Source organism: Streptomyces sp. NPDC054813, from assembly GCF_053611365.1.
Genome location: NZ_JBSHAF010000035.1, coordinates 1 through 43,594 on the forward strand (window position 1 = coordinate 1; position 43,594 = coordinate 43,594).

Below are 43,594 nucleotides of genomic sequence, written 5' to 3' on the forward strand. Positions count from 1 at the left end.
CGAGATACGCGCCGACCTTCATCTCGGCCTGCTCCAACTCGCCTGCAGCATCATCTGCTTGAGGCGACTCCGAACCTCATTCTGAAATGATCAGTAAGAGCCGTGGCAGGCGTCGTACGGCTGCGTCTCGCCGCACCAGCACTCCGACGTCCGCTGCGGAGGCCAGGCCACTGCCCGTCCGCGCGCCGCCAGCGTCGTCGCGTACTGCGGCAGCAGGGTCGTGTCGCCCGGGGATGAGCCCTCCGAGGCCGCGAAGGCCTCGTACGACGGGACCGTGGCCGTCACGATGCCCAGGTTGGCTGTGCCGGAGGCTGAGAGTTCGCGGAGGGACGACTCTATGGTCGCGAGGTGTTCGGGGTGGGACGGGTACTCCGTGGACAGGTCCGGGTAGGCGGAGAGGAGTTCTGTCAGTTCCTGGGCCGGCCAGTGCAGGACCGCCACCGGGAACGGGCGGGAGAGGGCCTCCCTGTAGGTGCCAAGCTCCGCACGCAACCGCGAAATCTCCGCCTCCAACTCCGCCGGGTTGTCCGAGCCCAGGGACCAGACGCGTTTCGGGTCGTGGAGTTCGTCCAGGGAGATCGAGGACGAGTGGAGGGTGTCCGCGCGGGCGTCCCAGTCGTCGTGGGGGAGGCCCAGCATGCGGCGGACCCGGTGGCGGCCGATCAGCACCGGGTGCGTGGCGTAGGGGGGTTCGGGGACGTCCGTCAGGAGGAGGGTCGCCGCCTCCGTGAACGTGTCGTGCGCCGCCTCGAGTTCGTCGTGGGATTCCAGGGACTCCGCGATGATCACCCAGGGGGCCGGGTCGCGGGGGGCGGTGGTGCGGATGCCGTCGATGATCGCTCGCGCCTCGGCCTCGTGGTCGTACTCCCACAGGTTCGACGCTTTGAGGGCGCGGACCAGCGGCGCGTTCTCCAGCATGTCCGGCGTGGACAGCAGGCGGTCGTAGAACGCGGTCGCGGCGGGGCGGGCGTCGGACAGTTCCAGGTGGGCCGCGGCCTGGAGGAGGAGGGCTTCGGCGTCCTCGGGGTACAGGTCGGCGGTCCGCTCCAGGCGTGCCGCTTCTGCGGTGTGGTCGACGTTCTCGGCAGGCGTGTCGGGGCGCATGGACGACACCGTACTGCCCATCGGTGACAAAGGAGAGAAGGGGACGGGGGGTAGTGGGGGGTAGAGAGGCGGGGTGGGGGTGGCGGGCGCGGTGGCTCAGTCGGCCTCCGTGACCGCGTCCCTGATGAGGCGGTCGGCGGCCGCGTCCGTGCGGGCGGCGTCGTGGGTGACCAAGCGGTCCTGGCACAGCCCGCGCAGGCCCGAGACGAGCAGGGTGGCCGCTGCCCGCGCCTGCTGCGGCGGATGACCCAGCCGCACATAGGCGGCGGCGATGGGGCTGATCATGATCTCGACGGTGTCGGCGGCGAGGTCGCCGTACTCCTCGGGGTCGGTGGTGGCCAGGCTGAGCAGTTGCAGCAGCATGCGGATCGGTCCGGACTGCTCGCCGGTGGTCATCGCCTGCCACAGGGCCTGGGCGGCCTCGCGCAGTCCAGCGCTGTCGTGGACCTCGTCGAACATCGCGTGGGCGTCGGGACGGCTGGCGGCCAGGGCCTGGGCCAGCAGGTTCTCTCGGCTGCCGAAGTAGTACAGAAGCATGCGCTTGGTGGTGCCGATCGACTCGGCGAGGGGGCTCAGTGACATCTGCGCGAGGCCATGGTGCTGGAGCTGGTGCACCACCTGCTTCAGCAACTCGGCGCGCTTTTCGGCATTGGCGGGACGAGGCACACCTTTGACTGTACCGATCGGTACGTGTACTGTCCAGTGGCGGTAGATGTGCCGATCGGTACGTTAATCGAGCGGTTGGCCGAGTGCCGGTCGTGGAAGGAGTGCCGTGAAGCTTGTCGCATCACGCGCGGAGTCGGACGAGGGGGTCGACGCCGTGATCTCGCCGCCCGTCCGGGAAGCGCAGTCGGCTCGCCGAGGCGCCCGCGGGGTGGCGCGAGAGGTGACTCAAGGGGTGGCTCGGTGAAGAAACACCGCATCGAGCGGCCGCAGCGCACCGCCGTTCCCTTGGCCAGGACCCTGCTGGAAACTTTGGCCGCCCCGCTCCTGCTCTTCCTCGGCCTGCTGGCCTGCTTCCCCACTGCCTTCCATGAGCCCCTGCCGAACGACGCGAAGATCGTGGTCGCCGGCCCGGCACTGGAAACCAAGATCGACGCCGCTCTGCAGGCGCAGCATCCCGGCTGGTTCGACGTGTCCGCCAGGGCGGACGCCCAGGGGGCCCGGCAGGCGGTGCTGGACCGGGACGCCGTGGCGGGCTACGCGGTCAAGGGAAAGCATCACGCCGTGCTGTACGTGGCCAAGGCCAACGGGGCGTCGCTGGAGCTGGCGTTGCAGAAGGGCTTCACCGCGCTCGCGGCGCACCAGCATCAGAAACTCACGGTCACGGACGTGGCACCCACCGTGCCCAAGGACGAGAACGGCACGACCCTGGTCTACCTCGGGGTCGCCTGGAACGTCCCCAGCTACATCATGGCCACGACCCTGCTGCGCGTGGTGCCCTTCAACCGTCGCAAGAAACTGCTGACGGCCGTGGGAACCGCCGCCGTCTTCAGCGCCCTGGGCTACTTCGTCGGCACACAGCTGGACTACCTCCCCCACGACCTCTCGGCCCTCGGGATCGCCTTCCTGCTCACCACGGCAGTGGCCACGTTCTCCCTCGGCATGGCGCCCTTCGTGAAGCAGGCCCTCCCCCTGGTGGGGCTGGGTCTGTACATCGTGCTGAGCGTTCCCACCAGCGGTGTCGTCCCGGTCTCGATGCTGCCGACGTTCTTCCAGGACCTGCACACCGTCATGCCGCTGGGCAACGCGGTCGACGCGCTGAGGGGGGCTCTGTACTTCGACGACACGGGGGTGCTCAAGCCGGTTCTCGTGCTGTGCGCGTGGATCGCGGCGGGTGCAGCCCTGCTGGGCCTCGACGCGTGGCGGCAACACCGTAGGATCGTGCGGCTGGAGGCGGAGGGCGAGGAGGAGTACGTTCCCGAGCCGCCGGTGGAGGACCCGGCCGTGGAGGCGCCCGTTCCCACCGCCCTTCCGGTCCATGAGCACCACTTCGGCGAGCAGTTGCCGATGCTGGAAGGCATCGTCTGCGACGACGAGCAGCAGCCCATCCGCCATGTCGCGGTGACCGTCATGGACACCGGCGGCCGGCAGTTGGTGCGGACCGCGACGAACGCGCGGGGCGAGTACGCCGTGACCGGCCTGCCCGAGGGATATGTCAGCGTGGTGGTCTCCCACCCCGGACGCAGCCCGCTGGTTCACCAGAAGCTGCTGCAGACCGGTGTGGCCGTCCGCAGCGACTTCATCCTGCACGACCGGCACAACGGAGCCCCGGCTCAACCGGTACTTCAGCGGAACTGACCCAGGGTTCGCGGGCGGCCGTCGCCGTCGCACACGCGCCACGAAGGGGAGGGGGCACGGCAGGCGCCGTACCCCCTCCCCTTCGCCGTGTTCTCCTAGATCGTCACCCCGTCGATCTGCAGTGTCTGTACCGCCTTCGCGGGGACCGACACCGCCACCGTCTTTCCTGAGACGTACGTGTCCGAGTACGCCTTGTACGCGTCGCCGCCCGTCGTCACCGTGTTCCAGCGCGGGACCAGGCCGCCCGTGCCGCCGGTCACCGTGGTGAAGCCGGAGAGGTTGAAGGTGAAGGTCTGGGCGGAGGCGGCGGTGTTGAGGGCGACTATCACCAGGCGCTTCGCCGAGCTGTCGTAGGCCGCCACCGCGTTGCTCACGCCCGTGTCCAGGATCCTCATCCCGGGGCGGATGTGACGGCTGAACTGCGCCATGACGTAGTACTTGGTGGTGACGGCGCCCGCCGCCAACGTGTTCGCGTCGTACGCGATCATCGCCCAGTTCGAGGACGGGTCCATGACCTGCCAGTAGACCCACGCGGTCGGGTGCAGCCAGCGGAAGTCGTAGAGGAGGTTGAAGGCGAGGGTGTAGCCGGTGCCGTCGTTGTCGCCGGTCTCTGAGTTCCAGAGGGCCTTGCCGGCCGTGGTGACGACGTCCGTGTAGAGAAGGTCGCGGCGGCCGCCCGAGCCCTGGTAGCCGTGGACGTTCACGCGGTCCACGTAGCCCTTGGTGGTTGAGGAGAAGGAGCTCCAGGTGGTGCGGGCCAGGTCGTAGCTCGTCTCGTCCGACGCCGAGATCTTCGTGCTCGTTAGGCCTCGGGTGTTCAACTCGCTTCGGAGGTAGGGGAGTACGGCTGCCTGGACCGTCGAGTCGATATGGCAGCCCTCCTGGGTGCCGGTCGCCGTCCACCAGGAGGACGAGGGCTCGTTGAAGGCCTCGACCGTCGCGAAGTTCACGCCCCAGTTGTTCTTGGCGTACAGGGCGACGGCGGCCAGGTGGGAGGCGTGCTGGCGGTAGTTCCAGGACTGGAGGTTGTTGCCGCCGCCGGCGGCGCCGGACGGGTTGTGGTTCGAACACATCCACCACATGGGGGAGTTGGCGAAGAGTTCGGCCGTCGCGCCGCGGTTCACCGCCTTCACGAGCATCGCGCGCTGGGTGGCGTCCGCGGTCCAGTCCCAGGCCGAGGAGGTGGGGTCCTCGTTGTTCCAGTCCTGCCAGTAGCCCTCGATCTGCTTGAACGCGGGGATGTTGGCGGAGGCCACCATGCTCTCGCCGTTCACGCTGTTCCAGCTGCACGCGCCCAGGTTGTAGCGGGCGATGTTCAGGCCCAGGCCGGGGAGCGAAGTGCTGTTGTAAGTCGTCGACTTGGTGGTGAAGAAGATGTCGGCGAAGTCGTCGCGGGCGCCGAAGACGTTCGCCCACCAGGCCAGTGAGGTGCCCCAGCCCTCCCAGGTGCCGTACGAGGTGGAAGGGCTGACGGCGATCGTGGCGTCGGCGCGGGCCGTGCCGGTGGCCAGGGCGCTGCCCAGGAGGCCGCCTCCCGCGGCGGCCAGGAGTGTTCTGCGTCGGATCATGGCTGCTTCTCAACCTCTCCGTTGCGGCTCAAGCACCGGTTCCCGGACCGGTGTTGACTCGTCCCCCCGCATGCCATGAGGAAGCATCGGGTGTGGCGTGTGAGGTTGTCGAGGGTTGCGACAGTGCTTTCTAAAACCCGTGGAGGAAGTGATCGCGGGGAGGAGCTGCGGCAGGAGGCCCTACGGCTCTGGTGACTTGGCCGCGGTCGTCCTATCGTGCGGGCCCAACCGGGGGTCGGCGGGAGGTGTGCGGTGCGGCGGGTCGTGGGGCACGATGACCGGCGGTGGCGGGCTCGGCGACGGCGGGTGCTGTGGACCGGGGGTGAACTCCTCGTCACCGTGGGCGTGGTGCTCATGCTCCTTGTCGTGCACCAGTTGTGGTGGACCAACCGGGAGGCCAGGCAGGGCGCCGCGCGGAAGGTGGAGGCGCTGGAGCGGGAGTGGGGCGGCTCCGGCGGGTCCGGGGACCTGGGCAGCGAAGCGAAGGGCGACTCCGTTACGACCGGCTCCTCGTCGTCGTCCGCCCGTTCCGGTGCCGGCCGGCGGCAGTCGTCGTACACCACCCGGGTCGTCGCCTCCCAGGCCTACGCGATCCTCGTCATCCCCCGGCTCGGCCTCCGTGTCCCGGTCGCGGAGGGCGTCAGCAAGCCGAACGTGCTCAACCACGGGTACGTCGGGCACTACCCCGGCACCCAACAGCCGGGCCAGGCGGGCAACTTCGCGCTCGCCGGGCACAGGAACACGCACGGGGAGCCGTTCCGGTACCTTCCACGGCTCCGGCGCGAGGACACCATCGAGGTCGAGACCATGGCGGCGACCTACACGTACACCGTGGACCAGATCCTGCCGCAGACCTCGTCCCGTGACTCGGGGGTGATCCGGGCCGTACCGCGGTCGATCGTGAAGCCGTCGTACGGGTACCGGGAGCCCGGCTACTACATCACCCTCACCACCTGCACGCCCGAGTTCACCTCGCGGTACCGGATGGCGGTGTGGGGGAAGTTGGTGTCGATGCGGCCGCGGGGGTAGCCCGCTCGCGGTCTTTGCCGTCCCTTGGTTCTGTCCATACCTTCCGCATAACCGCCCTCCATAGTCTCTTGGGTTGGCATGTGCACAACGTGAATACGGGGGTGGGCGGCATGTCGGACCTGAAGAAAGAAGCCGCGTCCATGCACAAGGCGGCCTCGGGGCTGCGGGGCGTGGGGCATCACACGGCGAAGCCGTTGCAGCAGTTCGAGGCGCAGTCCCATGACCTGGGTGCGCTGGGGGCGCTGGGCTCGCTGCTGGGGGCGAAGGGTGAGATAGAGCAGGGCATGACCACCCTGGCCAAGCTGACCCGGCAGCTGGGTGAGGAGTGGGATGCGGAGGCGAGGCTGATCGGTGAGGTGTCCGACGCCTTCGATCTGCTGGACGTGCTGATCGCGGCCGCGGCCCAGGAAAAGAAGGGCTGATCAGGGCGTGGTCGACCTCAACCCTTTGCACTACATCAGCAAGTTCAACCACATGTTCGGCGACTCGGTCGCCAGTGGGCTTGAGTTCCTGGGCATCTCGGATCCGGCGGTGGACCCGGACGGGGTGCGGGAGATCGCGAAGAAGTGGCGGAGTCTGGCCTCGGGACTGGACGACGCGGCCACGGCCGCCGAGCGGTCGCTGCGGGGCGTGGAGTGGGAGGGCAAGACCGCCAAGGCGTTCGACAAGCGTTCCAAGGCGGCCCGTAAGCAGGCCACGGAGATGGCGCACGCGCTGCGTGAGGGTGCCAAGGCGCTGGACGACTTCGCGGACAAGGCGCACGAGTTGCTGTCCGAGATCGGCGTGATGCTCGCGGAGATCGCCGAGTTCGAGATCGCGGGACTGGCGCTGTCGGTGCTGACCGCGGGCGCCTCGGACGTGGCCGCCACCCTGATGGCGGGCGAGCGGGCGCTGAAGGTGGTGGCGCTGGTCGGTCGGATCGAGGAGGAGGGCACCGCCCTCGGTACCGCCGTGCGCGGGATCATGGAGGTCATCCGGGGGGTGGAGCGGGCGCTGAAGGCGCTCAAGGAGATCCGCGGGGTCGCCGCGGTGGCCAAGCTGGCCAAGGAAGGTGCGACGTTCACTGCGTTCAGCACGCTGCTGGAGGATCCGGGCGCGTTCAAGGACCCGGAGAAGCTGGCGGGCATCCTCGCCGAGGGCGCGGTGATGGGCGTCGGGTTCGGGGTGCTGGGCAAGGCGCTGGGCAAGGGGTTGAAGGCGCTCAAGCCCTCCGAACTCGCCAAGCTGAGCAAGGCATTGAAGCTGGACGGCTCCGGCTTGTCCCGGTTGAAGCTTCGGCCCGATGAGTGGGAGAAACTGCCGGCCGGCATCCGCAATGCCTTGAAGGAATGCGAGCGCGACCCGATCGACGTGGCCACGGGCGACATGCTGCTGCCCCAGGTGGACGTCGACCTGCCGGGTGCCCTGCCGCTGGTCCTGGAGCGCACGCACCTTTCCTCCTATCGGTGGGGTGGCTGGTTCGGTCCCTCCTGGGCATCCACGCTCGACCAGCGTCTCCAGGCCGATGACGAGGGAGTCGTCTACACGACCTCCGACGGGGCCCGGCTGGTCTACCCGCTGCCCGACCTTGAGAGCGAAGGTCCCGTCTTCCCTGAGTTCGGCCCGAGACTGCCCTTGACCTGGGACCGCGCCATCGACGGTGGCCTGCGCGTGGCCGATCCGGACAGTGGGCTGAGTTACGTGTTCCACAGCCCACGCCCCACGGATGACGGCGAAGCGGTCGATCTGCCCCTCCAGATGATCGTCGACCGCAACGGACAGCACATCACCGTGCACTATGCGGCCGACGGCACACCGACCGCGGTCGTCCATTCCGGCGGCCACCACATTGCCCTCGACCGCCATCCAAGCCTGCCCCGCATCAGCCGACTCCGTCTGGTGGACAACGAGCGCATCGACGGCCAGGGCACTGTCCTGGTCTCCTACGGCTACAACGAGGACGGTCATCTGTCGGAGGTCACGAACTCCTCCGGAACGCCACTTCACTTCACTTACGACGATGCCGGACGGATCACCTCCTGGACCGACCGCAACAGGACCGCCTACACGTATGCCTACGACGAGCGGGGCCGGGTGGTCCGCACCGAGGGCAGTGACGGCTTCCTGGCCGGGACGCTCGACTACGACGAACACACCCGCACCACGACCGTCACCGACTCGCTCGGACACGTCACGCGCTACGAGCACAACGAGGCATACCGCCTCCTCCGCAAAACCGATTCCCTCGGCCACGTCACCCATCAGGAATGGGATGCCGGGTACCGGCTCGCCGCGATCACCGATTCTCTCGGTCGCACCACCCGCTATGCGTACGACGAGCACGGGCAGCCGGTCTCCGTCGTCCGTCCGGACGGCCACGCGACCTACGTCGCCTACAACGACCTGGGCCTGCCCCTGCGGGTGACCACCCCGGCCGGCGCCGTCTGGCAGTACGAGTACGACGAGCACGGCAACCGCACAGCCGCCGCCGACCCGTCTGGCGCCGCAACCCGCTATACGTACGACAGAGCAGGACACCTCACCTCCGTCACCGATCCGCTCGGTCACACCACGCGGGTCCGCAGCAACCGCGCTGGGCTGCCCGTCGAGATCACCGATCCGGTCGGAGCGGTCACCCGCTATGCACGCGACGCCTTGGGCCATCCCGTCACCATCACCGACCCGCTCGGCCAGGCAACACATCTTGAGTGGACGGCCGAGGGCCACCTCACACGCCGGACCGATCACGTCGGGGCCACCGAATCGTGGACCTACGACGGCGAAGGCAACTGCACCAGCCACACCAATGCGGCAGGTGCCGTCTCCCGTTTCGAGTACACCCACTTCGACCTCGTCGCGGCCCGGACCGGCCCCGACGGCGCTCGCTACGAGTTCACGCACGACACGGAGCTGCAGCTCGCCAAGGTCACCAACCCCCAGGGGCTGACCTGGAGTTACTCCTACGACCCGGCCGGGCGTCCGACCTCGGAGACGGACTTCGACGGCCGCACCGTCACCTACACCCACGACGTGGCGGACCGGCTGACGTCCCGCACCAACCCACTCGGCCAGACCGTCGACTACGAGTACGACGTCCTGGATCAGGTCAGCCGCAAGGACGCTGACGGGACGGTCACCACCTTCACCTACGACCTCTCGGGTCAGCTCGTCGAGGCGGCAACCCCGGAAGCGGCCCTCTCGCTGCGCCGCGACGTCCTGGGGCGGCCGACAGCCGAGACCTTGAACGGCCTTACCACCACGTACAGCTACGACAGATTGGGGCGCCGTGCGACCCGCACCACGCCCAGTGGCGCGACGAGCTCCTGGACCTACGACGCCGCAGGCCGCCCCACAGAGCTCACGACCGCGGGCCGGACCCTCAGTTTTGCCCATGACGCTGCGGGCCGCGAGATCACCCGACGTCTGAGCGATGCGCTGACCATTGCGAGCGTCTTCGACGGCCTCGGCCGTCTCAGCGAGCAGTCGGTTACGGGTGCTGAGGGCCGGCTGCTACAGCGGCGCGCCTACGCTTACAGCCTCGGCGGTGACATCGTCCGTCTCGATGACCAGATCAGAGGCATCCGTCACTTCGGCCTCGACCCCGTCGGCCGTGTCACCACCGTCACCGCGGACGGCTGGAGCGAAAACTACGCCTATGACACGGCGGGCAATCAGGTCGCCGCCTCGTGGCCGGACACCCACCCCGGTGGAGACGCGATCGGGCCGCGCACCTACAGCGGCACCGCCATCACCCGTGCCGGAAACGTCCGTTACGAACACGATGCGGCCGGCCGTATCACCCTGCGTCACAAGACACGTCTGTCCCGTAAGCCGGACAACTGGCGCTACACCTGGGACGCCGAAGACCGGCTCACGTCGGTCACCACACCGGACGGCACGGTCTGGCGGTACATCTACGATCCCCTCGGCCGCCGCACCGCGAAGCTGCGCATGGCTCCGGACGGCGCGACGATCACCGAACAGATCACGTACGCGTGGGACGACACGACTCTCTGTGAACAGACCACGGTGTCAGAGGCGCGCCCTCATCCCGTCACTCTCACCTGGCACCACGACGGTCGGACTCCCCTCGCCCAGGTCGAGCGCATCACCGCAGCCGACGCGCCACAACACGAAATCGACTCCCGCTTCTTCACCATCGTCACCGACCTCGTCGGCACTCCCACCGAACTCGTCGACGAGCACGGCACGATCGCCTGGCACGCCATCACCAGCCTGTGGGGATCGACGGCATGGAACCGCGACGCCACCGGGTACACACCACTGCGCTTCCCGGGGCAGTACCACGACCCTGAGACCGGCCTCCACTACAACTACTTCCGCCACTACGACCCCGAGACCGGCCGCTACCTCACACCTGACCCTCTCGGACTGACGCCGTCCCCCAACCCCGTCAGCTACGTCCACAACCCCCTCACCTGGACCGACCCTCTCGGACTCGCGCCATGCCCCAAGGCTCTCTGGGAGCAGAAGGCCGACTTCAGCAGCCAGAAGGTGCTGAGCAAGAAGTTCGACAAACACGCCGGAGACTTCGGCGTCACCGGCAATCGCAGCGGACAGACAATGAAGCAGTTCACACAGAACATGAGAAGCCACATACTCGCCGGCGACACGAAGATCTACCGTTTCAACTACCGGAACCAGGGTCAGGCCGTCGGGTTCATAGATCCGGGAACGAAGAAGATGGTCATGCTGCACACCGACGGAAAATTCTGGTCAGCATGGAAACTGGGCGACAAACAGTTCCAGAGCATCATTGACAAGGGATTCCTGACATAGAACGCCACGTGACGAACATGAAGAACCGTGACCTGATCCAGACGGTCCTGTCCGCTGACGGGGACTTCAGCAGCGACTGGCTGGCTTCCGCAGGCGGCAAAGTCGTCGTGCCCCTCCCCGTGCACGCCGGTCTGAGCCGCCCTACAGCTCTGCGCGTCGTGGCTGGCGCGCGGGAAGCAGGAGCCATGGCCGTCCTCGCCGCCTCGCTCGCCCCCGAGCGCCGCGACATCCAGGTGACGGAAGCCCCTCTCAGCACGGACGAACTTCTGGCTCTCGCTTCCCGCATGCAGGAGGGCTCCGAACTACTCCTGGCGGCCGACAATCTCCACGGCGCATTGCTGCCCAAGGCCGGGTACGCACTCCTCGCGGGGACGGCGCAGTTCATGCGCGGCGCGCTGTCCGAGGGCCCCGACAAGGCCAAGGCCGATTTCGGGCGGTACGCCCGGACGACACGGTCCGAACAACCGCACATCGTGGGAGTGGCTGCTGACTTCCCCCCACTGACCAGGGCATGGAAGTCCCCCGCCGACATCCCTGTGGACAGCCACACGGGACGGCAACTGACGCTGATGCGGGCACTCCTGGAGGATGCCGTCGACGGACCGGCCTATGCCCGCCAGTGGCTTGCCGAACGCCGCAACGCCATGGAAGCAGGAGAGCGTGTGAGCGACGCGATCGCCGGCGCGCTGGACGAGGTCTTCTACGCGCTGGAGGACTACACCATCGACCCGAGCCTCCGGGACGATGACGACCTGACCGACGGAGAACTGCGACAACACGTGGCAGACGCTCTGAGGCGACTTCGTGCTCTCAAGTGAGACCAGGCAAGGACGGGCCACCGCTGTCCGGCTGGCTCTCCGGTAGGCGCCGGCCGGACACGGCAGTTCCGCAGACGAAAGGACCAATGGGTGTTTCAGTCCTTTGACCGCGCCAAGTCCCTTGAGCAACTGGACGGCGAGCGCTGGGGCGACCCGCCGGCGGACACGACCTCACTGGTCAGGACTGTCCACGAGTGGCGGCGACGACCCGTTGGCACTCTGGAACCCCATGAGCTGGGCCGCTTGATCGGCCAGGACGTGGGCTTGCCGTGGCTTCTTCCGCTCGCCGTGGAGATCCTTCGGGACAAGGCGGCCGCGGGTGGCTTCATCGACGGCGACCTGCTGTACGCGGTGGTGACGAGGAGCCCGGTGGTGTGGGCGGACCGTCCCGAACTCGCCCGCGAACTCAAAACGGCCGTGGCCCTGATTGCCGAGCTGTCGAATTATGTGAAACCGGATGTGGAGAATTTCCTTGCCTCGCTTCCCGAAGGGAGCTAGGAGGGTGGGTTTCGCGAGCTGTTCGATTCCCGGACGGCGCGAAAGGATGCACAAGCACTGAGGCCTCGTCGCTCCACCAAGGACACTCATGCCCCACACCACGCCTCCCCGCCCCCTGGACATCGAGGCGGAGTTTCCCGAGCTGGCCGGTCACCGGAAGACCGCCACGCGGCTGCATCCGCGTCCCGGTGCGTCCGGGCCCGACCGGAATTCCGTCGGCGGTCCGTTTCTGTGGCCCGTCGGCGAGGCATGGCCCGTATGCCGGGAGCCTCACCCCCGTGGCCGGGGCCGGCGGATCGAGGATGTCCACGAGGAGCGGCGGGTGCTCGCGGAAGCCTGGCGCGACGGGCATGCCGGTCCTACGGAGGAGGAGCGGGCCCTGCTTGCCTTGCTTGAGCGGGAGCATCGGGTGCCCGGCCTCCAGGACACCGACCCGGTGCCGCTCCTGCCCGTCGCCCAGCTCTTCGTGCGGGACGTTCCCGGGCTCGTCGTTCCCGAGGGCCGCGATCTGCTTCAGGTCCTGTGGTGTCCGTTCGGCGCCCACGGGGAACAGGCGGCTCCCGGTGTCCATCTGCGCTGGCGTACCGGCGCCGCGTGCGTGCCGTTCCCCGATCCGCCGCGGCCGGCGGTGGTGGGGGACGAGGGATACGTACCGGAACCCTGTGTGCTCGACCCGGAGCAGGTCACGGAGCACCAGTGGGCCGAGCTGCTGCCCGAGGACCTGCGGCTGCGCATCGAGGAATGGGAGGAGGCGCTGTGGGAGGAGGCGGACGAGAACGGTGACGACGCGGACGACGCCCTGTCCTACGACGGCGACTTCGCCGTGGCTCCCGGCTGGAAGGTGGGCGGCTTCGCGCGCTGGGGTGTGACGGGTCCCCAGGAGCTGGTCTGTTCCCCCCGCGCACGAACACCGCGTCAGCCTTCAGTGAGGTGAGCCGGCAGGAGCGGTCAGGTGGGCGGACCGGGTGCCGGATCCTCGTCTGCATGAGTGTGGCCGCCCGTCAGTAAGGTGGGCCAGACGAAGGTCACCGACGACGCGTCCGCACGGGGATACCGGAGAGACAGTGGACAACCCTTTCGCCCCGCCTCCTCCTTCCGACAACGGGCGTTTACCTGCCTGGTCCGAGCTTGACGAGTATCTGTGGCACTCGTGCGACATCGTCGCCGACCTGATCGAGAGGCGGATCGATCGGCGTCCGCTGGTCGCCACCGTCGCCCGGCTCGAACCCGGTGACCGCGCACTGGCCGTCGGCCCTGCGCAGCGTCTGACCTGGAGGGCTGTCGGCAACGGCCGCTACGCGCACCAGAACGTTGTCGCCTTCGGCAGTCCCGCGTTCGTGATCGGCAGCATGGTCGGCTCGGCGATCGGCAACTCCGCCCGGCGCCGCGCCGCGGCCGACGACGCCCAACCCCGCTGGACGGCTGACGGATCCGGCGAAATCACCGTCACCGCCCGCAAGGTCTACTTCGGCCACCCGCAGTGTCCGCTCGACCTCGCCTGGGGTGGCCTCGACACCATCGACCTCGTCGCACCGGACGTCTTCCAGACCAGCTTCCAGAACATCAACAACGGCCGGTACACGACGGTCCAGCTCCGCACACCGTGGGCGTCTCTGCTGTTCGTCCTGGCCGCGATCACGGCGTTCCCCGCCCACCCACGGTTGCTGGGGCGAGGCTGGCTTCCGCCGGACTTCGAGAGCCGATGCACACAGATCGGCCGACCATGCCGCCCGGCAGCCCGCCTCCTGCTGGAGAGGACCGTTTGATCCGCGCGTACGTCGACAGCGTCGAAGCCTTCCGGCACAGACCGCTGTCTGAGATCTCCGAGGAGGGTGCGGTCTCGTGGCCCTCGACGACCACCTCGTGAATCCGCAGGTACTGCGGTCCCTCTACGGGGAGGGGCTCCCCGATGCGCTGGCCGGTGTACGGATCCGTTCCGTCAACCTCAACTGGCGTGGGCCGACCGTGCGGTTGCGGGTCGATCTGCCGGGGTTCCCGCGGACGCCGCCCGCGGAGTGGGGCGATGCCGACACCGTGCAGTGCCAGTTGGAGTTCCTCGCCGTGGAGCCGATCGCGGTGGCGGAGTGGGCGCCGCCGGTGCTCGGGGACGTGCGGATGGTGCGGGCCGGGGACGACGGTGCGCGGCGGATGCGGGTCGAGGTGGTGGGGCGAGGCGTGGATCTGCGGTTCGAGTGCTATGAGAGGGCGACCGTTCGGCATGTGAGTGCGTTCCGACGCGGGGACGCTGGGGACGGCGGCGGACCTCATCGGTTCGTCAGCAAGGTCGACTCACGGCTTCACGCCTTCCTTCCCGCCACCGATGAGAAGACCTTTTATGAGCGCTGACTGGCGGGAGGTCCTCGATGCTTACGACTGGTCCCTGTCCTACGTCCATCTCGACGAGCGCGAGGACTCGGTGACCCTCGGGTTCGAGCGGAGGGCGGGCGGTGAGGGGTTCGCATTCCACGTGGTGTTCACGGGAGTCGAGGGCGCGCGGGTCACCGGGTGGGGGGCCACGGAGGCCCAGCAGGTGCGTGTGTCCGGGGTGGAGGAGGGCGGGTACGACGTGCTGCTCGGGCGGGAGGAGTCCGGGATCCGGTTCCGGGCCGCCGGGGCCCGGCTCGGTGCCCGCCGTTCCGGTCCGGTGGGGGCCGACTAGGCGGGCGCCGACGACGCCCCGAGCCCTGTCGTACCGCCGCCTCTAGCGTTCCCGCTCCCGCAGCCCCAGCACCGCCCCCGCCGCGAGCAGCGCCAGCCCCGCCGACACCGCGAGGGCGATGTTCGCGCCGTGGCCCGGGCCGCCGCTCGACGAGGTCACGATGGCGATAGTCAGGGCGACGCCCGCGCAGGAGCCGATGTAGCGGAAAGTCTGCTGGGCGCCGGAGCCCATGGCGGCACGGGCGACCGGGACCGATTCGACCGAGAGCAGGGGCAGGGCGGCGTTCAGGAGGCCGCTGCCGATGCCGCCCAGGACCAGGCCCGGCAGCAGGCGTTGCCAGGAGCCCGAGTCGATGGCGCCGAGCATGGTCAGGACGCCGGCCGCGTGCAGGGTGAAGCCGACCGCCAGCTGCCGGCGGGGCGGGACGCGGCCGGCCAGACGCTTGGCCTGGAGCGCCACCGCGAAGGACAGGCCCGACCAGAGCAGGAACAGCCACGCCGTGTCCAGCGGAGTCAGGCCGAGCACCTGCTGGAACAGGACCGGCAGGAAGCTGAAGAGGCCGATCACCGCGAAGCCCGTGAACAGGCCGCCGGCGGAGGAGGCCAGGAAGCTCGGGCGGCGCAGCAGGCTCAGGTCGATCATGGGGGTCGTGGTGCGGCGCTCCACCAGGACGAAGACGGCCATGAGGACCACCGCGGCCAGGAACAGCAGGCCCACCTCGGACCGCAGCCAGCCGTCCCGGCCCAGGGTGAGCGCGGCCACCAGGGAGACCAGCGCCAGGCCGAAGGTGAGGGCGCCCAGGATGTCGGGGCGGCCGCCCCTCGGTGAGCGGGATTCGGTGAGCGCCCGTGGTGACAGGGCCGCCACCAGCAGCGTCGCCGCGGCCAGGACGGCGTAGGCCACCCGCCAGTTGGGCAGCACGGCCGCCAGCAGCGGGCCCGTCGCGATACCGCCGCTGACGAACGCGCCCCACACGCCCGTCGCGTGCAGCCGGCCGCGTGGGCTCGGGAAGGCGTGCACCAGCAGGCCGAGGCTGCTCGCCAGGATCGCCGCACTGGCCGCGCCCTGGGCGATACGGGCCAGCGTGAACGGCCAGGTGGAGTCGGTCAACGCGCCGAGGGCGGTGGTGATGCCCAGCGTCAGCGTGCCGAGCAGGAAGATCCGGCGGCGGCCGAAGTCGTCGGCGAGGCTGCCGGCCACCAGGAGGAGGGCGGCCAGGCCGAGCGGGGTGCCGTTGATCAGCCAGGCCTGGGCGGAGAGCGGGGTGTGCAGGTCGGCCGCGGTGTCGCGGAGGGTGACCACGGGCGCGGTGTACGTCATCAGGCTCACGGCGGTGGCCGCGCTGGTCAGGGCCAGGGTGGCGCGGGCCTGGGGCGTCGTGTCGGGGTGGGGTGCCGCGGGCTTGTGCCGGGCACTCGGCGCTTCGACCCCAGTGAGGGTTCGTTCATTGAACTCAGCCATGGTGGTACCGTAGCACGGTAGGTTCGATGACTGAACCTACGATCGGGGAGCTGACTAAGGTGGTCCCATGGCACTGGGCAAGGACTATGTGACGCAGGAGTGCTCGATCGCCCGCGCGCTGGAGGTCGTCGGCGAGCGCTGGACGCTGCTCGTCGTCCGCGACGCGCTCTACGGCGTCCGGCGCTACAACGACTTCCTCGTCCACCTCGGTATCCCGCGCGCCGTCCTGTCGGCCCGCCTCAAGACGCTCACCGAGGAGGGCATCCTGGAGAAGCGCCGGTACCAGGAGTCGCCGCCCCGGGACGAGTACGTCATCACCGAGCGCGGGACCGAGCTGTGGCCCGCCCTGCGTGCCCTCGCCGTCTGGGGGCGCGAGCACCTCATGGACCGCCGGCTGCGCTACTTCCGGCACGTGGACTGCGGCACCGAACTCGGTTCGTACGGCGAATGTCCCGCGTGCGGAACCGTCGTGCCCGTCGCCGACGTTCTCATTACGCCGGGACCGGGACTCGACCCCGCCCCGGCGGATCCGGTCAGCCGGGCGCTTCTGAAGCCCAAGAGGCTCCTGGAGCCGCTGGAAACCGATCATGTATAAACGGCAGTGACCACGGGGAGGGGGGAACGGGCATGCGTGTGAACAGCCGCTGGATGCCGCCGCCCCGTCCTGCCGCCGTCCTGCTGCTTCTCCTGCTCGACCTCCTGCTGCTCGACTCCGGCAGCCTCTTCACCACCGTCGCGCTCGCCGCGACCGCCGCCGTCGGCTCGGCCCTCGCCGTCGCCGCCTTCCGCGCCGCGCGCTCCGCACCCGCCGTGCCGCCCACCCGGGTCCGTACGGCGATACGCGACCGGGCCCGGCGTACCGCCTTCCTGCCGCAACGCGACCCGGACGCCAAGGGCCGCAGCCGCCCCCGAGCCCCCGGGCACGCCCTCCAGGCGACCACCGCGTAGGACATCCGTGGCACCCGTCCGGGGTGTCCTCGCGCGGGTCGTCATGCCGTCCCACCTCTTCACCCACGGCACGACGAGACCCCCGGAGGGCTCCCACCCATGTCCGTTTTCGCTGCCCTGGTCGAGCAACTCGCCGACCTGCTCAAGCCGTTCTTCCACGCCTCCGCGGCCGCCGCCGCGATCGTCCTGTTCACCGCGCTCGTACGACTGCTCGTGCATCCCCTGTCCCGTGCCGCCGCCCGTGGCCAGCGTGCCCGGGCCGCGCTCCAGCCGAGAATCGCGGAGTTGAGGAAGAAGCACGGGAAGGACCAGCAGGCGCTGCAGAAGGCCGTGCTGGAGCTGCACGCGGAGGAGAAGGTGTCCCCGCTGTCCGGCTGTCTGCCCGGACTGCTGCAACTGCCCGCGTTCTTCGTCCTGTACCACCTCTTCTCCAACTCCACGATCGGCGGCCATGACAACGGTTTGCTGAACCACTCGTTGCTGGGTGCCCCGCTCGGCGGCCGGGGAGTCGACGTCCTCGGCGACGGGTTCGGAGCTGCCGGTCCGGTCTATCTGGGGCTGTTCGTCCTGGTCGCCGCCGTCGCCACCTTCACCTTCCTCCGCACCCGGCGGACGGCGGCGGGGGCGGGGGCGGTCCTGAGCGGTGGGGAAGGCGAGCAACTGCCGGGTCTGGGCGCGGTCACCAAGGTCACGCCGTACCTGTCGTACCTCACGCTGTGCACCGTGGCCGTGGTGCCGCTGGCCGCCGCGCTGTATGTGGTGACCAGTACGACGTGGAGTGCCGTCGAGCGCGCTGTGCTCTATCGATGAGGGCGGGGGTACGGTCCAGTACGTGAACAGGGTATTGCCCGCTGCACCCGCATCTTGGAGGATCGGCCAGTCCTCCGATGGCTGCACCCATCGGCCGGGCGCCCGCTATCAAGGGAGATGGTGACGACCATGAAGCTGCTGCGAGTCGGTACGGCGGGAGCGGAGCGGCCCGCTCTGCTCGACGCCGAGGGGGTCCTGCGGGACCTGTCGGGGATCGTCGACGACATCGACGGAGCCCTGCTCGCCGACGGGGCCGCCCTCGGGCGGGTCCGGGCCGCGGCCGACGCCGGCGAACTGCCCGCGCTCGACGCGAACGGGCTGCGGATCGGGCCGCCGCTGGGGAGGATCGGCAAGATCGTGTGCATCGGCCTGAACTACCACGACCACGCCCGCGAGACCGGGGCCGAGCCGCCGGCCGAGCCGGTGATCTTCTTCAAGGCCGCGGACACGGTCGTGGGGCCGAACGACACGGTGCTGGTCCCCCGCGGGTCCGTGAAGACCGACTGGGAGGTCGAACTCGCCGTCGTCATCGGGCGTACGGCCCGTTATCTGGCCGACGACGAGGACCCGCTGGCGTATGTCGCCGGGTACGCCGTCGCGCACGACGTGTCCGAGCGGGAGTTCCAGATCGAGCGGGGCGGCACCTGGGACAAGGGGAAGAACTGCGAGACGTTCAACCCGTTCGGGCCGTGGCTGGTCACGGCGGACGAGGTCGGGGATCCGCAGGAGCTGTCGCTGAAGCTCTGGGTCAACGGGGAGCTGAAGCAGGACGGGACCACCGGCGAGCAGATCTTCTCGGTCGCGGAAGTCGTGCGGTACGTCAGCCGGTTCATGGTGCTCTACCCCGGGGACGTCATCAACACGGGGACTCCGGCGGGGGTCGCGCTGGGGGCGCCCGAGCCGAAGCCGTACCTGCGGGGTGGCGACGTGGTGGAGCTGGAGATCGGTGGGCTCGGTCGTCAGCGGCAGGAGTTCAAAGACGCCTGAGGGGCGAGGGGTGCTCTGCGCGGGCGGGTGCGGCTCCGTCGTGGTTGCTCGCGCGGTTCCCCGCGCCCCTGACGGGGCGCCACAGCTGACGGGGCTTACAGCTCCAGGAACTTTTCCAGCGCCTCCACCACGAAGCGGTGGTCCTGGAGTTGAGGGAGGCCGGAGACCGTCACCGAGCCGATCACGCCCACGTTCTCCACGGTGATCGGGAAGGAGCCGCCGTGGGCCGCGTACGCGTCGGGGTCCAGGCGGGAGGACTCCTCGAACGTCGTGCCCTTGGCCCGGAAGCGGGCTCCCACCAGGTAGGACGCGGAGCCGTAGCGTTCCACCACCCGGCGCTTGCGGATGATCCAGGCGTCGTTGTCGGGGGTGGAGCCGGGCAGGGCCGCGTGGAAGAGCTGCTGGCCGGCGCGGTGGATGTCGATGGCCACCGGGGCCTGGCGCTCCCGTGCCATCTCCACCAGCAGGGAGCCGAGGGCCCACGCGTCGTCGTAGGTGAACTGCCGGAAGACCAGAAGGCGTTCCTGCTTCTCCAGCTCGTCCACCGACGGGGTGAGTTCGGGGGTGGACCGGGGGGTGATCTGCGGGTGGTGCATCAGAGGGTCACCGTCACCTTGTCTCGCGCCGAGCGGCGGGCTGCTTCCAGTACGTCCAGGGCGGCGGCCGCCTCCAGCGCGGTCACCGGGTTGGGGCCTTCGCCCCGCAGGGCCCCGGCCACGGCCGCGTAGTACGCGGGGTAGTCGCCGGGGAGGGTGGGCACGGCACGGCCGCCGCCGGTGAGCGGGGACTCCCCGGCGCCGACCCTGCCGTACAGGGACTCCGGCTCGACACCCCAGCCGGCGCCCGGGCGTTCGCCCTCGCGCAGCGCCGCCTCCTGCGGGTCCAGGCCGTACTTGACGTAACCCGCCTTCGAGCCCAGCACCCGGAAGCGCGGGCCGAGCTGGGCCGCCGTCGCCGAGGCGTAGAGGTGGGAGCGGACGCCGCTCGCGTGGGTGACGGCGATGAAGGTGTCGTCGTCGGTCTCGGCGCCGGCCCGGCGGATGACCGACTCGGCGTACACCTCGGTGGCCGGGCCGAAGAGGACCAGGGCCTGGTCGACGACATGGCTGCCGAGGTCGTAGAGGAGACCTCCGATCTCTGCCGGGTCGCCGGACTCGCGCCAGCCGCCCTTGGGCTGCGGGCGCCAGCGCTCGAAGCGCGACTCGAAGCGCCAGGGGTCGCCGAGTTCGCCCTCCTCGAGGAGGTTGCGCAGGGTCAGGAAGTCGTTGTCCCAGCGGCGGTTCTGGAAGACCGAGAGCAGCAGGCCGTGCTCCTCGGCGAGGGCGGCCAGCTCGCGCGCCTCGGCCGCGGTGCCGGCCACCGGCTTGTCGACCACGACCGGCAGGCCCGCCTTGAGCGCGGTCGTCGCCAGCGGGACGTGCGTCCTGTTCGGGGAGGCGATGACGACCAGGTCGAGGTCGTCGGCGCGGTCGAACAGCTCGTCGGGGGCGGCGACGGTCCGGACCTCGGGGAACTCGGCCTTCGCCTGCGCCTGCCGCTCGGGGTCCGAGGTGACCACCGTGTCCAGGGCGAGGCCCTCGGTGGCGGCGATCAGGGGGGCGTGGAAGACGGATCCGGCGAGGCCGTAGCCGATGAGGCCGACGCGGAGGGGAGTGGCAGCTGTCATGCCTCCCACTTTGGCAACGCTGTTGCCAAAGTGCAAGCGGGAGGGAGAATGAGTGGCGTGAACAGGACGAGGAGCGGACGACCGGGCGCGGCCGGAGCGAATCTGCTCGCCGTGCGCAGTCACAACGCCGCGCTGGTGCTGGACCTGCTGCGCACGGCGGGGGAGGACGGCATCAGCCGGCTCGAACTGGCCGGGCGCACCGGGCTCACCCCGCAGGCGGTCAGCAAGATCACCGCACGGCTGCGCGAGGAGGGCCTCGCGGCGGAGGCCGGGCGGCGCGCGTCCACCGGGGGCAAGCCGGCCACCGTGCTGCGCCTGGTGCCGGAGGCCGCGCACGCGGTGGGGCTGCAGCTCGACCGGGACGAGCTGCGTGCCGTACTGGTCGACCTCGACGGCACGGTCGTCGGCGAACGCCAGGGGGAGCTGGACCTGGGCGCGGGGGCGGCGGCCGTGCTGGGGGCCGCCGCCGAGCTGGTCGGCGAGCTGCGTGAGGAGGTGCCCGAAGAGGTCCTCGGGGTCGGCGTCGCGGCGCCCGGGCCGCTCGACCACATCCACGGTGTGCTGCACCGGGTCACCGGGTTCCCCGAGTGGGACGGCTTCCCGCTGCGGGACGCGCTCGCGGAGCGGCTCGGGGTGCCGGTCGTCGTCGACAAGGACAGCAACGCGGCCGCCCTCGGACTCGCCGTCGGCGGCGAGGGCGGCTCCTTCGCCTATCTGCACCTCGGTACGGGCCTCGGCGCCGGGCTGGTGATCGGCGACAGCGTGCACCGGGGGGCGCGGACCGGAGCGGGGGAGTTCGGGCACCAGGTCATCCAGCTGGACGGGCCTGCGTGCCACTGCGGCAACCGGGGCTGCATCGAGGCGCTGTGCCTGGCCGCGGTGGGCCGCGCGGACCCGGACGAGGCGGCGCGGGTGCTGGGTGCCGGGGCCGCGAACCTGGCCGCGCTGCTCGACATCGACCTCGTGCTGCTCGGCGGCCGTACGGTCGCGGCCGCCCCGGAGACCTTCGTCCACGGGGTCGCCGCCGTCCTCGACGCCCGCGCCCGCCGGGAGGGCAGCCTGGGCACGACCGTCCCCGTCCGGCTCGCCCCCGGCAGCGACCGGCGGGTCGCGGAGGGCGCAGCCCAGCTGCTGCTCGCCCCGCTGTTCGGCCGCGCGGACGTTTGACCGCGGGCGGCTTACGGCGGGCGGCGGGCGGTTTACGCCGGACGGGTTACGGCAGCGGGCAGCGGGCGGCGGACGGCAGGGGGGACAGGCGGGGCAGGGGGCTGATCGAGCGGAGTTGGTGTGCTTTCGCGGAGTGGCACTGGCCCGGTCCCGGTGGTGCCCGGCATGATCACATGATCATGCGACTGAGCACGTCCCTGTCCCTCTGCGTGGCCGCAGCCGCCGTTCTCGCCCCCGTGCCGTCGGCGACGGCCGCGCCCATGTCGTCGTCGGCGACCACCGCCCCCGCCGACGCCTCCTGCGCGGGCGCCGACGAGCAGGGCTTCCCCCTCGCCACCCGTATCCACGACGGCCCCTCGTCCTACGAGGCCGGCGGCGGTTACGGCACCTGGTACCTGGACCTCACCAACACCACCGGGCGCACCTGTACCGACGTCCACCCGGTCGTCGTCCTCGTCGACGACAAACGGGCCCTGAAGCCGTCCCAGGCCGAGCTGGAGTTCTACGACGGCCCGCGCACCCGCCCGGTCCCACTGACGGAGACCGACGAGTCCGAGCTGGTCGGCGTGTTCGACGGGGACGGCTTCCCGGGGCTCACGGTGGCGCCCGGGGCGACCGTCTCGGTCAAGGTCAGACTCGCCGTCACCTCCGACGCCGGGCCGAACGCGGTCACGGCCAACGCGGCCGTCGTGCAGCGGCGGGGGTCGGACGGCGACTGGGTGGGGGAGTCGAACGACTACCGCTTCGGCATCGGCGGCGAACCACCGCCCGCGAGCGTCGCCCCCGCCGTGCCCTCCATCGGCGCGGAGGTCGGCCCGGGGATCTCCCCGGGGGCCTCCGCGCAGACCAGTCCGCACGCCAGCCCCGGCAGCAGCCCCGGTGCCAGCCCGGGGCCGACCCCTGGGGTCACCCCTGAGGGCACCTCCACCGCCTCCCCGGGCAGCGCCCTGCCCTACGCCACAGAGGCCGAGGAGGCCGGGGAACGGGCCCGCGAACTGGCCGGTACCGGCCTCGGCGCGGCCCGCGGGCTGCTCCCGGCCGCCGTCGCCCTGCTCGCTGTAGGGGGCAGCGCGTTCCTGCTGGCCCGCAGACGGCGGTGAGCGGTGTCCCGCGACCCCCTGGGCTCCATGACCCCTGGCCCCACGCCCCTTGGTCCCACGTCCCTTGGTCCCACGCCCCTTGGTCCGACTCCCCTTGGTCCGACTCCCCCTGTCCGGCGATGAAAGCGCCGTCTGCGAACATCCCTCCGTGGACTACCCGAACGACCAGGCCCCCGGCGCCCCCGTCCGCTCCGGCATCCCCGAGCACGGCCGTATCCCGAAGTACTACGCGGTGAAGGCGCAGATCGATCGTCTCGTCGGCGATCTGGGGGAGGGCCATGTCATCCCCACCGAGCGCGATCTGTCGGAGGCGTACGGCGTCGCCCGCGAGACCGTACGGCAGGCGCTGCGCGAGCTGGTGCTGGAGGGCAAGCTGCGCCGGCAGGGGCGTGGCACGGTCGTCGCCGGACCCAAGCTGGAGCAGCCGCTCTCCCTCGCCAGCTACACCGAAGGCGTACGGAGGCAGGGGCGCACCCCCGGCCGTGGCCTGGTCACGCTCGACCGCTTCCCCTGCCCGGCCGCCCTCGCCGCCGAGACCGGCCTCGAACGCGGCGAGCCCGTCTGGCACCTGGAGCGCGTGCTGCTCGCCGACGACGAGCGGGTCGGCCTGGAGAGTACCTATGTCGCCGTGGCCCGGGTGCCGCAGCTCGACACCGACTTCGAGCCCGACTCCTCCTTCTACGGCTACCTGCACGAGAAGGGCATCGCCTTCGGGGACGCCGACGAGCGCATCGAGACCGTGCTGGCCACCCCGCGCGAGGCCCTCCTCATCGGCACCCCGCCGGCCCTGCCGATGCTGCTGATCCACCGGGTGTCGCGGGACACCGAGGGGCGGCCGCTGGAGCGGGTGCGGTCGCTGTACCGAGGAGACCGGTTCTCCTTCACGGCCCATCTGCGCGGCTGAAAAGTATCGATTTGGGGCGCTTCAGATCGCCTCCGGGTATCACGAACAGATAACAGGTCTAGCCCAAACGTGATGACCAGTTCACGCTCTCGTTGTCAGCCGGTCCATTCCGGTTCCCCAGTCGCGAGGAGCGTGGCGGTCGTGAGAGTGACAGTCGTCGGAGCAGGCGTGGTGGGCACCATGCACGCCTGGCAGGCAGTGGAACGCGGCCACGAGGTCGTGCAGATCGAGCGCGAGGCCGAGGCCCGCGGCGCCTCGCTGCGCAACTTCGGGCAGATCTGGGTGAGTGGGCGCGCGGGCGGAGCGGAGCTCGAAACCGCGCTGCGGGCCCGGGAGCTGTGGGAGGAGATCGGCGGCCGGGTACCCGCGCTCGGCTTCCGCGCCAACGGGTCGCTGACCCCGGTGCGCGGCGCGTACGAACTCGCCGTCGCCGAGGCCGCCGTGGCCCGCGCGGACGCGGCCGCCCGTGGCCACAAGCTGCTCACGGCCCCCGAGGCCCGCGCCCTGAACCCCGCCCTTCGCGGCGCTTTCGACGCCGCCCTGTACTGCGAGCGGGACGCGGCCGTCGAGCCGCGCACCGCCCAGCTCGCCCTCCGCGCCGAGCTGCTGAAGTCCCCGAACTACACCTTCCTGCCGGGCCGTGAGGTCCGCGAGGTGACCGGCCCCGGGACGGTCCGCGACGACCACGGCGACATCCACCACGCCGACACCGTCGTCCTGTGCACCGGCGCCTGGCTCGGCGGCCTCGTCCGCGAGCTGGCCGGACCCGATCTGCCGGTGCGCCGGGTCCGCCTCCAGATGATGCAGACCGACCCGCTCGGCGAACCCCTCCCCACCTCGGTCGCCGACGCCGACAGCTTCCGCTACTACCCGGCATACGCCTCCCCGGCCCTGGACGCCCTCAACGCCGGCCGGCCGCAGCCGGAGACCGCGGCCGTGCACCGTATGCAGCTGCTCATGGTGCAGCGCGCCGACGGCGGGCTGACCATCGGCGACACCCACGAGTACGAGCACCCCTTCGCCTTCGACACCGTCGAGGAGCCCTACGAGCACCTCACCGGGGTCGTCGAGTCCCTCCTCGGCCGGCCGCTGCCGCGCATCCGGCACCGCTGGGCCGGGGTGTACGCGCAGTGCACCGACACCACCCGGGTGGTGCACCGGCAGGAGCTGGCCGACGGGGTGTGGCTGGTCACCGGGCCCGGCGGGCGCGGCATGACCTGCTCGCCCGCGATAGCCGAGACCACCGCGAACGAACTGGGCTGGTGAGAGAGATGGCAGACATGGCTGAGACGAACCACATGGCTGAGACGGCCGAGGACATCCGACTCGTCGTGCTCGACATGGCCGGTACGACCGTCGCCGACGGCGGGCTCGTCGAGCAGGCGTTCACGGCAGCCGCCCGCCATCTGGGCGCGGACCCCGACCAGATGATCGACTACGTCCGCGCCACCATGGGCGAGTCCAAGATCTCCGTCTTCCGGCACCTGTTCGGAGAGGAGGCCAAGGCCCAGGAGGCCAACCGGGCCTTCGAGGCGGCCTACGCCGAACTCGTCGACGGCGGCAGGGTGCACGCCCTGCCCGGCGCCCGCGAGACCATCGAGCAGCTCCGGGCGGACGGCCGTACCGTCGTCCTCACCACCGGGTTCGCCCGCGCCACCCAGGACGCGATCCTCGCCGCCCTCGGCTGGCAGGACCTGGTGCCGCTCACCCTGTGCCCCGCCGACGCCGGGGGCCGCGGGCGGCCGTACCCCGACATGGTCCTCACCGCGCTGCTGCGCACGGCCGCCGCCGACGACGTCCGTCAGGTCGCCGTCGTCGGCGACACCTCCTACGACATGCTCACCGGCGTCCGGGCCGGCGCGGGCCTGGTCGCCGGGGTGCTGACCGGCGCGCACGGCGCGGACGCGCTGCGGGCGGCCGGGGCGACCCAGGTGCTCGACTCGGTCGCGGGCTTGCCGGGAGTGCTCGCATGACCAGCGGTATCCGCTTCGACTCCGTCACGGTCGCCTACGACGGGAACGTCGTCCTCGACTCCCTCGACCTCACCGTCGCGCCCGGCGAGGTGATGGCCCTGCTCGGGCCGTCCGGCTCCGGCAAGACCACCGCGCTGCGGGCGGTCGCCGGGTTCGTACGGCCCGTCTCCGGGCGGGTGTTCCTCGGCGACCGTGACGTCACCGACCTGCCGCCGTACCGGCGGGGGATCGGGATGGTCGTCCAGCAGTACGCGCTCTTCCCGCACCTGCGGGTCGCCGACAACGTGGCCTTCGGGCTCAAGGCCCGCAGGACGCCCAAAGGCGAGACCCGTGAACGGGTCGCCGAGGCACTGGAGATGACCGGGATGGCGGCGTACGCGCGCCGCTATCCGCGGGAGCTGTCCGGCGGGCAGCAGCAGCGGGTCGCCATCGCGCGGGCGCTGGCCATCCGGCCGGAGGTGCTGTTGCTGGACGAGCCGCTGTCCGCGCTCGACGCGCAGCTGCGGTCCGGGTTGCTCGCGGAGCTGGCCCGGCTGCACCGGGAGTTGCCCGACGTGTCGATCCTCTACGTCACCCACGACCAGGTCGAGGCGTTGACGCTGGCTGACCGGATCGCGGTGATGGACCGGGCGCGGCTGCGGGCGTGCGGGACGCCGGCCGAGCTGTACCGGGCGCCCGCCGACGAGTTCACGGCGTCCTTCGTGGGCGGGGCGAACCTGCTGCCGGTGACCGTGGGGGCGGGAGGTGTCGACTTCGCGGGGGCCGCGGTGAAGGTGGATACGGCGGGGGCCGTCTCCGGGGCTCGGGCCACGTTGTGTGTGCGGCCGCATCTGGTGGGGCTGGGGCAGGGGCCCAATCAACTCGCTGGTGTCGTGCGGGAGATCCAGTGGCGGGGGGCCACGCATCGGCTGTATGTCGAGGTGGGTGGGCAGGTGGTGATGGCGGATCTGCGGGAGTTGCGGGATCCGCCGGGGTTCGGGGATGAAGTGGCGTTGCATTTCGCTTCGGAGGATGCGGTGTTGCTGCCTGCGGGGGTTGGCCGTGACTGATGTCGTGCCTCGGCCGCGGGTGGTTCGTGGCTGGTCGCGCCGTGCCCCGCGCCCCTGTCGGGGCGCGTTGGTCCTGCCGCCAGTTGCCCTGCTCGCCCTCTTCTTTCTTTACCCGCTCGCCCTCGTCGTCCAGCAGTCCGTGCGGCCCGACACCGGGGGGACGTCCCTCCAGCCCTACGCGGACGTCTTCGCCTCCCAGTCGTTTCGCAACGCTCTCTGGACCACCGTCTGGATCGCCGTCTCCTCCACCGCCGGGTGCATGGTCCTCGGCTTCGTGCTCGCCCTCGTCATCGCCTTCATCCCCTTCCCCGGGGCCAAGGCCGTCGCCCGCTTCATCGACGTCTACCTCTCCTTCCCCTCCTTCCTCATCACCCTCGCCCTGCTCTTCATCTACGGCACGACCGGGATCATCGGGTCCTTCCAGTTCCTGACCACCCCCTGGGGGGTGCTGCTGGCCGAGGTCACCTACTTCACGCCGTTCGTGATGCGGCCGCTGCTCGCCGCGTTCTCGCAGCTCGACACCGCGCAGCTGGAGGCGGCGTCGAGCCTGGGGGCGCGGGCGCCCCGGATCGTGCGGCAGGTGATCCTCCCCGAGGCGCTGCCCGCGCTCGCCGCCGGCGGGAGCCTGGTGCTGGTGCTGTGCCTCAACGAGTTCGGGATCGTGCTGTTCACCGGCGCCAAGGGGGTCACCACCCTCCCGATGCTCGTCTACAGCAAGGCGATCCTGGAGTCCGACTACCCGGGCGCCTGTGTCGTCGCCGTCGTCAACGTCCTGATCTCCGTAGGTCTCTACGGCCTCTACCGGATGGTGAGCCGTCGTGCTGGTGCATAGCCGCAAGGCCAGGTGGGCGGTGTGGGCGGTGTTCCTCGTCCTGTTCCTGCCGCTCTTCGCCCTCCCTCTGCTCGTCGTCCTCGGCGCCTCCTTCGCCACCCACTGGTCCGGCGTCCTGCCCTCGGGGGCGACCGTCGGCAACTTCCGTTCCGCCACCCGCGGTGACGCCCTCCAGGCGCTCACCACCAGCCTCGTCACCGCCGTCACCGCGAGTCTGCTCGCGCTCGCCGTCGGCACCTGGGCCGCGCTCGCCGCCCACGCCCTCGGCAGGCGCCGCAAGGCCCTGGTCGACGCCCTGTTCGTGCTGCCGGTCGCCGTGCCGTCGGTGGTGGTCGGGCTGTCGCTCCTGGTGGCCTTCTCCAAGCCGCCGATGCTGCTCAACGGCACCCGGTGGATCGTGATCCTCGCCCACACCGTGCTGGTGACCGCCTTCGCCTACCAGTCGGTGTCGGCCGCCATCACCCGTCTCGACCCGGCGTACGAACAGGCCGCCGCCTCCCTGGGCGCCCGGCCCGCCCAGGTGCTCTGGCGGGTCAGGCTGCCGCTCCTCCTGCCCTCCCTCACCGCCGCCGCCGGCCTCTGCTTCGCCCTCTCCATGGGTGAGCTGAGCGCCACGATGATGCTCTATCCACCCGACTGGACCCCGCTTCCCGTCCTGATCTACTCGGCCACCGACCGCGGCGCCCTGTTCGCCGGCTCCGCCCTCGCGGTGGTCCTCATGGCGGCGACCCTGATCGCCCTGTTCGCCGTCTCCCGCGTCCGCAACCGCGCTTCGTACCGCTGATGACTGATCACTAATGACTGATCGCTGATCACTGTTCGCTGATCCAGAACCCCTTACGCAAGGAGTCAGCCTCGCCATGCCCAGAAACACGCTCAAGATCGCCGTAGCCGTCTCCCTCCTGGCCACCCCGCTGCTCTCCGCCTGCGGCGGCTCCTCGGCCGCCGCCGACGAGAAGGTCGTCACCGTCTACAGCGCCGACGGCCTCAAGGGTGAGAACAACGACGGCTGGTACGACAAGGTCTTCGCCGACTTCCAGAAGCAGACCGGCATCAAGGTCAAGTACGTCGAGGGCGGCTCCGGCGAGGTGGTGCAGCGCGCCCTGCGGGAGAAGAGCAACACGCAGGCCGACGTCCTGGTCACCCTCCCGCCCTTCGTCCAGCAGGCCGACAGCAAGGGCCTGCTGCAGAAGTACGAGCCGAAGGACTCCGAGCTGGTCAGCGGTGCCGACAAGGCAGTCGACGGCACCTGGACCTCCGTCGTCAACAACTACTTCGGCTTCGTCTACAACAAGAAGGAGCTGAAGCAGGCCCCGACCACCTGGGAGGAGCTGCTCGGCGGCACGTACAAGAACAAGCTCCAGTACTCCACGCCCGGTGTCGCCGGTGACGGAACCGCCGTACTGATCAAGGCCGTCCACGACTTCGGCGGCGAGCAGCAGGCGCTGGACTACCTGAAGAAGCTCCAGGCCAACAACGTCGGCCCGTCCGCCTCCACCGGCAAGCTCGCCCCCAAGGTGGACAAGGGCGAACTGCTGGTCGCCAACGGCGACGTCCAGATGAACTACGCCCAGTCCAGGACCATGCCCAATCTGGGCATCTGGTTCCCGGCCGCCCAGGGCGGCAAGCCCACCACCTTCGCGCTGCCCTACGCGGCCGGGCTGCTCACGGGCGCCCCGCACACCGAGAACGGCAAGAAGCTCCTCGACTTCATGCTCGCGCGCAAGCAGCAGCAGGAGGTCAGCTCGATCGGCGGCGGCTTCAGCGCCCGTACCGACGTCAAGGCCGTGGACGCCAACGCCATCGCGCTGACCAAGCTGATGGACGGCGTCGACATCTTCTCGCCGGACTGGAACGACATCGACAAGAACCTCACGTCATACGTCGAGGCCTGGAAGTCCGCCACCGGCAGCTGAGCCTTTCGGCCCGAGGCGACGGACGGGGTCGCGTTCACGCAGTCCTGACTAGGCTGGGGGCGTCGGTACGCCGTGGTTCCGGCGCCCCCAGTTCCCGCATGACCGCATGTACGCCATCCGCACGCCAGGAGACGCACCACATGGCAGACCGCAAGCCCATCGAGTCATGGCTCACCGACATGGACGGGGTCCTCATCCACGAGGGCGTCCCGATCCCCGGAGCGGACGCCTTCCTGAAGAAGCTGCGGGAGTCCGAGAAGCCCTTCCTGGTCCTCACCAACAACTCCATCTACACCGCCCGTGACCTGCACGCACGGCTGCGCCGGATGGGCCTGGACGTGCCGGTGGACAACATCTGGACCTCGGCCCTGGCCACCGCCCAGTTCCTGGACGACCAGCGGCCCGGCGGCAGCGCCTACGTCATCGGCGAGGCCGGCCTGACCACCGCGCTGCACGACATCGGGTACATCCTCACCGACCACGAACCCGACTTCGTGATCCTCGGCGAGACCCGCACCTATTCCTTCGAGGCGCTCACCAAGGCCGTGCGCCTGATCAACGACGGCGCCCGGTTCATCGCCACCAACCCCGACAACGTCGGTCCGTCCGTCGAGGGCGACCTGCCCGCGACCGGCTCGGTCGCCGCGCTGATCACCGCCGCGACCGGCAAGGAGCCGTACTTCGTCGGCAAGCCCAACCCGCTGATGATGCGGGCCGGGCTGAACGCGATCGGCGGCCACTCGGAGACCTCCGCGATGATCGGCGACCGGATGGACACCGACGTCCTCGCGGGCCTGGAGGCCGGGATGCGCACCTTCCTGGTGCTTTCCGGCGTCACCCAGCCGGACGACGTCGACCGCTACCCGTTCCGCCCCTCCCAGGTCGTGGACTCGATCGCGGACCTCGTCGACCGGATCTGAACCGCGGTCCGAGCCGCGTCCGACCGGTCGGGCACCAAACCCGATCTCACTCGTACGGAGCAACAAGGCGCCCCCCGAGGATGCGGGGGCGCCCGGTGCGGGGGAGCCTCCAAATATCTGGAGGTTCACGATGGGCTCACTTCGCCTCACTCTCTGTACCGGACTCCTGGCCTGCGCAGCCGGCCTCTCCCCGACGGCAGCCCATGCGGCGGACGGCCAGGGAGTCACCGTGACCCCGGCCTCACCGGCCCCGGGCTCCGTCGTGGCGCTGCGGGTGAGCGGCTGCTCCGGTACGACCGGCACCGCCTCCTCGGCGGCCTTCGTCTCGGACGCCGGGCTCGGCGGCTACGACGGCACCCTGACCGGCCAGAGCCAGGTCCGCTCCACCATCGGCGCCGGCACCTACGACGTGAAGGTCACCTGCGCCGGCACCGTCGTCAGCGGCACCGTCACCGTCGTAGGGCAGTCGTCCCTCACGCAGTCCCAGGCCGGGCAGCCGGACGGGTCCGGCGTGCTGCCCGCCACACCGGTCGCGCCCGTGCACGCGGGCGGCGGCGGCACCGCCCCGCTCGCCTCGGTCGACCCCCGCTCGACCGGTCCCGATACCGCGCAGGCGGTCACCGGTCTCGTTCTCGCCGGGTTCGCCGCGGCCGCCGTCGGGATGCTGGGCGCCCGGCGGAGCCGCGGCTCACGCTGAGGAGACAGCACGACAATGTCCGACGACGACACCGAACGACCCGCCGGCACCGGGCGGCTGCTGACCGGCGTGGCCTGGGCGATCCTGCTGCTCGGGCTGTGGCTGTGGGGCCGCGGGGTGACCGAGGTGCCCGACGGCATATCCGGCCCCACCACGGGTGACGTGGCCGCGGTCGGCCGCCCCGCAGGCGCCGAACTCCCGCCCGCCGCGAAGCCGTTGGACTCGGCCCCGCCCGAGCGCATCGACATCCCGGACCTGGGCGTGCAGGCCCCCGTGGTCGCCCGCGGCCTAGACGGCAAGGGCGGGATCGACCCACCGCCCTTCGACCAGCCCGGCGTGGTCGGCTGGTACGGCTCCGGCACCGAACCGGGCGCCGCCGGCACCGCGCTCCTGGTCGGGCACGTCGACACCGAGACCCGGCCCGCGGTCTTCTACAAGATCAGCGCCCTGCGCCCCGGCGAGACGATCCGCGTGGTCCGCGCCGACGGCACGGTCGCCGAGTTCACCATCGACGACGTACGGGTGCTGCCCCGCGACCACTTCGACGCCCAACAGGCCTACGGTGCCCGCGAGTCGGGCCGCGCCGAACTCCGGCTGATCACCTGCGGCGGCACCTTCGACCGGACCACCCACAACTACACGGCGAACGTGGTCGTCTCGGCGTACCTCACCGGAACCGCCGTATAGAAGCCGCACCGGACGCACCTGGCCCGGTCGGCGGTCCGCTCCCCTGAGACCGCCGGCCGGGCCGGTCCTCGACCGCGCGCGCCCGGGCTGCGGGAGTAACCCGGGCGCGGGCGCGGGAGGCTGGGAAGGCCGGCGGGGCCGGGCCGCCCGCAAGCGACTCTAGAGGGGAACCCGCGCCCGGGCCTAGGTTCGCGCTCGCCGAGCCTCCTCTCCACCCGTCGACCCGGGCTGTAACAGCTCACCGACAAGGCTGGGCGATCTCGTGGCGAGTGCGGTGGGTATGTCACGATTGGGGCCTGGCCATGTGCACCCAGGGGGGAATTGGATGTACGACAGCAGGGGGGCCCGGCCGCCGGCCTGGACATGGGCGCTGGGAGCGGTGCTGCTGCTCGCCGGCTGCTCCTCGGGCACCGGCGGCGACGACCGGCCGGACACCACGGATCCGGGCACGGCGATCACCCAACAGCCCAAGGGGGCCGACCCGTTCTGGGTGAACCCCGACTCCAACGCGGCCCGTCAGGTGAAGGCCTACGCGAAGGCCGGCAAGGACACCGACGCCGGGCAGATCCGCAAGATAGCGCAACAGCCGACCGGTGAGTGGATCGGCCCGGAGAACCCGGAGCAGGAGGCACGCGGTTTCACCCAGGCCGCGCAGAGGTCCGACCGCACGGCCCTGTTGGTCCTCTACAACATCCCGCACCGCGACTGCGGCCAGTACAGCCAGGGCGGCGCGGCCGACGGCGACGCGTACCGGGCGTGGATCGACGGGGTCGCCCGTGGCATCCAGGACCGCCCCGCGACCGTCGTCCTCGAACCGGACGCCGTACTGCACCTCGTCGACGGCTGCACCCAGGCCCGGTTCGCCGAGGAACGCTACGACCTGCTGCGCTCCGCGATCACCAGGCTCAAGTCCCTCAAGAACACGAAGGTCTACCTGGACGCCGGGAACGCCGGCTGGGGCCACCCCGACCAGATCTACCAGCCCCTCCGACAGGCGGGCATCACGGAGGCGGACGGCTTCGCGGTCAACGTCTCCAACTTCTACTCCACCCAGGACTCCATCACCTACGGCAAGCAACTCTCGGAGAAGGTGGGCAACAAACACTTCGTCATCGACACCAGCAGAAACGGCAACGGCCCCTACACGGACGGCGATCCGGCCGAGCGGTGGTGCAACCCGCCGGGCCGGACCCTGGGAGAAACCCCGACCACAAAGACGGCAGACCCCTTGGCAGACGCCTACCTGTGGGTAAAACGCCCAGGCGAATCAGACGGCACCTGCAAGGGCGGCCCCCAGGCTGGCAATTGGTGGCCCACCTACGCCTTGAAACTGGCGCAAGGGTCAAAGACCTAGGGGCGCGGGGCGCTGTCCATATGCGGCTCCGCCGCGTGGGCGCGACCAGCCACAGCGCTCCCGCACGCAAAGGAAATACGTGCGGGAGCGCCACGGCACAAAGAGCTACGGCACCTTCACCCACCGCGCCTCACTCGGCGTCCCCTGATCGTCGTCCACGAACACCATGTACCACCCCGACGGCACCAGGTTCCGGTTCCTCGGTACCGTCACCGTGATCCGGTCCCCCGACGTCGTGAAGTCCAGCGCGACAGAGCGCTGGTCCACATCCGTCACATGCGTGGTCGCACTCGGCCGGATCAACCGCACCTTCTTGATGGTCGAGGCGTGCTGGGACGTGAACGTCCCCGACCCGCCCCGGGCGATGGTCCCCGGCCCTCCGCTCAGCGACGGCCGTGAGTCCCGGTAGAGATACGGCGGTGTGTAGATCTCGATCCGCTGCTCGAAGACTCCCGGTTTGGTGTTGGCCTTGTCCGCGTACAGCGGGTTGGATCCGAAGAACATGACCCGGCCGTCGGGCAGCAGGATCGACCCGGAGTGGTAGTCCCGCCCCACCAGCGGGTCGGCCACCCGCTTGAAGGAGTTCGTGGCGGTGTCGTAGATCCGCGCCTGCCTGATGTCGGAGTCGCCGCGCCCCCGGTAGTCCTCGGAGCCGCCCGACACCAGCACGGAGTCGTCCGGCAGCACCGAGATCTGCGGATACCGCGTCCCCTTCTCCAGCGTGGGCCCGTCCACGAACCTCGGCTCGGCGGCCTTCAGGTCGATCAGCCGCGTCCGGTTCGTGGACAGCTCGGACTCGCCGACCCCACCGCCGCCGACGACCATGTACTTCTCGTCCTGCGCCGGCGGCAGCAGCACGGTCCCGGAGGTCTCCAGCATGTTCGGATCGCTGAGCCCGGCCAGTTTCGTGAACCGGTTGGTGTCCACGTCCCAGATCCCGGGGTCGCGCCCGACGTCGTCCGGGCCGTACCCGGCGTTGGAGCCGGAGTAGAAGAGCTTGCCGTTCTGCAGCAGGAACAGTGCGGGATAGGTCGGGAACTGGCGCTTGTACTTGGTGTACGTCCATTTCTTCGTCGCCGGGTCGAAGACCTCGTTCTTGCCCGGCACCAGCTGCCCGATGTCGTCGAGCCCGGAGACGCTGAGGACCTTGCCGTCCGAGAGTGTGGTGAGCGTCGGGTACCAGCGGGCCTCGTTCATCGGGTCGACCTTGATGTACTTCTCGGCGACCGGATCGAATTCGTAGGCGTTCTTGATGCCTTCGAAGTCCCGCTTGTCCATGCCGAGTTTGTTGGCGATGCCGTAGGTGTTGCGGGCGTCGGCGCCGGTCAGTCCCTCGATGCCGTAGTTGTCCTGGGTGCCGGTCTCGTACCGGGTGCCCTCCTTCGGCGCCTCGACGACGACCCGCGCGTAACCGGGGTTGTTCCGCAGGAACCTGCCGGTCTTCCTGTCGAAGACCTTGGTCGCGCGCGGGATCAGCACCGAGTCGTCGGAGAGGAACGTCCGGCCGTTCCCCTTGCCGGTGAACCGGGTGCCCTGGGGCAGGGTCATCGGTTTGTCGGGGTTCTCGTTGTAGAGGATCATGACGCCGCCGGCCTTCTTGACGTCGCCCTTGAGCTTCTCGTACTGCTTGGTGCCACCGGCGATCAGGATGTCGCCGTTGGCGAGCTGGGTGTGGCCGGTGCAGAACAGGTCGGCCGGGGTGGGCACCTTCTTGATCGTGCCCTTGACCGGGTCCCAGATCCGGCTGTCGTAGATCTTTGCGTCGAAGTTGTCCTGGTTGTTGCCCGAGCCCGCGACCAGCAGCACCTTTCCGGTGTGCAGGAGTACCGCGTGGATGGTGTCCTGGCGGTACTCCTTCGGGAACTCGATGACGTCCCAGTGGCCGTTCTCGGCCTTGTACTCCGGTCTGTTGATCTTGTACTGGTGGTATTCCTCGGTCCCGAAGCGGTACACCCACGGCCCGTTCATCCCGGCCAGGGCGAGCACCACCACCGTGCCGATCGCGAGACGACGAGCCCGGCGGCCGCCGGCACTGTCGGTCATTCCTTATTTCCCCCCAGCCCACCGAGCGCGATCCGCATGGTCTCCTCCGGGTTCCCGCCGCCGCCCGCGGGTGCCCAGCTGGGCCGCTGCTGCGGGGCGTGTGCCGCGCGGGTGTAGCCGGGCGGTACCGCGTCCTCCGGCTCGGCGGCGACCGCGGATGTCCTGCTCTCCTTGCGCAGCGTGTACTGCCAGGCGAAGATCGGGGCCGCCGTGATGAGCAGCGCCAGCGTCGCCCAGGTGAGCATCGCCGGGTGCGAGTGGCCGCCGACGAAACCGGCGGCGAGCGAGCCGCCGAAGACCAGGATGAAGAACCAGTGGATGCGGAACGTGCCGAACAGCGTGTCCGGGCTGGCCGACTCGCCCTTGGGCGTGACCACGAACCTGCTCTTGCGGCGCAGCACGGCGTCCATCAGCGAGCGGGCGTAGATCGGCGCGGACAGCGCCGACATCACCATGCCGGCCACCCCGCCGGAGCCCTCCGGTTCGTGCGGGGAGACGTTGTGCCGCCGGTTCCAGATGTACAGGCCGATCTGGAGCGCGGAGGCGTTGCCGTAGAGCATCAGCCACACGGTGGGGTCGATGTTCACACCCGAGGCGCCCAGGCCCAGGAACAGCGCGCAGCTCAGGGCCGCGAGGATCCAGTTGAGGGCGGACATCGGGTAGAAGATGATCATCATCGTGTAGTTGAAGAACTTGCCCGGCGACAGCGTGAACAGGCCCTTCCAGTACTGCTTGAGGATCGTTTCGTAGGTCCCCCGGGACCAGCGCAGCTGCTGGGTGAAGAAGTCGGTCCAGGCGTTCGGGCCCTCGCCGACCGCGAGCACGTCCGGGGTGTACACCGAGCGCCACTTCTTCCCCGTCGCCGGGTTCCTGGTGCGGTGGATCTCGAAGCCGGTGGCCATGTCCTCGGTGATCGAGTCGTACAGGCCGCCGATCTGCTGGAGCGCCCTGATCCGTACGGCGTTGGAGGTGCCGACGAACATGGGCGCGCCGTAGCGGTTGCCGGCGCGCTGGATCAGGGCGTGGAAGAGGAACTGCTGGGACTCGGCGGCCTTGGTGATGGGGTTGTCGTAGTTGCCGTACACCTGCGGGCCGATGACGAAGCCGACGTCCGGGTCGCGGAAGTAGCCCAGCATCCGCTCCAGGTAGTTGGGCAGCGGGACGTGGTCGGTGTCGACGGAGGCGAAGAAGTCGTACTCGTCGCCGTGCGCCTCCAGCCAGGCGTTGTAGTTGCCGTGCTTGGTCTTCGCCCGGTGCGGGCCCTTGGGCCGGTTCCACTTCTCGACGCCCTTGCGGGTGAAGTGGTGCACGCCCAGGCGCGCACAGACCTGCTTCACCTCCGGATCGTCGCCCTCGTCGAGCAGCCAGATGTGCAGCAGCCCCCGGTGGCGCAGCCGGACCGCCGCCTCCAGGGTCCGGGTGACCATGTCCAGCGGCTCCTTGCCGGGCACGAACGTGGTGATGAACGCGACCCGGGTGCCGGTCTCCGGGACCACCGGGACCGGGTCGCGGGCCACCAGGGTGGCGTGTGCGTTGGACAGCACGTTCATGCAGCGGAAGAACTCGATCAGGCCGATCGACACGAGCATCACGATGTCGAGGGCCGGCAGGAAGTCGTAGGCCGGGTAGTCGCGCTGGGTCCAGTGCTCGGGCTGCAGCAGCCAGGTCAGCAGGACCAGCGAGAGCAGCGGGGCGGCGCCCAGCATCAGGGCCGCGCGCAGGCGGTGCGGTTCCTGGGAGAGCAGTGAGCGGTACTGCACTTTGTACGGTGTGCTCGGATCTGGCTGGGTGAGGGGGCCCGCGAGCCTGCTGTAGTGCTCGTAGTCGTATCTGGGCAGTGTTTTCTTGATCCGGCGCAGGGCGCCGGTGGTGCCTCGGTGTGCGGGTACGCGGAGCTGTGTGGTCTGTGACGGGTCGTATGGCTGTGACGGGTCGTGTTCCTGTTCCTGCCGGGCGCCCGTCGGCGTCGACGTCATGAGTCATCCCCCCACACGCGCAGGTCAGCGCGTGTCTGTCGGTCCCACCGCCCGGTCGGATCCCCCTCGATCAGGCCGGGCGCGTCAATGGCGGGGCACAGTCGTTCCACAGACATGGACACGGACCGTGACCGTCCGGTTGCATGATGCCCCCCTCGGCATCGATTCGTGACCGGGGCCCCTCAACCCCGCAGATCCGGCAACCGGTTACCTACCCCCCAAGTGCCGCGAATCATCGGCACTTTGGACATCCAGGGTTCTACGGTGCCGAGCATGATCGCAAGAGCGAAACATGGTGTTTACCGGTCATAGGTGTTCATTGTGGAACCTGTGGTGATTGTGTGGATCGACCGTGTCGGTAGTTGACATAACGGTGCACATGGTTCCGAAGTGGCCTCGTGCGGCCGGTGGGGTGTACGCCGGAAGGCCCCCCGCTGCTGCGGAGGGCCTTCCGGGTGTCTGTGCGCCGCCAGGGACTCGAACCCCGGACCCGCTGATTAAGAGTCAGCTGCTCTAACCAACTGAGCTAGCGGCGCGTGCTGACAGCGAGAACTCTACCCGACGGAGGGTGGTGCTCCCGACCGGCGGCCATCAGGGGGACCCCCGTCCGCCCCCTGCCGTACATCATTCGGACCGTCAGCATGCGCACCGGGGCGACAGTTGGGAAACTGATCAATGTGCACAGTCCCGGACATATCAACATGAAGTGTGAGGGGGATCGCATGCCGGCCCCGGTATTCGAGGAATTCGACCCCGCGAACGACTGCGAATGCCCCGGATGCGTCCACTGGCGGCGGGTCGGCCCGTACCCGCTGCCCGGGCGTTTCGGCGGGCACCCGGCCGCCCGGGGCGTCCTGGTCGTGGCCGCAGCCGCGTCCGCCGCCCTCGCCGCGAGCACCCCGACGGCCGCCGCCCACAGCACCCCGCCCTCCCCCCACCGGCCCGTCGCCCCCGCGGACGGCGAGCCCGACACCCCGCAGGGCGCCAAGTCCCCCCTGCACGGCCCCGGCGGCAAGCCCGTCCACGGCCCCGTCACCACGCCCGCCATCACCCGCACGGAGATCATCAACCGGGCCAAGATCTGGGTCACCGCCAAGGTGCCGTACAGCATGTCCCTCTACTGGACGGACGGATACCGGCAGGACTGCTCCGGCTATGTCTCGATGGCCTGGAAGCTGACCGGGAACGAGTGGACGGGCAGCCTCGACCAGTTCGGCACGAAGATCACCAAGGAAGAGCTGCAGCCCGGCGACATCCTGCTCTTCCACAACCCGGACAACCCCGAGAAGGGCTCCCACGTCGTGCTCTTCGGCGGCTGGACGGACTACACGCACACCGCTTACACGGCGTACGAGCAGACACCCCCGCACGCCCGCCGCCAGTCCACGCCCTACGCCTACTGGAGCAACTCCGCCAAGTACGTCCCCTACCGCTACAAGGGCCTGATCGCGGACCCTGCTACGGCCGGCGCCCAGGCCGGGAAGACGGCGGTGCCGTTCCCCGGCGCGGCCTACTTCGGCCCGGGCGCCGACAACAAGTACGTCACCCTGCTCGGCCGGCTGCTCATCGCCCGGGGCGGCGGCGGCCACTACGCCAAGGGCCCGGGGCCGGTCTGGGGCACCGCGGACCAGCAGGCGACCCGGGCCTTCCAGCTCGCCCAGGGCTGGACCGGCGCCGCCGCCGACGGCCTGCCCGGCCCGGGCACCTGGGAACTCCTCGCCACCGGCAAGGGCAAGGACATCAAGCCCGCCGTCACGGCCACGCCCGTCCCCGCCTCGCACGGGGTCCCCGGCTACCCCGGCAAGAACTACTTCCGTCCGGGCGCCGCCAACGACTACGTCACCCGGCTCGGCAGACAGCTGATCAAGAAGGGCTTCGGCCGTTTCTACGCCGAGGGCCCGGGCCCGGCCTGGGGCGAGGCCGACCGCAGGGCCGTCGAGGCGTTCCAGCGCACCCAGGGCTGGCGCGGCGGCGCGGCCGACGGCTACCCGGGGCCGGAGACCTGGCGCCGTCTGTTCCTGTAACGACCCGACGATCACGTGACGCATCTGGCGCGGAGGCTGGAGGCAGGCATGAGTACGACGACCGCACACACCCCTGAATCGGACGACCCCCTGGACGGCGGGCCGCCCACCCGGCCCGTCCCCCGGCTGATCCAGAACGAGGCCACCACCGAGATCCCGGTCCATCTGCTGTTCCGCGACGACCCCGACCCGGTCTCGGTCCCGCTGAAGCCCGCCGTGGTCGGCCGCCGGCAGGGCACCGGCGAACAGCCCCGGCTGCGCCGCCCGGCCCCGGCCAAGCCGCGGCCGGTCGCCGCCGTCGACCCCGAACTGGTGGAGCGCCCCGCCCGGGTGCTGCCCGGTGCGGCCGGGGTGGCCGCCGGGCTGGCCGGAACGGCCGGGGGCCTCGCCACTTCGTGGTGGGCCGGAGTGCTGCCCCCGCTCGCGGTGCACGCGCTGCGCCTTCCGGCGTACGCGGGCGCGGGACTCGGCCCGGCGCAGTGGGCCGCGTGCGCCGGAGCCGGCGCGCTCGGCCTGTTCGGCTTCGCCGGTCTCGCCCGCGGGGCGACCGGACGGGCCTGGGTGCTCGGCCTGTTCGGCCGCTACCGGGGGACGGTGCGGCGCACCGGCCTGCTCTGGGTCAACCCGCTGCTGCTGCGCCGCCGCGTCGACGTCCGGCTGCGGCACTGGCGCAGCGAGGAGATGCCGGCGGCGGACGGCAACGGGGTCGCGCTGCGGGTCGTCGTCCTGGTGGTGTGGCGGGTGCGGGACACCGCGCGGGCGGTGCTCGGTCTCGACGACCACGAGACGTATTTGCGGGAGTGCGTGGAGGCGGCGCTGGCCCGGGTGCCGGTGGAGGTGCCGGGCCGGACGCGGGGCTCGGTGGAGATGGCCGCCGACGCGCTGACCCGGCTGGTGGCGAAGGACGCGGGTGGGATCGGCCTGGAGGTGTTCTCCGTGCAGCCGGTCCGGGTGGAGTACGCCCCGGAGGTCGCCGCGGCCATGCACCGGCGCCGGATCGCCGCGCTCGACGCCCAGCAGCGGTCCGGGATGCTCGCCTCCGTCGTGGACTCCGTCGAGGACACGGTGACCCGGCTGACCATGCGCGGCCTGGTCGAACTCGACGACTACGAGCGCAAGGTGCTGGTGCGGGACCTGACGGTGGCGTTCTGCTCGGGACGCTCCGACTCCGCGCCCTGACGCGCAGGGATGGGTCGTTGATATGGACACGGTCAACTGATGGCAATAATCTGAGACTTGGTCTAGACCTGCACGGCTCACAGAACCTCCCCCACGTTCTCCAGGAGCGGCAGCATGCGTAAACGGACCAAGATCTCGGCCGTCGTGCTCGGTGTGGCGACCGCCGGAGCCTTCGCGCTCTCCACCGGCGGTGCCAGCGGGCACGGCTACACCGACCTCCCCATCAGCAGGCAGAAGCTCTGCGCCAACGGCACCGTGACCAACTGCGGTGACATCCAGTACGAGCCGCAGAGCGTCGAGGGCCCGAAGGGCTTCCCGGCGGCCGGCCCGGCCGACGGCCAGCTCTGCAACGGCGGGCTGAGCAGGTTCGCCCAGCTCAGCTCGCCCAAGACCCCCGCGGGCGCGGCCTGGCCGACGACCAAGGTGACGGGCGGTCAGTCGTACACCTTCCGCTGGCAGTTCACCGCCATGCACGCCACGACCGACTTCAAGTACTACGTCACCAAGCAGGGCTGGAACCAGAACCACGCCCTCGCCCGTTCGGACCTCAACACCACCCCGTTCCTCACCGTCCCCTACAACGGCCAGCGCCCGCCGGCCACCCTCAGCCACAGCGGCACCCTGCCGACGGGGCTGAGCGGTCACCACGTGATCCTGGCGGTCTGGACGATCGCCGACACGGGCAACGCGTTCTACGCCTGTTCAGACGTCACGTTCTGACCGGCGTCGTTCGACGACTGGGTAACATCCGGCTGATCTGAGCTTCGCTTGAGGACCCGCCGCAGGTCGCAGGGGTACGTTCCCGCCACGCCGGTCGGTCGGACCGGTGTTCGGAACCGGGGGACTGTCATGGGCCTGCTGCAAGCGTTCTTCTACATCATTCCCGGCATCTTCGTCGTCGTCGGGGTGTACGGGGTGATCAGAACACTGAAGCGGTCACGCCAGATCAGCCGGGCGTGGCGTCACGGCCGTACGGCCGAGGCGCGCTGTCTGCGGTCGTACACGACGACCAGCGGCGGCAGCGGGGACACGTCCGTGACGACCACGCTGCATCACGTGTTCGAGTTCACCACGGCCGAGGGGCGGACCGTCCGCATCGACGAGACGAACGGGCCGTCGACCGTCGTCGAGGGTGACTTCGTGACGGTGTACTACCTGCCGGAGACCCCGGAGAAGGCGACGGCACAGCCGCCCGCGCAGGGGAAGCTGGCCGCGGAGACCGGGTGCCTCCTGGTGTTCTTCCTGGTCTTCATCGGGTTTGCGGTGGCCTTCATGATCGGGGCGCACTTCGCCTTCTCGGACGGGGGGACGGGACCGGAGCCGGGGACGGTGGACTGGACTCCGTGAGTGCCGGTGAGGCCGTGGACCTCCGCGGGCCGGTGCGGGCTCGTCACGCCCACGCGGCGGTAGCCGCGAATCGATGCAGCCCCGCGCCCCTGGGGTATCGATCTGACGGAGTGTCAACTAATCTGCCTCTTCATGGCCTTCGAAGGGCGCACGATCGCCGAAGCAGTCGCTGCCCGATGGGGTGACCACCGGCCGGGGCTGTGGTTCGAGGAGCAGGTGCTGACGCATCACGAGGTGGCCGGCGGCGCCGCCGCCCGCGCGGCCCTGCTGCGGGATCTGCTGCCGCCCGGTGCCGTGCCCCATGTGGGCGTGCTGCTCGACAACACCCCGGAGTTCCCGCTCTGGCTGGGCGCCGCCGCGCTCGCCGGGGCGGCTGTCGCCGGGGTCAACCCGACTCGGCGCGGAGCCGAGCTCGCGCGGGACATCCGGCACACCGAGTGCCCGGTGCTGGTCACCGAGCGGGCCCATCTGCCGCTGCTCGGCGGGCTCGAACTGCGCGGCGTGCGCCTCCTGGTCACCGACGATCCGGCGTACGGCGCACTCCTCGCGCCCTACCTCGGCGCCTTCCCGGACGCCTCGCGGGCCGCCCCCGGCGACCGGATCCTGCTCTACTTCACCTCCGGTTCCACCGGCGCCCCCAAGGCCGCCCTCTGCTCCCAGGGCAGGCTCGCGGCGGCCGGGCGGTCGCTCGCCGGACAGTTCGGGGTCGGGCCCGACGACGTGCACTACATCTGCATGCCGATGTTCCACGGCAACGCCGTGATCGCCGACTGGGCTCCCGCGCTGACGGCGGGCGCCGGGGTGGCGTTACGGCGGCGGTTCTCGGCGTCGGGATTCCTGGCCGACGTACGGCGCTACCGGGCGACCTACTTCACCTATGTCGGCCGAGCGGTGCAGTACATCCTGGCCACCGAGCCACGTGCCCACGACCGGGACAATCCGCTGCGGCTCGGCTTCGGCACGGAGGCCGGGGCGGTGGACGCGGCCGCCTTCGAGGAGCGGTTCGGGGTGCGGCTGGTCGAGGGGTACGGGTCGTCGGAGGGCGGGGCCGCGATCCAGTGGTCGCCGGGGACGCCCGGCGGGGCGGTGGGGCGGGCCGCGCCCGGTCTGGTCGTACTCGACCAGGAGACGGGGGCGGAGTGCCCGGCCGCGGTCTTCGACTCGGGGGGCCGGCTGCTCAACGGGGAGCAGGCGATAGGGGAGCTGGTGAACCGGGCGCCGAACCCCTTCGAGGGGTACTGGCGCAACCCGGAGGCGGAGGCCGAGCGGCGCCGGGGAGGCTGGTACTGGACCGGGGATCTCTTCTACCGGGACGGGGACGGCTATCTGTACTTCGCGGGGCGTACCGACGACCGGATCCGGGTGGACGGGGAGAACCTGGCCGCCGCGATGATCGAGAACATCGTGGCGCGGTACGAGGGCGCGGACGCCGTCGCCGTGTACGGGGTGCCGGACCCGGTGACCGGGGACCAGGTGATGGCGACCGTCGCCGGGCGGTTCGAGCCGTTGGACTTCGCCGAGTTCCTGCTGGCCCAGCCCGACCTGGGGACGAAGATGGCGCCCCGGTTCGTGCGGGTGGTGGAGCGGATGCCGGTGACGGCGACCAACAAGATCCAGCGGGCCGCGCTGCGGCGGGAGGGGGTGCGGTGTGCCGACCCGGTGTGGTGGCGGCCGCCGGGTGAGCAGACCTACCGCAGACTGACCGCCGAGGACGCCCGCGGTTGGCCCCCCACCCCCACCGCGGCGGCGCGCGGGGGGGGGGGGGTGGGTGGCGCCCCACCCCCCCCGGGGGGGGCCG

The 43,594-nt window shown here is 70.4% G+C and carries 40 protein-coding genes and 1 tRNA gene; 32 read left to right on the forward strand and 9 right to left on the reverse strand.

The genetic code is table 11. From position 1 onward, the window contains the following. Positions 1–90: 90 nt before the first annotated feature. Together ACWGJB_RS44090 and ACWGJB_RS44095 are read right to left on the reverse strand one after the other, a co-directional pair. The gene (locus ACWGJB_RS44090) at positions 91–1,104 is read right to left on the reverse strand and encodes a hypothetical protein (RefSeq protein ID WP_453385672.1); all 1,014 of its coding nucleotides are present in this window, start codon (positions 1,102–1,104) and stop codon (positions 91–93) included. A gap of 96 nt (positions 1,105–1,200) precedes the next feature. Then, positions 1,201–1,770, reverse strand: coding sequence for a TetR/AcrR family transcriptional regulator (locus ACWGJB_RS44095; RefSeq protein WP_453385673.1), 570 nt, complete (start codon positions 1,768–1,770; stop codon positions 1,201–1,203). A 240-nt stretch (positions 1,771–2,010) separates the two neighbouring features. Here ACWGJB_RS44095 and ACWGJB_RS44100 point away from each other — a divergent pair, with 240 nt between their 5' ends. Then, positions 2,011–3,405, forward strand: a complete 1,395-nt coding sequence (locus ACWGJB_RS44100; protein ID WP_453385674.1) for a carboxypeptidase regulatory-like domain-containing protein — start codon at positions 2,011–2,013, stop codon at positions 3,403–3,405. A 95-nt stretch (positions 3,406–3,500) separates the two neighbouring features. On the opposite strand, the gene ACWGJB_RS44105 is transcribed toward ACWGJB_RS44100, so the two are convergent. Continuing rightward, positions 3,501–4,973 (reverse strand): beta-1,6-galactanase, encoded by a 1,473-nt coding sequence (locus tag ACWGJB_RS44105; protein WP_453385675.1) that lies wholly within the window; start codon positions 4,971–4,973, stop codon positions 3,501–3,503. Positions 4,974–5,237: 264 nt separating this feature from the next. Here ACWGJB_RS44105 and ACWGJB_RS44110 point away from each other — a divergent pair, with 264 nt between their 5' ends. The 9 genes from ACWGJB_RS44110 (at position 5,238) to ACWGJB_RS44150 (ending at position 14,756) form a co-directional block, all read left to right on the forward strand. Continuing rightward, complete coding sequence (locus tag ACWGJB_RS44110; protein ID WP_453385676.1) at positions 5,238–6,002, forward strand: class E sortase; 765 nt, start codon at positions 5,238–5,240, stop codon at positions 6,000–6,002. A gap of 110 nt (positions 6,003–6,112) precedes the next feature. Beyond that, positions 6,113–6,424 (forward strand): hypothetical protein, encoded by a 312-nt coding sequence (locus ACWGJB_RS44115; RefSeq protein WP_453385677.1) that lies wholly within the window; start codon positions 6,113–6,115, stop codon positions 6,422–6,424. A 7-nt stretch (positions 6,425–6,431) separates the two neighbouring features. After that, positions 6,432–10,781, forward strand: a complete 4,350-nt coding sequence (locus tag ACWGJB_RS44120; protein WP_453385678.1) for a DUF6531 domain-containing protein — start codon at positions 6,432–6,434, stop codon at positions 10,779–10,781. Between the two features lie 17 nt (positions 10,782–10,798). Further along, positions 10,799–11,599 carry a colicin immunity domain-containing protein gene (locus ACWGJB_RS44125; protein WP_453385748.1) on the forward strand — a complete coding sequence of 267 codons (801 nt, stop codon included), beginning with the start codon at positions 10,799–10,801 and terminating at the stop codon, positions 11,597–11,599. Positions 11,600–11,689: 90 nt separating this feature from the next. Further along, positions 11,690–12,097 (forward strand): contact-dependent growth inhibition system immunity protein, encoded by a 408-nt coding sequence (locus ACWGJB_RS44130; protein WP_453385679.1) that lies wholly within the window; start codon positions 11,690–11,692, stop codon positions 12,095–12,097. Positions 12,098–12,185: 88 nt separating this feature from the next. After that, entirely contained in the window at positions 12,186–13,031 is an 846-nt protein-coding gene (locus ACWGJB_RS44135) for a hypothetical protein (RefSeq protein ID WP_453385680.1), read from the forward strand. A 130-nt stretch (positions 13,032–13,161) separates the two neighbouring features. Beyond that, entirely contained in the window at positions 13,162–13,863 is a 702-nt protein-coding gene (locus tag ACWGJB_RS44140) for a hypothetical protein (RefSeq protein WP_453385681.1), read from the forward strand. Between the two features lie 76 nt (positions 13,864–13,939). Continuing rightward, positions 13,940–14,443 (forward strand): Imm50 family immunity protein, encoded by a 504-nt coding sequence (locus ACWGJB_RS44145; protein WP_453385682.1) that lies wholly within the window; start codon positions 13,940–13,942, stop codon positions 14,441–14,443. Further along, positions 14,433–14,756: an Imm50 family immunity protein gene (locus tag ACWGJB_RS44150; protein WP_453385683.1), complete on the forward strand. Its 324-nt coding sequence runs from the start codon at positions 14,433–14,435 to the stop codon at positions 14,754–14,756. Before ACWGJB_RS44145 ends, ACWGJB_RS44150 begins: the two co-directional genes overlap by 11 nt. A gap of 42 nt (positions 14,757–14,798) precedes the next feature. On the opposite strand, the gene ACWGJB_RS44155 is transcribed toward ACWGJB_RS44150, so the two are convergent. Beyond that, entirely contained in the window at positions 14,799–16,217 is a 1,419-nt protein-coding gene (locus ACWGJB_RS44155) for an MFS transporter (RefSeq protein ID WP_453385684.1), read from the reverse strand. 67 nt (positions 16,218–16,284) lie between these two features. Here ACWGJB_RS44155 and ACWGJB_RS44160 point away from each other — a divergent pair, with 67 nt between their 5' ends. The 4 genes from ACWGJB_RS44160 (at position 16,285) to ACWGJB_RS44175 (ending at position 18,962) form a co-directional block, all read left to right on the forward strand. Beyond that, positions 16,285–16,812, forward strand: coding sequence for a winged helix-turn-helix transcriptional regulator (locus ACWGJB_RS44160; protein WP_453385685.1), 528 nt, complete (start codon positions 16,285–16,287; stop codon positions 16,810–16,812). Positions 16,813–16,844: 32 nt separating this feature from the next. After that, positions 16,845–17,165 (forward strand): DUF6412 domain-containing protein, encoded by a 321-nt coding sequence (locus ACWGJB_RS44165; RefSeq protein ID WP_453385686.1) that lies wholly within the window; start codon positions 16,845–16,847, stop codon positions 17,163–17,165. Positions 17,166–17,264: 99 nt separating this feature from the next. Continuing rightward, the gene (locus ACWGJB_RS44170; protein ID WP_453385687.1) at positions 17,265–17,975 is read left to right on the forward strand and encodes a YidC/Oxa1 family membrane protein insertase; all 711 of its coding nucleotides are present in this window, start codon (positions 17,265–17,267) and stop codon (positions 17,973–17,975) included. A 129-nt stretch (positions 17,976–18,104) separates the two neighbouring features. Then, the gene (locus ACWGJB_RS44175) at positions 18,105–18,962 is read left to right on the forward strand and encodes a fumarylacetoacetate hydrolase family protein (RefSeq protein ID WP_453385688.1); all 858 of its coding nucleotides are present in this window, start codon (positions 18,105–18,107) and stop codon (positions 18,960–18,962) included. A 95-nt stretch (positions 18,963–19,057) separates the two neighbouring features. Here the strand turns inward: ACWGJB_RS44175 and ACWGJB_RS44180 are convergent, their stop codons facing one another. Both ACWGJB_RS44180 and ACWGJB_RS44185 read right to left on the reverse strand, forming a co-directional pair. Beyond that, positions 19,058–19,558 (reverse strand): heme-degrading domain-containing protein, encoded by a 501-nt coding sequence (locus tag ACWGJB_RS44180; RefSeq protein ID WP_453385689.1) that lies wholly within the window; start codon positions 19,556–19,558, stop codon positions 19,058–19,060. Then, positions 19,558–20,628, reverse strand: a complete 1,071-nt coding sequence (locus ACWGJB_RS44185; protein WP_453385690.1) for a Gfo/Idh/MocA family protein — start codon at positions 20,626–20,628, stop codon at positions 19,558–19,560. Before ACWGJB_RS44185 ends, ACWGJB_RS44180 begins: the two co-directional genes overlap by 1 nt. Positions 20,629–20,676: 48 nt before the next feature. Between ACWGJB_RS44185 and ACWGJB_RS44190 the strand changes: the two genes are divergently transcribed. From ACWGJB_RS44190 to ACWGJB_RS44250, 13 genes are all read left to right on the forward strand, one after another. Continuing rightward, the gene (locus tag ACWGJB_RS44190; RefSeq protein WP_453385691.1) at positions 20,677–21,795 is read left to right on the forward strand and encodes an ROK family transcriptional regulator; all 1,119 of its coding nucleotides are present in this window, start codon (positions 20,677–20,679) and stop codon (positions 21,793–21,795) included. A 179-nt stretch (positions 21,796–21,974) separates the two neighbouring features. After that, positions 21,975–22,895, forward strand: a complete 921-nt coding sequence (locus tag ACWGJB_RS44195) for a hypothetical protein (protein WP_453385692.1) — start codon at positions 21,975–21,977, stop codon at positions 22,893–22,895. Positions 22,896–23,043: 148 nt separating this feature from the next. Further along, a complete protein-coding gene (locus ACWGJB_RS44200) occupies positions 23,044–23,799 on the forward strand; it encodes a GntR family transcriptional regulator (RefSeq protein WP_453385693.1) in 756 nt (251 codons plus the stop codon). 141 nt (positions 23,800–23,940) lie between these two features. After that, on the forward strand, positions 23,941–25,065 hold the full coding sequence (locus ACWGJB_RS44205) for a TIGR03364 family FAD-dependent oxidoreductase (protein ID WP_453385694.1): 1,125 nt from the start codon (positions 23,941–23,943) through the stop codon (positions 25,063–25,065). Between the two features lie 14 nt (positions 25,066–25,079). After that, positions 25,080–25,772, forward strand: coding sequence for a phosphonatase-like hydrolase (locus ACWGJB_RS44210; RefSeq protein WP_453385695.1), 693 nt, complete (start codon positions 25,080–25,082; stop codon positions 25,770–25,772). Continuing rightward, positions 25,769–26,821: an ABC transporter ATP-binding protein gene (locus tag ACWGJB_RS44215; RefSeq protein ID WP_453385696.1), complete on the forward strand. Its 1,053-nt coding sequence runs from the start codon at positions 25,769–25,771 to the stop codon at positions 26,819–26,821. The genes ACWGJB_RS44210 and ACWGJB_RS44215 overlap by 4 nt, the downstream gene beginning before the upstream one ends. Beyond that, positions 26,784–27,653, forward strand: a complete 870-nt coding sequence (locus tag ACWGJB_RS44220) for a 2-aminoethylphosphonate ABC transporter permease subunit (protein WP_453385697.1) — start codon at positions 26,784–26,786, stop codon at positions 27,651–27,653. Before ACWGJB_RS44215 ends, ACWGJB_RS44220 begins: the two co-directional genes overlap by 38 nt. After that, a complete protein-coding gene (locus tag ACWGJB_RS44225; RefSeq protein ID WP_453385698.1) occupies positions 27,640–28,437 on the forward strand; it encodes an ABC transporter permease in 798 nt (265 codons plus the stop codon). Before ACWGJB_RS44220 ends, ACWGJB_RS44225 begins: the two co-directional genes overlap by 14 nt. 76 nt (positions 28,438–28,513) lie before the next feature. Then, positions 28,514–29,569 carry a 2-aminoethylphosphonate ABC transporter substrate-binding protein gene (locus ACWGJB_RS44230; protein ID WP_453385699.1) on the forward strand — a complete coding sequence of 352 codons (1,056 nt, stop codon included), beginning with the start codon at positions 28,514–28,516 and terminating at the stop codon, positions 29,567–29,569. 140 nt (positions 29,570–29,709) lie between these two features. Further along, the gene (locus ACWGJB_RS44235) at positions 29,710–30,489 is read left to right on the forward strand and encodes an HAD-IIA family hydrolase (protein WP_453385700.1); all 780 of its coding nucleotides are present in this window, start codon (positions 29,710–29,712) and stop codon (positions 30,487–30,489) included. Between the two features lie 130 nt (positions 30,490–30,619). Then, positions 30,620–31,186 (forward strand): hypothetical protein, encoded by a 567-nt coding sequence (locus ACWGJB_RS44240; RefSeq protein ID WP_453385701.1) that lies wholly within the window; start codon positions 30,620–30,622, stop codon positions 31,184–31,186. A gap of 15 nt (positions 31,187–31,201) precedes the next feature. Continuing rightward, entirely contained in the window at positions 31,202–31,873 is a 672-nt protein-coding gene (locus ACWGJB_RS44245) for a class F sortase (protein ID WP_453385702.1), read from the forward strand. A 325-nt stretch (positions 31,874–32,198) separates the two neighbouring features. Further along, a complete protein-coding gene (locus ACWGJB_RS44250) occupies positions 32,199–33,227 on the forward strand; it encodes a glycoside hydrolase family 6 protein (protein ID WP_453385703.1) in 1,029 nt (342 codons plus the stop codon). Positions 33,228–33,332: 105 nt separating this feature from the next. Here the strand turns inward: ACWGJB_RS44250 and ACWGJB_RS44255 are convergent, their stop codons facing one another. From ACWGJB_RS44255 to ACWGJB_RS44265, 3 genes are all read right to left on the reverse strand, one after another. Next, positions 33,333–35,270 (reverse strand): galactose oxidase-like domain-containing protein, encoded by a 1,938-nt coding sequence (locus ACWGJB_RS44255; protein WP_453385704.1) that lies wholly within the window; start codon positions 35,268–35,270, stop codon positions 33,333–33,335. Beyond that, entirely contained in the window at positions 35,267–37,246 is a 1,980-nt protein-coding gene (locus tag ACWGJB_RS44260) for a glycosyltransferase family 2 protein (protein ID WP_453385705.1), read from the reverse strand. Before ACWGJB_RS44260 ends, ACWGJB_RS44255 begins: the two co-directional genes overlap by 4 nt. Positions 37,247–37,708: 462 nt before the next feature. Further along, positions 37,709–37,782: transfer RNA gene (locus tag ACWGJB_RS44265), tRNA-Lys, on the reverse strand. 186 nt (positions 37,783–37,968) lie between these two features. On the opposite strand from ACWGJB_RS44265, the gene ACWGJB_RS44270 reads away from it, so the two are divergent. The 5 genes from ACWGJB_RS44270 to ACWGJB_RS44290 form a co-directional block, all read left to right on the forward strand. Further along, positions 37,969–39,270, forward strand: a complete 1,302-nt coding sequence (locus ACWGJB_RS44270) for a peptidoglycan-binding protein (RefSeq protein WP_453385706.1) — start codon at positions 37,969–37,971, stop codon at positions 39,268–39,270. Positions 39,271–39,318: 48 nt separating this feature from the next. Continuing rightward, complete coding sequence (locus ACWGJB_RS44275) at positions 39,319–40,449, forward strand: SPFH domain-containing protein (protein ID WP_453385707.1); 1,131 nt, start codon at positions 39,319–39,321, stop codon at positions 40,447–40,449. Between the two features lie 114 nt (positions 40,450–40,563). After that, positions 40,564–41,169: a lytic polysaccharide monooxygenase auxiliary activity family 9 protein gene (locus tag ACWGJB_RS44280; RefSeq protein WP_453385708.1), complete on the forward strand. Its 606-nt coding sequence runs from the start codon at positions 40,564–40,566 to the stop codon at positions 41,167–41,169. A 129-nt stretch (positions 41,170–41,298) separates the two neighbouring features. Further along, the gene (locus tag ACWGJB_RS44285) at positions 41,299–41,796 is read left to right on the forward strand and encodes a DUF3592 domain-containing protein (protein WP_453385709.1); all 498 of its coding nucleotides are present in this window, start codon (positions 41,299–41,301) and stop codon (positions 41,794–41,796) included. Positions 41,797–41,928: 132 nt separating this feature from the next. Continuing rightward, positions 41,929–43,594: long-chain-fatty-acid--CoA ligase (locus tag ACWGJB_RS44290; RefSeq protein WP_453385710.1), on the forward strand; the 1,666-nt coding region annotated here is incomplete at its 3' end.

Excerpts from the sequence above, each read along its gene's own strand:
- ACWGJB_RS44210 (WP_453385695.1), top strand. The coding sequence starts at position 25,080 with ATGGCTGAGACGAACCACATGGCTGAGACGGCCGAGGACATCCGACTC.
- ACWGJB_RS44160 (WP_453385685.1), top strand. The coding sequence starts at position 16,285 with ATGGCACTGGGCAAGGACTATGTGACGCAGGAGTGCTCGATCGCCCGC.
- ACWGJB_RS44150 (WP_453385683.1), top strand. The coding sequence starts at position 14,433 with ATGAGCGCTGACTGGCGGGAGGTCCTCGATGCTTACGACTGGTCCCTG.
- ACWGJB_RS44280 (WP_453385708.1), top strand. The coding sequence starts at position 40,564 with ATGCGTAAACGGACCAAGATCTCGGCCGTCGTGCTCGGTGTGGCGACC.
- ACWGJB_RS44255 (WP_453385704.1), bottom strand. The coding sequence starts at position 35,270 with ATGACCGACAGTGCCGGCGGCCGCCGGGCTCGTCGTCTCGCGATCGGC.
- ACWGJB_RS44190 (WP_453385691.1), top strand. The coding sequence starts at position 20,677 with ATGAGTGGCGTGAACAGGACGAGGAGCGGACGACCGGGCGCGGCCGGA.
- ACWGJB_RS44235 (WP_453385700.1), top strand. The coding sequence starts at position 29,710 with ATGGCAGACCGCAAGCCCATCGAGTCATGGCTCACCGACATGGACGGG.
- ACWGJB_RS44155 (WP_453385684.1), bottom strand. The coding sequence starts at position 16,217 with ATGGCTGAGTTCAATGAACGAACCCTCACTGGGGTCGAAGCGCCGAGT.
- ACWGJB_RS44215 (WP_453385696.1), top strand. The coding sequence starts at position 25,769 with ATGACCAGCGGTATCCGCTTCGACTCCGTCACGGTCGCCTACGACGGG.
- ACWGJB_RS44270 (WP_453385706.1), top strand. The coding sequence starts at position 37,969 with ATGCCGGCCCCGGTATTCGAGGAATTCGACCCCGCGAACGACTGCGAA.
- ACWGJB_RS44165 (WP_453385686.1), top strand. The coding sequence starts at position 16,845 with ATGCGTGTGAACAGCCGCTGGATGCCGCCGCCCCGTCCTGCCGCCGTC.
- ACWGJB_RS44180 (WP_453385689.1), bottom strand. The coding sequence starts at position 19,558 with ATGCACCACCCGCAGATCACCCCCCGGTCCACCCCCGAACTCACCCCG.
- ACWGJB_RS44230 (WP_453385699.1), top strand. The coding sequence starts at position 28,514 with ATGCCCAGAAACACGCTCAAGATCGCCGTAGCCGTCTCCCTCCTGGCC.
- ACWGJB_RS44245 (WP_453385702.1), top strand. The coding sequence starts at position 31,202 with ATGTCCGACGACGACACCGAACGACCCGCCGGCACCGGGCGGCTGCTG.
- ACWGJB_RS44125 (WP_453385748.1), top strand. The coding sequence starts at position 10,799 with ATGAAGAACCGTGACCTGATCCAGACGGTCCTGTCCGCTGACGGGGAC.
- ACWGJB_RS44090 (WP_453385672.1), bottom strand. The coding sequence starts at position 1,104 with ATGCGCCCCGACACGCCTGCCGAGAACGTCGACCACACCGCAGAAGCG.
- ACWGJB_RS44285 (WP_453385709.1), top strand. The coding sequence starts at position 41,299 with ATGGGCCTGCTGCAAGCGTTCTTCTACATCATTCCCGGCATCTTCGTC.
- ACWGJB_RS44275 (WP_453385707.1), top strand. The coding sequence starts at position 39,319 with ATGAGTACGACGACCGCACACACCCCTGAATCGGACGACCCCCTGGAC.
- ACWGJB_RS44195 (WP_453385692.1), top strand. The coding sequence starts at position 21,975 with ATGCGACTGAGCACGTCCCTGTCCCTCTGCGTGGCCGCAGCCGCCGTT.
- ACWGJB_RS44220 (WP_453385697.1), top strand. The coding sequence starts at position 26,784 with ATGCGGTGTTGCTGCCTGCGGGGGTTGGCCGTGACTGATGTCGTGCCT.
- ACWGJB_RS44250 (WP_453385703.1), top strand. The coding sequence starts at position 32,199 with ATGTACGACAGCAGGGGGGCCCGGCCGCCGGCCTGGACATGGGCGCTG.
- ACWGJB_RS44260 (WP_453385705.1), bottom strand. The coding sequence starts at position 37,246 with ATGACGTCGACGCCGACGGGCGCCCGGCAGGAACAGGAACACGACCCG.
- ACWGJB_RS44135 (WP_453385680.1), top strand. The coding sequence starts at position 12,186 with ATGCCCCACACCACGCCTCCCCGCCCCCTGGACATCGAGGCGGAGTTT.
- ACWGJB_RS44175 (WP_453385688.1), top strand. The coding sequence starts at position 18,105 with ATGAAGCTGCTGCGAGTCGGTACGGCGGGAGCGGAGCGGCCCGCTCTG.
- ACWGJB_RS44240 (WP_453385701.1), top strand. The coding sequence starts at position 30,620 with ATGGGCTCACTTCGCCTCACTCTCTGTACCGGACTCCTGGCCTGCGCA.
- ACWGJB_RS44170 (WP_453385687.1), top strand. The coding sequence starts at position 17,265 with ATGTCCGTTTTCGCTGCCCTGGTCGAGCAACTCGCCGACCTGCTCAAG.
- ACWGJB_RS44115 (WP_453385677.1), top strand. The coding sequence starts at position 6,113 with ATGTCGGACCTGAAGAAAGAAGCCGCGTCCATGCACAAGGCGGCCTCG.
- ACWGJB_RS44185 (WP_453385690.1), bottom strand. The coding sequence starts at position 20,628 with ATGACAGCTGCCACTCCCCTCCGCGTCGGCCTCATCGGCTACGGCCTC.
- ACWGJB_RS44105 (WP_453385675.1), bottom strand. The coding sequence starts at position 4,973 with ATGATCCGACGCAGAACACTCCTGGCCGCCGCGGGAGGCGGCCTCCTG.